Raw genomic sequence first — 40949 nt, 5'->3', positions numbered from 1 at the left:
TATGAATCTTCCTCCCTGAATTGGTCTTAGCAACTTTATTCTAACTGGAAAGTTCATATGTTTCTATTTTTTTGTGTAAAAATAGGCGTGAATGAATTTCTTCATCCACACCAAAAATTATACAGCCCTAATCAATTGATTGTATTAGTAGGGGCTTTTTTTGCCTTTCTTACTGGAAGGTCAGTTTTCACTCACAACTAGTTCTCAGTCATAGCAACTAATAAAAAGTGAGCCTAAGTTTTTAGAGGTTATCTTGACAACTTTTTATTAGTCAGCTAGTAGGTTAAAACTAGTTGTTACTCTAGAGTCGTTAACATCTAACTTTCCCGCGAAAGTTAGGTGTTAATTTGCAGTTAAAAAGGTTTTATTTGTCAGTTATTATTCAATATTTGTAGTAAAAACAAACAATTTTAATATCTATTGACCTTATAGTTCGGATGTGTGATGATATACTTATCAAATAACTCATATCGAAACTAAAAGGAGCTCATTAACTATGACAAACGGGAAAATTAGCTATGAATTCATCAAAGGATTACCAAAAGCCGAACTTCATCTACATTTAGAAGGAACTTTGGAGCCAGAACTAAAACTTCAACTAGCTAAAAAGAATAACATTGATATCGGTCAAACAACCATTGAAGAAGTTCGCAAAAGCTATCAGTTTGATTCCTTGCCATCATTTTTAAATGTTTATTATCCAGCCATGAATGTCTTACAAACAGAAGAGGATTTCTACGAACTAGCGATGGCCTATTTGCGAAAAGCCAAGGAACATAATGTTCGTTATGCCGAGCTGTTTTTTGATCCACAAGCCCACACAACTCGAGGGATTCCTTTTGAAACGGTGATTAAAGGTTATTACCGAGCAGTCGAAGAAAGTCCGACATTAGGGATTAAATCGGCTTTAATCATGTGTTTTCTACGTGACATGTCTGCCCAGTCAGCAGAAGAGACCTTAGTCCAAGCCCTACCTTACCAAGACTTAATCTTAGGAATTGGTCTAGATTCAGATGAAAAAGGCAATCCACCGGCGAAGTTTGCTAAAGTTTTTAAAACAGCGAAAGAAGCTGGCTTCCATATTACAATGCACTGTGACATCGATCAAGAGCAGTCCATTGAAAATATTCGTCAAGCCTTACATGATATTCAAGTTGAGCGCTTAGATCACGGCACGAATATTGTTGAAAATCCGGAACTAGTAGCTTTTGTAAAAGAACAAGGAATTGGTTTAACTTGTTGTCCTGTTTCTAATGGCTTTGTTGTCGATGATATGAAAGGTCGGGAAATTTTAGAACTATTGCGCCAAGGAGTGAAAGTCACAGTTAACTCTGATGACCCAGCTTATTTCCAAAGTTATGTTTCTGATGATTATTACGCTATGACGGAAAACTATGAGATGACGCAAGCAGATGTCGTTTTACTAGCGAAGAATTCCTTTGATATTGCTTGGCTTTCAGCCGATGAAAAGACAGCATATTTCAAAGAAATTTCTGATTACGTAGCCCAAGCTGAATAAAACCTTTAAACAACAAGAAATTAGCTAAAATATAGTCTGAGTCTTTAGAAGAAATTCTAAAGGGCCAGGCTTTTTTTGTTGATAAAGTTTACTTAAAATTATAGAAAGGGGTAAATAAATAAATTATGTTTAAAATAACCCTTAATAACCTGTAAATACAGAGTGAATTTTAAGTCTAGTTTTGTAAGTTGGTTATACTTCGGTTAATCGAAAGTAAAACGTGAATGTGTTATTTAAATGTTTTTTATCTGTCTAGCCTTCATTCGTTAGCTAAAGGAAGTCTTTGATTTGAAAGGAGGTTAAGGGTGTCTATTTACTTTGTTTTCTGATTAAAAATTATTTTAGTTCGTTATTTTGAATGTGTAAAAAACGTAGATAAAATATAACGTTCGTGATATAATAATCCTGTTTTTAAATATAGTTAAAAGGAGTTGGTAACTTAAAGAAAAAGGCTTTCCATTAACACAAATCAGCTAGCATGGAATCAATTGGACTCGAATTGGTTTTATTACTTGGATTTATAAATAGGAAAAGAGGAACTTACTAATGACATTGAAAAAAACAATTTCGTACATCGTATTAACGACAGTGACCGTTTTATCAGTTGGGACATTTTTCAAGACCCAAGCGGTGGTGACTGCTGAAACAACACCTGCTCAAGCTAAGGTCGAAGAAGTGCCTTTAACATTAACGGTAGCAGTGGAACGATTAAAAGATTTAAGTGACAGGGAACGCCAAGCCTTTTTAGGAAATGATGATTCGGAAGCAATTTTAGCAGTTTATAATGGAGACGATGAGGGGAGCTACGGCTTTGCCAGTGGTCCAGGAGCAGTTATTATGGACGAAGAGACCGGGGAAATTATTAGTGAAATTGATCCAGCCAACGATCCTGATGGGACAACAATTGGAGCAATCAAAGAAGCCTTAAAAAAATATGATGCGACGAAAATTAAAAAGTAAGTTAAATCCTAATTTTTGATGAGCCAGTCAAAGGCAGAATTGAATGAAGGCTTGCAATTTATTTAATGAGTTGAAACATAAGCAGCAATAAATAGTTAACTTCAAGTTGACTATTCTTAGAAAAATTTAAAAGAAAAAAGCGTTTTTGATAAATACTCTTTAGTATTTTATCAAAAACGCTTTTTCGTAGTAGTATCAAACTATGTTAAAACTATCAACTTTTTTTAATCCAACGGTGGTTTGAGTGTTAGATTTCTTTTATAAAGAACATTTCCATCGGTTGTTTGTACTTTGGAATATCAATAATCAATGAGCCGGCCTCATGGAAGCCGATGTTACGATAAAAGTGTTGAGCATTTTCATCGACTTGGGTAGAAGTCATAAGCATGCCGTAGCCTTGGTCTTTCATCTCATTTTCCCAGAAGCTCATTAACTTTTTGCCATAGCCTTGGCTTTGATACGTTGTCTCGATAGAAAGCATCGTACAAAAAGGGGTATTGTCCCAAAAAAAGATGGTAACGAAGTAAACCAATCGGTCGCTCATTTTCGATTAACAAATAAGCCATGCCATCCCGTACTTTCTGCTCAAAGACTTCTGTTGAAAGATGGTTATCAAGTTTAAACCAAAAGTCACGATCTTCTTTTGTAGCATGTCTAATATCGGCCATAACGTTATCCTCCATTGTTTGTCTAAGATGTTCTTATTATAGCTTATTTCTTACTAGAAGGCTTTTTTGACGAGGCTAAATTTTTTCTCTGACTTTGTTAAGTAGCGATAAATAAAAGTAGCATGTGATTAGTTTAAGAGCTGAGCAGGAAATAATCATGATTATCGACTCAACCATCTTAATATTTTACTAACTGTACCTTTTATTTTACAATAATTTAAATAGAGAGAAATCAAGGAGGAGAACTTTATGGAAGCTGTGAGCTATTCGAATTTTAGGCAAAATTTACGAAGTTACATGAAAAAAGTAAATGAGGATGCCAATACATTGATTGTTACTGCAAAAGATGTTGAAGACACGGTAGTTGTTTTATCAAAAAGAGACTACGATGCGATGCAAGAAACTTTGAGAGTTTTATCAAATAATTACGTGATGGATAAGATTCGTAGAGGTGAACAGCATTTTTTAGAAGGGAACTTCACTACTCATGAAATTATTGAGGTAGCAGAAGATGATTAAAGCATGGTCAGAAGACGCTTGGAACGACTACGTTTATTGTCATGAGCAGGGAAACAAACATAACGTTAGGGAAATAAATAGATTAATTAAAGAAATTGATCGGACACCATTTACAGGTATAGGCAAGCCAGAACCTTTAAAACATGATTTGTCAGGAAAGTGGTCTAGGAGAATTACAGATGAGCATCGATTAATCTATCGAGTGCAGAATGAAACAATTTATTTTTATTCAGCGAAAGATCATTATTAAAAGCCCTCAGCTAATTTTGAGGGCTTTTAATAATATCAATCTTGAGAATCATCATTAAAGTTAAAAGACATGTGATAAAGCACGTTTACCCTTTATCTTCTTTAGAAAAATAATTTAAAACACTGCCAAAGATAGTTCCAAGAGTTGGGAAGAGGGCAGCTAATTTTACATTTTCAGCGAGAGACGAGAACTGTGTAAAAAGAATAACTAAGATACATATTACTAAAGTTGTAACAAGACTTACTCGTTCCTTGTGTTTCATAGTATCACCTCTTATTTTATGTCAAGGTCCCAACTACTGTGACATTTGTTAAGAGTATGATAACATCATATCAAAAATATGTATACGATTTCACTTTAGTAGTTGTAAAAATATCAGCCACTCACCCACTAGAGAAAGATCGCCCTTAAATCCACCTAGAAAGGCAACTTTCTTACTGTAGCAAAAATTATCACCTAGAGAGATGCTATAATATAATTAATAAATAAAGTAGGTGAGCATGTGAGGTATTTAAGGAGTTTTCATTTTTCTCAAGAAGAAGTTAAAAATCCCAATCTTTATCCGTACAATAGTCTCCGTCAACAGCGAGGCAGTCAAATAGTTTTAGATAATATTACTTTATTATCTGGCAGTAATGGTTCTGGCAAGTCAACCTTATTAAATGTCTTAGCGAATAAGTTAACATTACCTGGGGCAGAGCCGCCAAAGGCTTTTGGAAAAGTTGATTTTTTTCAGCAGTACGTCAGAGAAACTCAAGTGACTTTTGAACTAGATGAAGGGGATGGCCGAGACTATCTCCTGCCAGAAAATAGTTATTACATCAAAAGTGAAGACATTTTGTATGAAATTAAGAAAATTCAACAAGAAGCAATTTTAGCAGAAGGTTATCTTTACGAGCGGAAGCAATTAGGGATGACCAAAGAGCAACTGGCTCGTCAACGTCATTCCTATCAAATGCAAGAACAGTTAGCCAGACGGCAGTTTGCTCAGGAAAAATATTCCAATGGTGAAACTGCCATGGAAATTTATCAAGATTACTTAGTCGCCGATGGTTTGTATTTATTAGATGAACCAGAAGCTTCCTTGTCCCATCAAAATCAATTGAAATTAGCGGAATTGATTATTGAAAATGCCCGCTATTTGAATTGTCAGTTTATTATTGCCACTCATTCCCCCTTCTTATTAGGAACTTTAGGCGGAACGGTTTATAATCTAGATGAACAACTATTGACCCCCAGTCATTGGACAGACTTACCGCAAATTAAAAGTTACCAAGCCTTTTTTAAAGCCCATGAAGCTGAGTTTTAAAGCCTCAGCTAATTAAGGAGGATACTATGAAAATCGTGATTATCGGTGGCTCATTTGGTGGCGTGACGGCTGCCCGAGCTGCCCGGCAAAAATACCCGGCGTCCCAAGTAACATTAATTGAAAAAAATACTCAAATCGGTTTTATTCCTGGTGCCTTACATTTAGTTTTAAATGGTGAAGTAGAGGAGTTATCTCAAGCAGTTTTTGTGACAGAGGAAGTCTTGAGAGCGGAAGGGATTGAATTGTTGTTGGCTTGTGAAGTGACAGCTATCAACCTTGAAGGCCAAGAAGTTAGTTATGACACAGAAGCAACAAACCAGAAAAAGTCTTACGATAAGTTGATTTTGTCAACTGGTTCCGTTCAAGATTCCAGCCAGATTAAAGGCATTCAATCAGAACGAATTTTAAAATACAAAACTCGAGAATTAGCCGAAAAAGCTTTAGACTTAGTTAAGGCGAGCCAATCCTTAGCAATCGTTGGCGCTGGCCAGATTGGGATTGAGATGGCGGATTGTTTAATTAAAAATGGCAAAGAAGTCACATTAATTGAAAGTATGGATGGCATTTTAAGTAAGTATTTTGATGCTGAAATGATGGCCCCAGTTTTAACAACTATGAGAGAACGAGGAGTTACCTGCCATTTTAATGAAACGGTTGAGGAAATTTCCGAAGAAGATGGGCAACTGCATTTAAGGACTCAAGAAGGGCAAATTATTAGCGACAGCGGAGTTTTTGCTTTAAGTGTCAAGCCTGAATTAGCGTATTTAGCTGAAGGTATTCAACTTCATCAAGACAATACGATTTTAGTCGACGACTATTTACAAACAACAGTAGCTAATGTCTTTGCCATTGGGGATTGCATTCAAATGCCTTCTAGTTTGGCCGCTGAATCTTTTTACTTATCATTAACGAATAATGCCATACGGACAGCTTTAGTCGCAGTTGACAATCTGATTAAACCGACAACTAAGTTTATTGGCTCTGCCCGGACGATTGGGACAAAGGTCTTTGATCATTACATAGGCAGTACCGGTATGACTGAAAGTGAAAGCATCTTTTTCGATGACGAGATTGCTGTTAGTTATGTTAGTCAGCCAGCTACCTTATTTAACTCTGAACTTGTTCATAGCAAATTAATTTACAGTCAACAAACAGGTCGGGTGTTAGGTGGACAGATAGTTGCCAAAGTCAACGTTTTAGAAAAAGTTAATACCTTAGCTTTAGGGATTCAAATGGGCATCACCCTAGAGCAATTACGTCAAAAAGATTATTTCTTTCATCCTAGCTTAACGCCAGTCTATGACTTGACGAATCAGCTTGGTTACTTAAAGGATTAGGTGAAAAAATGAAAATTGAAGACTTCTTAGAAAAAAAAGAAAGCTTTCAAGTCCAAATTATTAAAGCGTTAATTCTCGCCAGTGGTCAGCTCTCCTATCAGAGTTTAAGAAGTCACTTAGGGATTTCCAAAGGGTCTTTAGAAAGCTATTTAGGGGAAATTGTTGATTACTTAGAAACCCATGGTGAGGACTGCTATTTAACTAATGATGGTCAGAAAGTTGAGTTGTTTTTATCAGGGGATTTTCCGATTTTTAATGTTTATCGGGACTATGTGACCCGTTCTCTAAAGTATCAATTGTTAGACTACGTCTTTCAGCACCGAGAATTTACAGTCGTTAAAATTACTAGTGATTTGGCGATTAGTGAATCTTCCCTCTTTCGTAAAATTAAAGAAGTTAATGACCTTCTAAAAGAGTTTAACTTACAAATTAAAAATGGCAGCCTTCAGGGGGAAGAGTTACAAATTCGCTACTTTTACTTTCAGCTCTACTGGTCATTAACGCCTTACCGAAGCTTTCAAGCAAATCTGTTGTCAGATCAAAATTTACGCTTAATCAACGGTGTCGAAAAAGAATTAGAAATCAAAATTAATGAATTTAGCCGGATTCGCCTGAGTTTATGGCTGACAATTAGTAAAAAAAGAGCCACGTTAACTGACAAAAAATACCAAGGCATTAAAGGCAAGATGAAAGACTATCAAAAGGACAGTCTTTATTTAAAAGTGCGCCGTCTCGTTCTTTTATATTTTAGTCGCTATTCGATAGAAGTTGGGGAGGAAGAGAGCATGCTTCACTATGTCTTTTTAACTTCCATGTCGATTTTATCAGAAAAAGATTTTAGTACTTACGATTTATTTCGGAGTAAGCGGACGCCTACCGCAGTGGTTGACACGTTATTACGGGAAACCGTCTTACTACATTATCGACCACGGAAGCCTTCCATAGCTTTAGAACGGCAAATGAGTTACTACTTATCCCAAATTAACAGTCGCTTGTATTTTTTTGAAGGGGACATCGAAGTTTACGATCAGGCTCATTTCATTGCCCGGGAAAATAAATTTTTAGGTAGTAATTTAGCTAAGCTTTCCCAAGAACTATTAAAGACCGCCTTAGCTTATTTTGACCAACCAAGTGTCGAGAAAGACACGCTTCAAAAAGTCACTTTATTGGAATATGGCAATGTTTTAGGCATTATGGATTTGAAAATTTCTAAAGAATTAACGATTGGCATTGATTTGCGATTGACGGAAGTTTACAGTGAGATCTTAAGTCAATTGCTGATGTTAAATCTTAAAAATCTCGTGGGAGTGACCGTTGAAAACTATCGAGGGAATCGTGACTACGATCTAGTTATTACTAATACACTGCCATTAGCAGGTTATTCAGGTTTAACGGAAACTTACGTCATTTCAGAATTTGCTTCCGCCTATGATATTAAGAAAATTAAGGAACGAATTAGCGAATTAAAAATGTAACTCATGATTTTTTAACAGTATTTTCTAATAAAAAAGAAAATACTGTTTTTGTTTTGGTAACGCTATCACTTGCTATGACAAGCTTTCAACTGAAAACTGTCAAAAAATTGAGATTTTTTTCAAAAGTTGGGAGGATTGATTAAGGAAAACTGATTATGATATGGGTGTAGAAAGAAAACGATTACAAAACAACAGGAGGGCTTTAACATGACAGAAACTAAATACATTATGGCGATTGACCAAGGGACAACAAGTTCAAGAGCGATTATTTTTGATAAGAATGGTAACAAAATCGGTAGTTCACAAAAAGAGTTTACCCAGTACTTCCCAAATGATGGTTGGGTGGAACATAATGCCAATGAAATTTGGAATTCAGTTCAGTCAGTTATCGCCGGCGCCTTAATCGAATCTGGCGTTAAACCAGAACAAATTGCTGGGATTGGGATTACTAACCAACGTGAAACAACGGTTGTCTGGGATAAAAAAACTGGCTTACCAATTCACAATGCAGTCGTTTGGCAATCACGTCAATCATCACCGATTGCGGATCAATTAAAAACTGACGGTCACGCAGAAATGATTCATAGTAAAACCGGGCTAATTATCGATGCTTACTTCTCAGCGACTAAAGTTCGTTGGATCTTAGACCACGTAGAAGGCGCCCAAGCAAGAGCGGAAAAAGGCGACTTACTCTTTGGTACTATTGACACTTGGTTAGTTTGGAAATTAACAGATGGCGCAGCTCACGTAACAGATTACTCAAATGCGAGTCGGACAATGATGTTTAACATTCATGACTTAGAGTGGGATCAAGACATCTTAGATTTATTAAACATTCCTAAAATAATGTTACCAAAAGCTTGCTCAAACTCAGAAGTTTACGGTCACACGCAAAGCTTCCACTTCTATGGTAGTGAAGTACCGATTTCAGGAATGGCAGGTGACCAACAAGCCGCTCTCTTCGGACAAATGGCCTTTGAACCAGGCATGGTTAAAAATACTTACGGCACTGGCTCATTCATCGTGATGAATACTGGTGAAACGCCAACGCTATCTAAAAATAATTTATTAACAACCATTGGTTACGGCATCAACGGTAAAGTTTACTATGCCATTGAAGGAAGTATTTTCGTAACTGGCTCAGCTATTCAATGGTTACGTGATGGCTTGAAGATGATTCAAAGTGCCGCGGAAACTGAAAAAATTGCTATGGAATCTGACAGTAATGATGAAGTCTTTGTTGTACCAGCCTTTACTGGTTTAGGAGCGCCTTACTGGGATTCGAATGCACGGGGCGCAATCTTCGGTATGACTCGTGGCACAACGAAAGAAGATTTTGTTAAAGCAACCTTACAATCAATTGCTTACCAAGCTCGTGATGTTATCGACACGATGCAAGCAGATACCGGCATTGAAATTCCATTATTAAAAGTCGATGGTGGGGCAGCCAACAACGATTACTTAATGCAATTCCAAGCAGATATTTTAAACACTTCCGTTCAACGGGCTAGCGACTTAGAAACAACAGCTTTAGGGGCAGCTTTCTTAGCAGGCTTAGCTGTCGGGTTCTGGAAAGATTTAAGCGAAATTAAAGAGTTCTACGAGGCTGGGGAAATCTTTGAGCCGAAAATGGCTGAAGACAAACGTGAAAATTTATATGCTGGTTGGAAACAAGCAGTCGCTGCTACTCAAGCTTTTAAACACACGTCAATCTAGTCATAAAATAATATAGGAGGTCAAAATCATGGCATTTTCACTGGAAACAAGACAAACAGCAATTGCAACATTAAAAAAGGAAGAATTAGATGTCTTAATTATTGGTGGTGGCATTACCGGTGCTGGCGTAGCTTTACAAGCCAGTGCCGCTGGGATGAAAACCGGCTTAATTGAGATGCAAGATTTCGCAGAAGGGACGTCTTCTCGTTCGACGAAGTTAGTTCATGGTGGCATTCGCTACTTGAAAAACTTTGATGTGGAAGTTGTATCAGATACGGTAACAGAGCGGGCCGTCGTTCAAGGAATTGCTCCTCATATTCCTAAACCGGCGCCAATGTTATTACCAATCTACGATGAAGCAAGTTCGACTTTTAATATGTTCTCAGTTAAAATCGCCATGGATCTCTATGATCAATTAGCTAACGTGACTGGTAAATATGCTAACTACACCTTGACCGCTGAAGAAGTCTTAAAACGTGAACCTTATTTAAGAAAAGAAGGCTTACTAGGTGGCGGTGTCTACTTAGACTTTAAAAATAACGATGCCCGTTTAGTGATTGAGAACATTAAACAAGCAGCAAGTGACGGCGGACAAATGGTCAGTCGGGTCAAAGCAATTGGTTTTATTTACAAAGACCAACAAATCGCTGGGGTAATCGCAAAAGATTTATTAACTGGTGAAGAGTTCGAAATTAAAGCGAAAGTCGTAATTAATACGAGTGGTCCTTGGGTCGATAAAATTCGTGAGTTACGTCAAGGTGAAAAACCTGTCCCACAAATTCGCCCAACTAAAGGGGTTCACTTAGTCATCGACAGCAGCCGTTTAACAGTCCCACAACCGACTTACTTAGATACTGGTAAAAATGATGGCAGAATGTTCTTCGTCGTGCCTCGAGAAGATAAAACTTACTTTGGGACAACTGACACTGATTATCAAGGCGACTATGCTAAGCCAACAGTGGAACAAGCTGACGTTGATTACTTGTTAGAGTGTGTCAATTACCGTTACCCAGAAGCTAAGATTACTTTAGCTGACATTGAATCAAGTTGGGTTGGTTTACGGCCTTTAATCTCCACAAATGGTGGTTCAGATTACAATGGTGGCGACAATGGTAAAATTTCCGATAAGAGTTTTGAGGAAGTCATTCAAGTCGTCAATCAATTTACAGATCAAAAGGTTGATCGTTTAGCCGTTGAAGAAGTCTTAAACAACTTAGAAAGTAGTTTGTCAGAAAGTGGCAGCAGTCCTTCAGCTGTTTCTCGTGGCAGTGATTTGACTCGGGAAGCCGATGGTTTAATAACACTTTCTGGTGGAAAAATTACTGATTACCGCAAGATGGCGGAAGGGGCAATGACCTTAATTCAAGACATTTTATTAAAAGAGTACCAACAAGTATACCAATTAGTTGATTCTAAAACGTATCAAGTCTCAGGTGGAAAAATTGATCCAACAAAAGTCGATGAGACCTTAAATTCTTATTTAAGTGTCGGAATAGAGAAAGGGCTTACAGAAAAAGAAGCGATTTATTTGGCTGATTTGTACGGCTCGAATGTTTGTGAAGTATTTAATCAAAACCTTGACATGTCAATGTTTGAGGGGCTTTCTTTAAGAGAATCTTTAGGCTTGAATTACGCAATGGAACAAGAAATGACCTTAACACCAGCCGATTATTTAGTGCGTAGAACTAACCATCTACTATTCATTCGTGATACACTAGACATAATTAAAGGCCCTGTTGTGGAGGCTATGGCAAAACGTTTTAACTGGACCAAAACAGAAAAACTGAGTCATATCGAAGAGTTAACAAGCGTTATTAATGAATCGGATTTAATTAATTTAAAAAGGGAGAGATAAGAAATGAGCGGAGACACATTACAAATTTTTAGTGAGTTTTTAGGTACATTAGTTTTGGTATTATTAGGAGACGGGGTTTGTGCCGCAGTTAACTTGAAAAAGAGTAAAGCGGAAGCTTCTGGTTGGATCGTCATTGCTATGGGTTGGGCAGCAGCTGTAACAATTGCTGTTTATATTTCAGGCTTTATGGGACCAGCACATTTAAACCCAGCAGTTACAGTCGGTATGGCAGTAGCAGGCAACTTTAGTTGGGGCTTAGTTATTCCATTCATCATTGCCCAAGTTTTAGGCGGGATTGTTGGAGCAGCTTTAGTTTGGTTAGCTTACTTACCACACTGGGCAGAAACAAAAGATCAAGGTGCTATTTTAGGAACATTTGCTACAGGACCAGCCATTAGAAATTATGGTGCTAATGTAATTACGGAAGTTATCGGTACAATTGTTTTAGTACTAGGTTTATTAGCTTTCTCACAACATACATTTGCAGATGGCATGAATCCGATGGTTGTCGGAATCTTAATCCTTTCAATTGGTTTATCATTAGGTGGAGCGACAGGTTATGCGATTAACCCTGCTCGTGACTTAGGTCCGAGAATTGCTCACCAATTACTACCAATTGCTAACAAAGGTGACTCTGACTGGGGTTATTCATGGGTACCAGTTGTTGGACCAATCATCGGTGCGGTGATTGCAGCAGTTATTTACATGGCAATTATTTAAGTTAGTTATTATTTCCGAGACACGTTAGGCAGCCAAGCTGTTTAACGTGTTTTTTTTATCAATAGAAAGCCAGTTTGAAAGGCTGTGTATGATGTTTAACGAAGAAGTGTGGGAAAGTATCGCAAGTTATCGATGAGGCAGTTTAAAAGGGCGATAAGGCCTAAATGTTGCCTAAATCCGAGGGGGGAGTTATAAAATAAAAACTTATCAAGAGGGGGTTATTTTAATAAAACCTAGTAATAAAAAAATAGACTGAGCAATATTAACGTATTTTAAATTTAACGCACCTTATAAAAAGAGTGAAAAAAAGCTAAAATAGGTTTGATAAATAGAAATCAAAATGCAAGTGAATTGTCTAACAAACCAATGATTGTAAGACTTTGTCAGTAACTATTACTATTGCTAATACCCTTCATAATTTTTTCTAAGTAGCAAAATTCTCTGTCCGGCCTTATGCTTTTTGTGAAAGCGATTTTAAATTTAAAGGAGAGATACTAGATGTCAGAAAAAAATGTACGTCCAATCAATGTTAAAGAGTTTTACCCATCAGATCTGTTTTCATATTCAGAAAAATTAACCGATGGCGAATTAACAGTATTAAAAAATTTAAGAGAAGTCTTAGACGAAAAAGTTAGACCAATCTTAAATGAAAATTGGGAAAATGGTACGTTACCAGCTGGTGTTTTTGAAGAAATGGCTAAAGTTGGAATTATGGACAACCCATTATTATTTGAAGGTCGTGATAACAAACTTAAAACAAGTGAGTTATACACAGTGTTCCTATACTTTGAATTAGCTAAATTAGATGCGTCAATCGCAACGTTATTTACAGTTCACGGTGGTTTATGTTACAACACAATCGTTTTTGGTGGTAGCGAAGAACAAATTAAACATTATGCACCAAAAGTCGCTTCTTTCGAATGGCAAGGTTGTTTCGGTCTAACAGAACCTGAACACGGCTCTGATATTGCTGGTGGTTTAGCAACAACAGCTGAAAAAATTGGCGACAAATGGGTCTTAAATGGTGAAAAACGTTGGATCGGTGGAGCTGCTACAGCTGACATCTTACCAATCTTTGCTCGCGATAAAGCTGACGGAAAAATTAAATGTTTCATGGTACCTGGTGGCACACCTGGCTTAACTGTTGAAAACATTAAAGGTAAAGTCTCATTACGTATCGTCAACAACGGTCACATCACTTTAGAAAATGTTGAAGTTGAAGAATTCGCTCGTTTAGCTAATATCAATGGCTTCAAAGATGTTTCAAGAATTTTACGTGCGACTCGTGCGGATATTGCTCACTTAGCAACTGGTATGAACGCTGGTTCACTAGAAGCGGCATTAAAATATGTTAAAAACCGTGAACAATTTGGTAAATCAATTGGTGGATTCCAATTAGTTCAAGAAAAATTAGCCTTCATGCAAGCTAACGTTGTTGCCTGTCTTGGTTACTCAGTTCGAATTGCTGAAATGCAAGAAGAAGGTAACTACAGTGAAGAAAACTCAGCCTTAGCGAAAATGCACAACGCTAAAAAAATGCGTGAAACAGTTGCCTTAGGCCGTGAAGTTTGTGGTGGTAACGGAATTACTTTAGAAACAGACGTGGCTCGTTTCTTCGCTGATGGAGAAGCCATCTACTCATACGAAGGAACACATGAAATTAACGCCTTACTAGTTGGTCGTTACTTAACTGGTATTGGTGCTTTCGTCTAAACACCTTGTAACAATTTAGCTTAATAATTTGCTTGTACCAATCAGAGAAAGGAGACTTAAACCCCAACAGTTTAAGTCTCCTTTTTTGCTAGAAAACTAGGCAATAAAGGATACAGAAGCGACGTTTCAGTGTAGAATAGAATTACTAAATTAAAGAGGTGTTCATGATGGATATTCAACAACTTTATTATTTTATGAATATAGTTGAGTGTGGCTGTAACTTATCTTTAGCTGCTAAAAAAATACATATTACCCAATCAGCCTTAAGTCAACTAATTATTAACTTTGAAACTAATGAAGAACTTGTTTTGTTTTACCGAAAAAATGGCCGTTTAGATGCTTTAACTCCCAGTGGTGAAAAATTATACGCCTACGCCCAAGAGATAACGAAGCTTCACGGTGAAATGAGCGACATGGTACGCAAGGAAGCCTCAAAACAAAAAGGGACGATTCGCATCGGCTTACCCTCATTGATTTTACGGATTTTCTTTTCTTCGTTCTTTCCGAAATTCACAGCGGAGAATCCTGATATTCGTTTAGAAATCATTGAAGGCGGAAGTAATGTCTTACGAAAAATGCTCTTCCAAAATGATTTAGATTATGCAATATTAATCGAACCAACAAGTCTAGATTTAAAAAGTTTTGAAGAACATGTCATTCAAATTGACGAGATGACGGCATTTGTTGCTAAAACCCATCCCTTAGCTCAACGGAAAGCTTTGAACTGGGATGATTTGAATGAATTCCCAATCGGCACCTTTAACCAAAGTTTCACGACAAATGAATTAGTTAAAAGTAAAATGAAAGAAGTCGATTGTAAAGCCTTGATTAAATTTGAGTCGTCTTCATGGGATTACCTAGTTGAAGCAACGTTAGAGTCAGACATTGTTACGATTTTACCTTCACCAATCGAACGAACCATTGATCGTGACCTGTTTGTGGAGATACCTTTCAAAGACCCAATTCCTTTTAACGTCTTGTTGTGTCGACCAATCAAAAAAAGTTATAATGACATTGAAGGCATGGTTTACGAGTCGATTTTAAGTTATTTCTATCAACCAATCCACTAAGAATTTACAAATGAAGCAGCTCTAGTGTCTTGAGTTGCTTTTAAATTTGAGTAAAAACCAATCATTAAAAGTAGCTTAAATAAATACTTTTTTCAAGCTTAATCAAATGAAAAATTGAACAATAGCCCAGTATCTAGGTTTCCAACTGCCTATTAGTAATACTAATAGGCTAAATAACTTTTACTTGTTAGATTTTTCAATCATTTGCTTTTATGATAGGGTTGTAAACGTTTTATAAAAGCAAAGTGTAAACAAAAATTAGGAGGCAATTTTATAATGAGAGAAGTAGTAATTGTATCAGCGTTAAGATCACCAATCGGTAGTTTTGGTGGCAGTTTCAAAAATATTTCAGCCGTAGACTTAGGTAAAAAGGTCGTAGCTGAATCGTTAGCTAAAATTAATTTAGACCCAGCTTTAGTTGACGAAGTTATTTTAGGAAATGTTTTAGGAGCGGGTAAAGGTCAAAACGTCGCTCGTCAAGTTGCTTTAAATGCCGGCATACCTTTTACTTCATCTGCCTTAACAATTAATAAAGTGTGTGGATCAGGCTTAAAAACAGTCATCATGGCTGCTCAATCAATTATGTTAGGTGATAACGAAGTGGTTGTTGCTGGCGGAACTGAAAGCATGAGTCAAGCAAACTATGTCGTTCCTGATTACCGTTGGGGTAAACGAATGGGTGATGGCAAATTAATCGATACTATGATTACTGATGGCTTAACAGATGCCTTTGATCATATCCACATGGGAATTACTGCTGAAAACGTCGCTGAAAAATTCAACTACACTCGTGAAGCTCAAGACGCTTTTGCAGCAGCTAGCCAAAATAAAGCAGAAGCAGCCATTACCTCAGGTCGCTTTAAAGACGAAATCGTTAGTATTGAAGTACCAGTTAGACGTGGGGAACCTTTAGTAGTTGATACTGATGAACATCCGCGTTTTGGAACAACTGTTGAATCATTAGCTAAATTACGTCCTGCTTTCAAAGAAAACGGTACAGTCACAGCCGCTAACGCTTCCGGCTTAAATGATGGAGCAGCGATCTTAATTTTAATGACTCGGGAAAAAGCCGAAGAATTAAACTTAGAAATCTTAGCATCAATCAGCGGCTACGCTTCTGGTGGTGTTGATCCGAAAATCATGGGGACTGGTCCAATTCCAGCGACTAAAAAAGCCTTAGCTAAAGCTAACATGACAATTAGTGATTTAGAGTTAATCGAAGCTAACGAAGCCTTTGCGTCTCAAGCAATGAGCGTTGTTGAAGGCTTAGAGATGGATCAAAGCATTGTCAATGTTAATGGTGGAGCGATTGCTTTAGGTCACCCAATCGGCGCTAGTGGTGCCCGTGTCTTAGTATCTTTAATTCACGAAATGAAAAAACGTGACGCTAAATCAGGTTTAGCAACATTATGTATCGGCGGCGGCCAAGGTATTTCACTCATCGTTAAAAGAGATTAATTAGTAACTGACTAAGTCCCGGGAGTGGCTTTGAGGTTGTTTGGTTAAAAAATACAGACTAAGGTGATTATGATGACTATCAACATAAATAACATGCTCGAACAAGTTAGAACTTATTCTCGCAAAGAATTAAAAGAAGTCGCTTCACGCTATGATCAAACGGAAGAATTTCCGGCTGAACACATTCAATATTTGATTGGTTTAGGAATTTTAGAATTAATGGTTGTTGCTGAAGCGGAACGTACAGCTTCTTATAAAGAATTTTTGAGAATTATTAGAATCGTTTCCAAACAGTTCCCAGCAGTAGGAAGTATTTTATTAACCCAAGCGACCTATGGCATTTGGCCACTCTATAATTTTGGGACAACAGAGCAAAAAGCCACTTACTTAGACAAATTAATTAAAGGTGACATGTATGCCTCCTTTGCCATTAATGAAGAATCAGTCGGTAGTGATCTTGAGGAATTGGAAACTGTGGCAATTGAAAAAGACGATCATTGGGAAATTACTGGCCAAAAAGCCTATATTTCCAATTCGCCAATTGCCAGCCTCTTCTTTATAGTTGCTAAAACTCGCAGTTTAAATGGTCAAGAAAGCCACGGCGTTTTCTTAGTTGAAAAAACGGTGGAAGGTTTGACGGTGGGACCATTAGAAAATAAAATGGGCATCAAATCTTTGCCAGTTGCTGGCTTAACGATGACAAGTGTCAAAGTACCAAAAGACAACCTTTTAGGTGGGATTATTCAAGGTGTGAAACAAGTTGAATCTGTCGTTAACCGTAATCGACTAGCAATTTCCGCTCAAGCGATTGGGATTTCCCAAGGCGCCCTAGAGCGAGGACTAGAATATGTTAGTTTCGAACGTAATTTCGGGAAGCGCTTAATTGATCTGCAAGCGACCCAATATAAACTGGCTGATGTCCAAACTCGGATTTTATCAACCCGGGCCTTCTTACTACAAACAGTGGATGAAGCCCCCTTTGATACTCAGCAAGTCTCAATGTTGAAGTTAGCTTCATCCAATGTGGCAATTGAAACGACAGAAACAATTATTGATGTGACTGGTGGCTATGGGTATATGCGTAATAATGAAATTGAACGGTTTGTCAGAGATGCTAAGTTAACGTCGATTTATGGCAGCTCATCAAATACCCAACGGAAAATTATTGCTCAACCATGGTTATCAAAAATTTAATTTATTTAGGAGCGATTGAGAAATGGAAATTAAAAACGTAATGGTAATCGGTTCAGGTCAAATGGGTAGTGGGATTGTCCATGTTTTAGCTGAAGCCGGTTATACCGTATATATGAATGATATTAAAGAAGAATTTGTCCAAAAAGGCCTTGATAAAATTAAAGGATTATTAGACAAATCAGTTGCCCGTGAGCGCAAAACCCAAGCAGAAGCGGACAGTGTCTTTGCTCGTATTATTAAATCAACGGATTATCAAGACGCTAAAGATACCCAATTAGTTATTGAAGCTGCCACTGAAAATCGTGAAATCAAGCTTAATATTTTTAAAACAATTTCTGAGATTACTTCAGCTGAAACGATTTTAGCGACAAACACGTCGTCATTATCAATTACTGAAATTGCAGCGGCAACAACGAAACCTGAAAAAGTGATTGGCATGCATTTCTTTAACCCAGTCCAAGTCATGAAATTAGTTGAAATCAACCGTGGCATGCAAACAAGTGATGAAACAGCGGCTCAGATTTTAGAAGTTGCTAATAAAATCCGTAAAACAGCGATTGATATTAAAGACTCACCAGGCTTTGCCGTTAACCGTATTTTAATTCCGATGATTAACGAAGCCATCTTCGCTGTTAGTGAAGGCGTTGCTAGCCCACAAGAAATTGACGAAGCAATGATGATGGGGGCCAATCACCCAATGGGACCTCTAGCTTTAGCTGACTACATTGGCTTAGATACGTGTCTTGCAATTATGAATGTGCTTTATGAAGGCTTTAACGATTCTAAATATCGTCCGTGTCCTTTACTTAAAAAATACGTTGAAGCTGGTTGGTTAGGTAACAAAACTGGTAAAGGTTTCTACGAATATAACTAAGGAGTGTCATGATGTCAAACTACAATTATTTAACTTTAACCGAAGAAAATGGGATTGGTGTCTTAACGATTGCTCGTCCTAAGATGTTAAATGCTTTAAGTACTGAAGTTATGGAAGAACTAGATCTAGTTTTAGAACAAATCGAAAATGATTTTAACATTCAAGTCTTAATCGTGACTGGTGCTGGTGAAAAAGCCTTTGTTGCCGGAGCGGATATTGCTGAAATGAAAGATAAAAATGTCTTTGATGGCCGTGATTTTTCAGCCTTTGGTAATAGTGTCTTCACTAAGTTAGCTGATTTAAGACAACCAACAATTGCAGCAATCAACGGTTTCGCCCTTGGTGGTGGGTGTGAATTAGCTTTAGCCTGTGACATTCGTTTAGGTTCAACTAATACTAAATTAGGGCAACCGGAAGTCGGTTTAGGGATTATCCCTGGCTTTGGTGGCACTCAACGTTTAAGCCGAATTGTTGGAATTGGTGTGGCGAAAGAATTAATTTTTACAGGTAAAAATATCAATGCTCAAGAAGGTTTAAGAATTGGATTGTTAAACCAAGTCGTGCCAAATGAAGAACTAGAAATGAGCGCTCGTAAAATGGCGGAATCGATTCAAAAGAATGCCCCATTTGCAGTGGAATTAAGTAAAGAAGTCATTAACGCTGGCGCAGAAATGACGTTAGCAGATGGCCTCCGCTTTGAAGCTGAAGTGTTTGGTTCGCTCTTTTCAACAAGTGACCAAAAAGAAGGTATGGAAGCCTTTGTTAATAAACGTAAACCTGATTTCAAACGTGGATAACTAAAAAAGACTTTAGGAGAGATGACCATGAATTTTAGAGAATTATACGCAAGCAAACTAACTACCCCGATAGAGGCTGTTAAACAGGTTGAAGCCGGAGACGGAATTGTCTTCCCAATCATGCCTGGTGAGCCACCAGCACTACTTGAAGCAATTAGTAGTCTAGACTATTTAGAAGGCAATACGTTGTACCGTATGTTACCAAGTTTCCCTATTTTAAATCTTCCAAAATCTCAATTAAAACAAGTCTCAATCTTTTTATCTGGGATGGACCGTAAAGCGATGAATACTGGCTTAGTTGATCTATTGCCAAATAACTTTTCAGATATTCCAGCAATTTTACAACAACGTGAATCAGAAATGGTTATCATGGCCACTGTTTCACCGATGGACGAAAATGGTTACTTCTCATTAGGAACAAGCCCTTCTTACGTTGCCTCATTAATTGAAGGTGCGAAAACGATTATTTTAGAAGTAAACGAAGAAATGCCAAGAACCTTTGGTGAGAAAAACGGCATCCACATCAGCCAAGTAGCAGCTTTAATTGAAAACAACCTTGATTTACCAACTCTAGGCAGTCCTGAATTAGGGGAAAAAGACTTAGCAATCGGTAAAGAAATTGCTGGGACAGTTAAAGATGGCGACACTTTACAAATTGGTTTTGGGGCTATGCCAAATGCGGTGATGGAGTACTTAGTTGATAAAAAAGACTTAGGCTTACATACTGAAATGTTGCCAGAAAAATTAGTTGATTTAACTGAAAAAGGCGTAATTACTAATAAGTACAAAGAAAATAACGTTAATAAGTCAGTGGCAACTTTTGCCATCGGTTCAAAACGTTTGTATCAATTTATGAATAACAACAAAGATATTTTAATGTTACCTTGTGATTACACAAATAATGTTGACACGATTCGTGAGCTAGATAACTTAGTCGCAATCAATTCTTCAGTAGAAGTTGATTTCTTAGGACAATGTAACTCAGAGAAAGTTCAAAACACTTATTATTCATCAACAGGTGGACAAGCTGACTTTATGAAAGGTGTCCGTGGCACGAAAAATGGCACAGGCATTATCTGTCTCTACTCAACGGCTAAAAAAGACACATTTTCAACGATTGTTCCGACACTTTTCCAAGGTGCGCCGGTGACAACGTCAAAAAATGACATTGATACAATTGTGACAGAATACGGCAGTGCTCAATTAAAAGGGAAAACAATTTCAGAGCGAGCAGAAGCCTTAATCAAGATAGCTCATCCGAAATTTAGAACCGAGTTGCTAGAAAAAGCACATGAACTTAATTACATCCCAGTTGAAGAAAACTAAAACACCCTTCCTTAGGTGAGTTAATAACTGAAAATTCAGAATAATCAAAAAACTCTTGCCAGCATTGGGATTAAGCAATAGCTGGCAAGAGTCATTATTTTGTGGGGGTTAGTTAAGCATTAGTCGCTAACAAAGATTCAAAACCTTTACGTTGTAGGCAGTGGAGCACTTCGATGTCGATTGATTGAAGATCCTTCGTTTCCATAAGTTCTTGTAAGCGAAAAATTGTCGATTGATAATAGCCACGAGCTTTGATTCGCTGAATGAATGAAAATTCCTTGGCAAACTGTTTTGAGTCTTTTGAAACAGTTGACTCCCAAAGGTTAAGGTAATCTTTTAAGGCTTCGGGGAAGGCGTCTAACAAGCTTGCTTTCGTGTCACTTATCAGGCTGAACTCTGGTAAGACATCTAAAGTTGCTAAAAAGCCCTCTGTTGTTGATTTGATTGAAATAGTTATTTCCATGTTGAACATCCTTTCTATAATAAGCAGTTTGGAAAGCGTGTCGTTATTGGAAAAGGTAACGCTTTCTATATCTTTATTGTATCTGATAGGTCCCTTTTATACCAAGCTTGATTATTAATAGGGGGTATTAGGTAAATTTATAGTAGTTAGACGAAAGGAGAAAAATATGGATTCATTAACGTTTCACGACATGACATTAACCTGGTTAGAAGGTGGCGAAACACGACTAGACGGAGGAGCAATGTTCGGGGTTGTCCCAAAACCTTTATGGTCTCGGGTTTATCCTTTTAATGAGTTGAATCAGATTGAACTGCCAACTGATCCGATTTTAATTCAATTTAAAGGGATTAATTACTTAATTGATGCCAGTGTTGGGCGGGGCAAGATGACTGCCAAACAACATCGGAATTTCGGAGTCTCTAGAGAATCAACAGTAGCAGAAAGTTTAGCGGAATTAGGCATGACAACGAAAGACATTGACGTTATTTTAATGACTCACTTACACTTTGATCACGCTAGTGGCTTAACGGAATTACAAGATGGGGAGCTAGTCTCCACCTTTCCGAATGCGAAGATTATGGTTAGTGAGATTGAATGGCAAGAAATGCGTCATCCTAATATGCGTTCAATCAATACTTATTGGAAAGAAAATTGGCAAGCGATTGCTGACCAAGTAATAACTTTTGAAAATAAGGTTGCGATTATTCCTGAAATTGAAATGATTCACACTGGTGGTCACAGTGACGGTCATGCCATCATTAAATTACATCAGCAAGGGGAAGTCATCATTCATATGGCAGACATTATGCCAACCCATGCTCATAAGAATCCTTTGTGGGTCTTAGCTTATGATGATTACCCAATGACGTCGATTTTCGCTAAGGAACGCATTATGGCAGAAGCATTTGAAAATGATTATAAATTTATTTTTTACCACGATGCCTTCTATCGCATGATACAATGGGATAGGAAAGGACAAGAAAAAATAACGGAATTAAAAAGAGGTAGGGAAGCTCAAATCAATTTCCCTAAAGAAAAGTAAGACAGTTGTCTAGGAGGAAGTATTTTTTATGAAGAAGAGTATCGCAGAAGCAATCGGAACATTTATTTTAGTATTTATCGGAACAGGAGCCGCAGTTTTAAGTGGTGCAACTGTTGGCACAATCGGAATTGGTTTAGCCTTTGGTTTAGCCATTTGGATTGCCGCATTCACTGTTGGTTCAGTTTCAGGGGCTCATTTAAACCCAGCTGTATCTTTAGGAATGTTAATGAACAAACGTATTAACGTGACTGAATTTTGTTATTATATTGTTGGCCAAATCATTGGTGCCATTTTAGCTAGTGGAGCGTTAAAATTAGTTTTAAGTAACGCTAATTTACCAGTTGATAATTTAGCTCAAACAACGTTTGGTGAGTTATCAGCTATGGGCGCTTTCTTTATTGAAGGATTATTAACGTTCTTATTAGTCTTAGTTGTGATGTCAGTGACTAGTAAAAAAATTGGTACGCCTAATGGTGGTATGGTTATTGGTTTAACTTTAACAGCTTTACACTTTATCGGAGTGCCTTTAACTGGCATGTCAGTTAACCCAGTCAGAAGTTTAGCACCAGCGATTTTTGTTGGCGGCGAAGCTTTGTCACAACTATGGGTATACTTATTAGCCCCATTAGTTGGTGGGATTTTAGCAGCTTTAGTTGCTAAATATTTCTTAGAAACAGAAGAAGTTTAAATTAGTTTTCACTCCCTTAATGGGATTTGAAATATAGATTAAATCAAAGCTGCATGCCAAATACCGTGAATAAGTTGAGACAATTCTCTCTCGAATCCAAAATAATTGACACAATCAATTTACAACTTAGAGCAGGTTTAAAGCAAAGGGCTAATTTAATCAAGAAATTGCTAGAATTTTTCTAGCTTTTTTCTTAACAATAAATGAATACCCTTACAAAAGGAGCGGTGCTGAATATGGAACAAATCAAAGACAATCTTTACGCAATCAAAATCCCATTACCAAACAGTCCTTTACGAGCGACAACGACTTATTTTATTAAAGGTCAGCCAGGCCAACGTCATTTATTGATTGACACAGCTTTTAACGCTGACAGTTGTGAAGAAGTTTTAATGAAGGCTTTCGCCGAGTTAGAAGTCAGCTTAGCCGATACGGATATTTTTATTACTCATATGCATGTTGATCATTGTGGTTTAATTTCCCGCTTAAAAGTCCCTAGTAATACAATTTATGCCAGTGAAGTTGATAAGTATTGGATTGACGGTTTTAACGAAGCTGATTATTGGCAGTGGCAAAGGATGAATAACCGTTGGGCAGGGACACCTGAGGCTTTAAGTTTAGAAAATCATGAACATGTGGCGTACACTTATCGACCGAATAAAAAAGTTCCCTTGCAAACAGTGACGCCTGAAACTGAATTAAGCTATGGTGGCTATTTATTAAAAGTTATCGATTTAGCTGGTCATACTCCCGGGCAAGTTGGTTTGTGGGAAGAAGAGCAGAGCTTTATGTTTTCCGCTGACCATGTCTTAAATCGAGTCTCCCCTAATATCGCTTTTTGGGATCAAGAACACGACTACTTAGGAGCTTACTTAAGCAATCTTGCTAAAGTTAAAAAGCTCCCTGTAAAAAAACTTTATTCTGCCCATTTTCAAGAACTAGACGACCATGGTAGACGGATTGATGAGTTAATCGCTCATCATGAGGAACGTTTAGCAGAAATAGTTAGTTTAGTGGGAGCTAGCTCTGAAGCGGTGACAGCTTTTGAAATTGCTGAAAAAATGCCTTGGTTAGGTGGTAAAAAGGTTACGGAGATTGCTCCGCAACAACGGTGGTTTGCTTGTACGGAAGTCTTAGCTCATCTCCATCACTTAGCAACTACTGGCAAACTAAAGGTTCGTCAAGAGGCGGACACTTATAAATTTAGTATATAAAAATAGACAAGTCCCTGGAAACACCAAGGGACTTGTCTATTAGCTATTCTTTATTGGTATTGATCTTCTAAACGGCTCATCCACCAGCCTAAAAGAGCGCCAGCTAAACATAAGACAGCGGCTAAGAAAAAGCCCCAAGGAGCAATGCCAGTGTAGTCAGTTGGAATAATCATTAAGGTTGAGGCAAAGACGACACCTAAGATAAAGTGGAATAATTTGGCGTAAGCAATCGAAAAGATATAATTCATGACTTTCGATAAGCTTAAGACACAGACTAAGCCACCGATGGCAATTGGAATAATCACAGCTAAGTCGACTTGTTTAATGCCGTCAGACATGGCTTTATACATACCCATGTAAACTAAGAAGTTTGAGGGACTTAAACCAGGAACGATAATGCCTAAACCAATCAACGCGCCAGCGATTAGCCAAGTGAAAGTGTTTTGAGAAACTTGCCCACTAAATAAAGATTGACCGTAAATTAAAAATAATAGACTAAGTACAAAAGTCACACCCATAATGTTGAAATCAGACTTGGAACGGCCTTTTTTACCAGCTTCCCGCCAAAGAGCAGGAACCGTTCCAATAATACAGCCAACAAAAAACCATAAGATGATTGTTTCGTAACTGCCTAGTAAAAAACTAACGGCGAAAGATAAAAGAAAGACCCCTGTTAAACCGCCTAAGCCAATTGGTAGAAAGAAAATCACATTTTCTTTGAAGTTTTTAGTGATGTTTGCTAAGAAACTAATAATCCGTTCATAGATCCCGAAGACAGCAGCTAAGGCACCGCCACTAACTCCTGGTAAGATAAAACCTGAACCGATGAACATGCCTTTGATAAAACGTAAAAACCATTCTTTAATAGATGTCTCTTTCATAATGCACTCCTTTTTAATTAGACCATTGATAATATAGTGACTATTAAACTCTAATAGTTCTATTTTACTATTCTTTTCTAGTTAGTTCAATTTATCAATCGCTGAAGGACTAACAGGATAAGACAAAAGAGCTTAATTAGTCAATTGGTATAGTTGTTACTGAATTGTTTTTTCACAAACTTAACTAAGGGGAGATTAGAAGTGGCTGGAAACTCTGAAGATTGCTGAAAAAGGTTTTATTAAAAAGTAGTAGAAAATCACAGAGTGACTAACAAAGTTTTAATAACAACAATGGAAACGTTTGCTTTTGTGGTGCTTGTTTTTAATTGAACATAAGTACACAAACTTTTAAATCTAAAATAATACGTCTTATAACTATACTTTAGTCCGGGATTAGTTATATAATAAAGGTATTGTGAGGAAACTAAATGATTATATCGAAGGAAGTGGTCAAGGTGGAATTTTCAAAAGAACAACGAAGACGTTATCTTGAACAGATGTCACAGACAGAGTTAGATATATTAGTGATTGGTGGTGGGATTACCGGTGCCGGGATCAGTTTAGATGGAGCCAGTCGCGGTTTGAAAATGGGCTTAGTCGAAATGCGGGACTTTGCTTCTGGGACTTCAAGTCGCTCAACGAAGTTAGTCCATGGTGGCTTACGGTATTTACAACAGTTTGAAGTCAAGACGGTGGCGGATGTTGGCCAAGAGCGAGCAATCGTTTATGAAAACGCTCCCCAAATTACAACGCCATTAAAAATGGTCTTACCTTTTTATCAAGGTGGCACATTTGGACCGATGACAACGGCACTAGGGTTAGATATGTACGACTTCTTAGCCCGAGTTAAAAAATCAGAACGAAAATTTATGTTAAAAAAAGAGGCTTCATTAGAACGTGAACCTTATTTAAAAGCGGAGGGATTAAAAGGGACCGGCGTCTATGTGGAGTATCGGACAGATGATTCACGGCTGACCTTAGAAACCTTAAAAAAAGCGGCAGAACTAGGAGCTAGTTTAGCAAATTACGCTAAAGTGACGAAATTACTTTACAGTAATGAGACTAACCAACTTGTAGGTGTTCGGGTCCAAGATTTAGTTGAAGGGCGAGAATATCCGATTTATGCTAAGCGAGTCATTAATGCCGCTGGCCCCTGGGTCGATGATTTGCGAAAATTAGACAATTCGAAAAAAGGTAAATTCTTACACTTAACGAAAGGGGTTCACTTAGTTTTCGATGAAAGTGTTTTTCCGATTACGAATGCGATTTATTTTGATACCCCTTACAAAGATAAGCGGATGATGTTTGCCATTCCTCGAGAAGGCAAAGTCTATGTAGGGACAACTGATACTTTTTACGATCAAGAACAAAACGAGCCAGGGGTAACGATGGCAGATGTTAATTACATTTTGACAGCGATAAACCAAATGTTTGATATTCCTTCTTTAGCTGTCAGTGATATTGAATCCTCCTGGTCGGGTGTCCGACCGCTGATTCACGAAGAAGGCAAAAGCCCTTCGGAAATTTCGCGGAAAGATGAGATTTTTCATTCAGAAAGAGGGATGTACTCGATTGCCGGTGGCAAGTTAACTGGTTATCGTAAAATGGCTAAGGAAATTGTTGACCAAGTCTTGAAAGACTTAGTTAAGTACGAGAACTATCAATTTGAACCATGTCAAACGAAGACCCTCCCTTTATCTGGTGGGGATGTCGGTGGTGGCAGTGGCTTTCTAAAATACAAAGTAGAAAAAACTGCTTTAGGTGTAGCGGAATTTAATTTAACGCCAGTCGAAGCAGAAAAGTTAGTTCAACGCTACGGTTCAAATGTGGCAAGTGTTTACAGTTATTTAGATCAAGGACCAGAAAGTTCATTGAGTCGGATTGATTTTGCAATGTTACAGTTCGGCCTAGAGCAAGAAATGGTGATACATCCCCTTGATTTCTTAGTCAGACGGAGCAGTTACATGCTCTTCAACATGGCTCATTGTCAAGGAATTAAAGCAGCTGTTGTCCAAGAGATGGCCCGTTATTACAAGTGGGATGAAGACTATCAGGAACAAATGCTAGCAGAAGTTGAAACAGCGATAAACCAACATGTCACTTTTGAATAAAATTAACAATAAAAAAGGAGAATAACAAATGACAGTAGAAAAATACATTATGGCAATTGATCAAGGAACAACAAGTACGAGAGCAATTTTATTTAACAAAAAAGGGGAAGTTGTTCATACAGCTCAAAAAGAATTTACTCAGTTTTTCCCAGAACCAGGTTGGGTTGAACACGATGCGAATGAAATTTGGGTCAGTGTCCAAGCAGTCATTGCCACTGTCTTAATTGAATCTGATACTCGTCCGGAGCAAATTGATTCAATCGGTATTACTAACCAACGTGAAACAACGGTCATTTGGGATAAAAAAACCGGCCTACCGATTTACCATGCCTTAGTTTGGCAATCTCGCCAAACCAGTGATATTGCGGATCAGTTGATCGCTGATGGTCATGAAGAAATGATTAGTAAGAAAACTGGTTTGCGAGTCGATGCTTATTTCTCAGGTACGAAAATTAAATGGCTCCTTGACAATGTTGAAGGGGCTCGCGGCAAAGCGGAAAAAGGCGAGTTACTATTTGGAACAATTGACACATGGTTAATTTGGAAGCTAACTGGTGGCGAAGTTCACGTCACTGATTATACGAATGCTTCAAGAACAATGATTTACAATATCCACGAGTTGAAGTGGGATCAAGAATTACTAACTCTTTTAGATATTCCTGAAAATATCTTGCCAGAAGTTCGTCCCTCTTCAGAAATTTATGGGAAAACGGTTTCTTATCATATGTTTGGTCAAGAAATTCCGATTGCTGGTGTGGCAGGGGACCAACAAGCGGCCCTCTTTGGTCAAAACTGTTTTGAAGCTGGCAGCATTAAAAATACTTACGGTACCGGTTGCTTTATTTTAATGAATACTGGTGATACCCCAATTCATTCAGAACATGGTTTAGTGACAACGATTGCCGCTAGTATTGGTGATAAAGTTCAATACGCTTTAGAAGGAAGTGTTTTCGTTGCTGGTTCTGCAGTTCAATGGTTGCGAGATGGCTTAAGAATGTTTGAGAAAGCCTCTGAAACAGAAGAATATGCAGTGAAAGCTGAATCGTCTGATGGGGTTTACGTTGTCCCAGCCTTTGTTGGTCTAGGAGCCCCTCACTGGGATTCTGACGCCCGTGGAGCCATCTTTGGACTAACTCGTGGAACAGACAAAGAAACCTTAATTAGAGCAACTCTGGAAGCAATTGCGTACCAAACAAAAGATGTTATGGAAACGATGCACCAAGATTCAGGCATGCCGATTACAAGTATGCGTGTCGATGGTGGGGCAGCGAATAATAATTTCTTAATGCAATTCCAAAGTGACTTATTAAACTTAAATATTAAACGTCCAAAAGTTAGTGAGACAACAGCTTTAGGCGCAGCGTACTTAGCTGGCTTAGCCACTGGTTATTGGAAAGATTTAGATGATATTAAAGATAACTGGCAGTTAGATCAAGAGTATGATTCAAAAATGGCTGAAACTGAAAGAACAGCCTTGTACGATGGTTGGAAAAAAGCCGTCACTGCCACTCGTTCTTTCAAGTAAAAACAGTTAGTTAGTGAATAAGCTTACTCTTTTAAAGAGTAAGCTTATTTTTTGACTCAGGAATCATCTTGCCGTATTATTTTTAAAGTGAATGTTCGGTAGCGAATAGTTCGGAAAGGAAGGATTGAGTGAAACATGACGAAACAATTAACTCGAGATATTTTAATCTCTTTACGGGAGCTACGGAGAGAAACCCAAGGGATTTTAGAAGAACAATCGAAGAAATACAATATTTCAACGACGCAATTATTTATTTTAGATAACATTAGTAAAAATTCTGGGAGTTCCTTACATGATTTAGCGAAGAAAGTTAATTTAAGTCCTAGTACGACGTCAGAAGCTGTTGAAAAAATGGTTCAAAGTCAATTAGTAATTAGAGAGGCTAGTCCTAGTAATCGTCGCTGTGTCGAACTTTCCTTAACGACTAAAGGCCAAACAACCTTACAGACAACTTTTGACGATTACGTTGACGTTTTTACGATTTTAGACGAGCTAGGGGAAGAGGCGTTGATTCAGTTTTACGAAACTCAGCAAGCCATTATTAAGATCATTAAACAAAGGAGCGAAAGCCGTGACGAAAAGTAGAATTGCCAAAAGTGACTTAACGATTTTAGTCATTTTATTATTTGGAACTTTTTTAAGTTTTTTAAATCAAACATTGATGAATGTTGCCCTACCTAGTATTATGCGAGATTTTGACATTACTGCTGGCCAAGGACAGTGGTTGTCTAACGGCTATATGTTAATTAGTGGGGTGATGATTCCTGCCACCGCCTTTTTAATTGACCGCTTTAAAACTCGCCATTTATATTTAGTTTCGATGATTGTCTTTACGGTGGGAACGTTAATTGCTTCCGTTTCAATCAACTATCCGATGTTAATTGTTGGACGAATGGTGCAAGCCCTTGGCGCAGGGCCAATCAGCCCCCTAATGACAGTGGTGGTAATGAACATGTTTCCAATTGAAAATCGGGGCAAAGCCATGGGTTTTATTGGCTTAGCGATGAATTTCGCCCCAGCCATTGGGCCAACTCTTTCAGGTTGGATTGTACAATCTTATAGCTGGCGGTCAATTTTTTACATTGTCTCACCTTTAGCGGTTATCAACTTAGTCGTGGCTTTCTTTGCCTTAAAAAATATCGGTCAACAAAGTTTTCCGAAGTTTAACTTTACCGGTATTTTATTATCGACAGTTGGTCTAGGAACCCTTTTATTAGGTTTTAGTAATGCCGGCGATAAAAGCTGGCTAACGTTTGATGTTGCCGGTTATATCTTAGTTGGTTTAATCGTGACGGGTCTGTTTATTTATCAACAATCAGCTACTAAGATTCCGATGTTAAATTTTGCTGTTTTTCAAAGCCGTCTCTTTACGATTTCAACGATTACTAACTTTGTTGTAATTATGGGCTTATACGGTGGCATGATTTTACTGCCGATCTTCTTACAAAATGTCCAAGGTGTCTCACCGATGACTTCAGGCATGGTCTTATTACCTGGGGCCTTAATTACCGCCTTTATGTCGCCAATTACTGGGGCATTATACGACCGCATGGGCGCGAAGTATTTAAGTTTAGGTGGTTTACTTATTTTAGCTGTAGGAACGTTTTGTTTTAGTTTCGTTCAGCCTGCTACAAGTTTAGCTTACTTAGCTAGTATGCAAGGGATTCGTTCTTTTGGTTTGGCTTTAGCTTTAATGCCACTGCAAACGGAAGCTTTAAATTCACTGCCTTTGGAATTGATTTCCCACGGTTCTGCCATGTACAATACGATCCGGCAAATTGCTGGTTCAATTGGTACCGCCTTATTAGTGACTGTGATGAGTGTTGGCACCCGTAATTACTTAGGGGCTAACCCAACTGTCAGTCTTGACTTAGCAACGATTCACGGCATTAAAATTGCCTATATTACGGCAGCGGTTATTACGTTAATCGCTGCAGGCTTATGTTTGCTCTTAACGACACCGAAAAAAGCGATTAAGGAAAGTTTGAGTCATTTAGCCGAAGGTTAGTAAAAGTAAAGAGGCTACTTGTTCACCTTGAAATCTGAGGTGAGTAGTAGTCTCTTTTTGTTTTTAAATTAGTTAGCAAGGAGGCGGCCTAGTGTTATAAAAAACCGTTTATTAAATAGGGGTTTATTTAAAGTTTTTTAGATTTATGGTATGATAATTTTATAACAAGTTGAAAGAGACTTAACAAGCTTATTTTTTTAATGAAAAGAGCAAAGAAGCAGGCCATTCTTTGTTTGAATAACTTGATTTTCTTGTTTATAATAAAAAAACATAAACTAAATATGAGTATCTATAAATATAAATACTAAAAATAAAGAAAAAACTCAAAAGTAAGTCTATTTTTTGATTAAATAAATTAAATTGTATATGATAGATAATGAATACCAAAATAACAAAATAATTAACATTAATTTAAAATTAATAGTATAATAAGTCTACAGAAATATTAGGAGGAAAGTATGAGAAGAAAATCACGCTCGGTAATTGTATTATTTATAACAACGTTTATGTACTTGGTTTTCTTTTCATTCCCTCAAGTTTCTCAAGGTGAAGAAGTCCTTTTTCGAACAGTGGGCTACTTGCCTGATTATGATACGATGTTTATTGAGAGAACGATAAATTTTAAAGAATTAACGGATGTGAATTACTTCTCTCTAATTCCCCAAGAAGATGGTTCGCTAAAGTTTACTGATAGTGGTGCTCCAAGTCAATTGGAATTACTCGTTAAAGAAGGGCATCAACATCAAGTCAGAGTAGGTGTTAGTATTGGTGGCTGGGGATTAAGTGACTATTTTATTAAAGCTACGAATAAAGAGACACTGCCAATTTTCATTAAAAATATTAAAGACTTTGCAATTAAATATGATTTAGATACGATTGACATTGATTGGGAATATCCAGCAGAAGATAAGGCTCTTCAGTTTGAGACGTTTATTAAGGCGTTAAAAGCTGACTTAGGTGATGAAATCTTACTGTCGATTTGTGTGCCAACAGGGGTTGCCTCTAATGGCTTAGCCACAGGTCGCTGGGAGAAACACTTTACCTCGGCTGCCCTTAATTCGGCAGACTGGGTCAATATTATGGCATACGATGCCCAAATTGAAGGCTTTCCGAATCATTCCCCAAGTGATCTCCAAAAAAACAACTTGAATTATTGGAACGAAGTCATGGGCGGCAAGCATTTACACAAGCTCGTTGCTGGTGTACCATTTTACGCCAAAGCCGAAGATGGTTCAGTGATGACTTATCGAAAAGTTATCGAAGAGTATGCCGGTGTGCCAACTACTGAGGTTGTTTATTTGAATGATAAAGATTATTATATTAATAATAAAGAAGTTATCCAAAAGAAAGTTCAAGATACAATTGACTTAGGTGGTTTAGGAGTGATGATCTGGGCCCCTACTCAAGATGCGGAGTTGAATAACTCAAATCGTTTAATGACGGTTGTGACTGATACAGTTAAAAAAAATCAACTCAAGCTTGACCGTGGTCTCGTAGTAGCCCCAGCTTTAAGCATAGGGACGAAAGAAGTCTCTAAAACTGTCCTAGTTATTACTGGCGTCAGTGGCTTAGTTATTAGTCTTGGTTTGGTTATTGGGAAGTTTAAATTTCTTGTCCCTAAAAAAATTAATGGTAAAAGAGTCAATCAAAAGCAGTTAGGCAAACTAATCGGGACATTATTGGCCCTTGTTGCTAGTCTCTTCTTGTTATTTATTTTATTACCTTTGAAATTAGTTATTGCAATAATACTAGTCCTCGGGCTATTAGTGTATTTCTTATTAAAATAAATACTAAGCTACAGTAAATCCTCTGTCATGGATTTGCTGTATTTTTTTTGTTCAATTTTAAAAGGGGCTGAAAAGCTAAATACCAAAAAAGGATTCCCTAGACATTATGCTGAAAAGTCTAAGAAATCCTTTTTTTGTGTTTTTATGAGCGAATATCTCCTAAAAGTTCGGTAGCAATACTTGAATTCATTAATGGCGCGGCTTTCAAAGCCTCGGCTAAAAGTTCAATCTCTGCTCCTTCAGCCCCAACATGGATGGCTAGTGATTTAGCATGCAGCCCCATATGGCCTTTTTGAATCCCCTCACTAACTAAAGCCCTTAAAGCTGAAAAGTTTTGGGCAAGACCTACAGCACAAACGATACTTGCCAAGTCCGTGGCTTTTTTGACTTTCAGTAACTCTAAGTTAATTTTAGCTAAAGGTAAGACATTAATGGCACCACCAGCTGTGCCGATTGGTAAAGGCAGTGTTAACTCCCCAGCTAAGAGACCACTAGGAGTCAGTTCCCAAGTAGTCATACCTTCATAACGGCCATTGCGACTAGTGTAGGCATGGGCCCCAGCTTCAATTGCTCGAGGGTCATTCCCGGTGGCAATTAAGACTGAGTCAATCCCGTTCATAATTCCTTTATTATGTGTGGCTGCTCGGTAAGGGTCTAATTTAGCATAGCGACTAGCAGTAACGATTCGTTGAGCGACTTCTAAGCCACTACGGTTAGTGGTCGTTAAGTCAGCTGGATCAATTAGACAAGTTGCGGTAACTAATGAGTGGTCGTTATAGTTACTTAAAATACTCATTAAACAATCGCCACCAAGCCACTCTTTAATCAGTTGGCTAGTTCCTTCTAAAATAGTATTGACAATATTGGCACCCATGGCATCTTGAACATCAACAATTAAATGAATCGTTAAAAATTCTGGCTGATTGAGATCATTATAAATAATTCGGGTGTCAATCTCGGTGACCCCGCCACCTCGTTTAACAATCGAAGGGTGTAAGCCTTTAGAAAAAGCGATAAGTTCCATTTTACGTTCTTGAATAATTTTGGCACTCAGGGGAACATCGGTTAAATCTTGCATAATTATTTGTCCGACTAAGCCTCGTTCGGTGATTGTCGTTTGAAAGCCACCATGTTTACGAGCCATTTTAGCCCCATTACTACTGGCAGCAATCACGGAAGGCTCTTCAACAACCATCGGTACAACGACTTCTTGCTGATCGACAATAAAGTTTAAAGCCACACCCATAGGTAAGGGGAATTGAGTTAATTGGTTTTCAATTAAACTATCAGCAACAGACTCAGGTAAACTGGGACTTTCAAGCAGATATTCTTGGTCACTTGCTGTTAAGAAGCCCCGCTCTGTGAGTAGAGCTAAGCGTTCAGTCCGGTTTTTTTGATAAAATTTAGTGAATTCTGATGACATGAAAAACCCTCCATGTAGTTTATTTTAAAAGGGGCTGTGACAAGAAAGTCATAGCCCGTGGGCTTATTTTTTTTCGTAGTGACGTTGATGATTGCTAATGCGACTTAATTGAATCGGTGCTTGGTCGAAAGAGTTGTTCAATTCAACGGTACTACCATCTGTAGGTAAGCTTTCTAAGAAGAGGCTTTCGTAATCCGCAATCGTTAAGACTTGACGGCTAGCTAATAAGTCATGATGATCTTGGGTTTGTAGATGTTCTTGAAAATTAGGAACTAAACGACCACTGAAAAATTCACTGACAGCTCCTGAGCCATAGCTGAAAAGACCAATTCGTTGGTCAGCTTGTAAATTAGGTTGACCGTCTAATAAGGCACAAAGCCCTAAGTATAGGGAACCAGTATAAATATTCCCCATGGCTTTAGTGTAAGTCGTACTAATTTGATAGTTAGTTAACAAACGTGCTTGAGTCTTCTGAGAGCCTTCATTAAGAATAGTGTCTAAAGCTTTTTTACCCATTTTCGAATAAGGTAAGTGGAAACAGATGGCTTCAAAATCATCTAAAGTGAACTCCGTTTGTTTAGTAAACTCTTGCCAACATTGATTGAAAAATTCGATATAAGCTTCATTCGAATATTTACCATCAACGATCGCCGTATCTGAGTAATTTGGACGCCAGAAATCAAAGATATTACTTGAATATGGGACGGATATTTCGTCTAAAATTAAAATTTGCGGATCTTTAGTAATGATCATCGCAACAGCCCCAGCACCTTGAGTGACTTCTCCAGCTGTTGCTAAGCCATAACGGGCGACATCTGAGCCGATGACTAAGACTTTTCGCTCTGGGTGAGCTTTGATATATTCCCGAGCCATCATTAGCCCAGCAGTGGCGCCGTAACAAGCTTGTTTAATTTCGATTGAACGAGCAAAAGGTTGGATGCCTAATAATTGATGAATAAAGACTGCTCCGGACTTAGAATAATCAACACCAGACTCAGTACCTAAAATAACTAAGTCGATTAATTCAGCGTCAGCTTCAGAAAGAATCGGTAAAGCCGCATTTGCTCCCATCGAGACCGCATCTTGGGTGACAGGATTAACGGACATTTGATTTTGGCCAATGCCAACTGTAAATTTATCTGGATCAATTCCCCGAGCTTCAGCTAAAGTAATTAAGTCGACATATAAATTAGGGGTGAAAAAGTTAATTTTATCAATACCAATATTCACAAAGTTCACTACTTTCTTAAGTTATTTATCTATAAAATACGACAAGTTCATCGGTTATCATTATAGAGTTTACCACAAGTTTAAGTAATAAGTCATTTTCCAAAAATAATTTAATTATTCTTTAAAACTCAACACTGTGAAAGAGCTGAAAATCAAAAAAATCGCTAATAATGAACGATAAATAAAGGGAATTAGTGTATAATTACAAGGGAGCTTTTTGTGAAAGGAGCAACGAATGAATAATAATTATATTGTCTTAAAAGAAGTCAATAAATCATATAACACTTCGGAAAAAGTCTTAACTAATCTTGATTTTAGTTTAAAAGAAGGTGAGTTTGTCGCTTTAGTTGGTCCTAGTGGCAGTGGCAAAACAACGATTTTAGATGTGATTTGTGGCTTTGAAGGGGCAGACAGTGGTGAAATTTGGATTGATCAACAAAAAGTCAATCAGCTATCGCCAAAAGAGCGGGATGTGGCGATGGTTTTTCAAAACTATGCCTTGTTACCCCATTTAACCACTTATGATAACTTAAGTTTTGGGCTCAAAATTCGCAAAGAATCGAAAGCTAAGATTCGTGAGCAAGTCACTACAGTCGCAGAGCTATTAGGCTTAACCGATAGTTTAAGTAAGTACCCCCGGGAACTTTCCGGCGGTCAGAAACAACGTGTCGCCTTAGGTCGAGCGATTGTGAGACGGCCAAAACTATTTTTAATGGATGAGCCTTTGTCTAATTTAGACAGTAGTTTACGGCAGCAAACGAGTCAAGAAATTATTAAACTTCACCGAGAGTTACAAACAACGATCTTATACGTGACCCACGCCCAAGATGAAGCCATGACTATGGCTGATCGGATCATTGTTTTAAATCAGGGAGAGATTCATCAAATTGGCACACCACAAGAAGTCTATGAACAACCAGCAGATACGTTTGTGGCGCGCTTTATCGGCAAACCAGCCATGAATATTTTTCGAGGCCAGACTGAAGGTGGGCAAGTCTTTGTAGCAGATAGACAGTGGGGGCAACTTCCTAGAGCTCGCCAACTAAAGCCAGGAGCTTTTTTATTTGGAGTACGTTGTGAAAATATTAACTTTACAAGGAGCAGTCAAGGACTGCCTTTTGACTTAGTTGACTTTGATTACTTAGGTCAAGAAACGTTGTATTATTTAAAAAACGATAGCGGTTTGAAGTTGACTGTGCGTAAGCAAGGGCCACCTCTTTATCCTTTAGATGAGAGACTCAAGCTTGAAATTGATTTTACTAATTGTGTGATTTTTGATGTTAAAACTGAAAAAAGAATAGGGGAATAAAGAAATGAAAAAAACAAAATTGGTTATAGTTGGAACATTGAGTCTTTTATTATTAGCAGGTTGTACAGCGCCCAAAAAAGCGAGTAAACCAGTGGATAATGAAATTGCAGGGGAATTAACGATCGTTACTAATCGGACAGATGGTGATGACATTTTCGAGAAAATTGAAAAAGGTTTTATTGAAAAATACCCAGAAGTCACTGAGATTAAATGGGAAGCAATTGCCGATTACGATGATACGATTATGACTCGTTTAAATAGCAATGATTACGGCGATGTCTTATTTGTGCCCTTTTCACTGGCAGGTTTACCTAGTGAGTACAGCAATTATTTTGAATCACTTGGCAAAGTCACTGAGCTAGAAAAAGACTACTTAGATGTAACAGAAGCCGATTTTGATAATGAAGTCTACGGGTTGCCAGTTGCTCTAAACTCTTTAGGCATTATTTATAATGATGCAGTCTTAACCGAAGCGGGTGTTAAAGAAGTCCCAACAACCCAAGCAGAGTTTCTAGCCGCCGCTAAAGCAATTAAAGCAAAAACGAAAAGTGTGCCCTTCTATACGAATTACCAACGAGTCGCCATTTGGGCTGGTGCCTTAACGTCATTTGGTGGGGGACAGTTTAAATCGGAAACTTTAGCTAAAGGCAATGCCTTTGCTGAAGGTCAACCAATTCGTCAAATCATGGATTTATTTTACGAGTTAGCTTCCCAAGGCTTGATTGAAGCTGATCCAGTGACCTTAGAATCTCAAACAGCCCAACAACAATTAGCTGATGGTAAAATTGGCATGTTAATGAGCGGTTCTCAAGATGTGGCACCGATTCAAGAATTAGCTAAAGAAAATGAGACAGTTAAGATTATGAATTTCCCTGTGGAACGTGAAGGAAAAACTAGTTTACCTTTAGGGGCACCAGCTGTTTTAGGCATTAGTAATAAATCAGAAAATATGGCAACTGCCCGAGCGTTCTTAGATTATTTTATCTCAGTTGAAAGTGGCTACGCAAAGGATCTGAATGGCATGACTCCAGTGAAAGCTGATTTAAATGCAGCGGAAAATAAACTGATGACAGAAAATAATGTAATTTTAACTGTAGCCACTGAAAGTGCAGAAGACGAAGCTAAATATAGTAAAATTGCAGAAGAGGCTGGCGTGGCACGTTTGACAGATGCCTTACAACAAGTCATTAACATCGGTTTATATCCAGATAAAAATGAGACTTATGCTGATTATATTAAAGGCTTAGAAAAAAACTGGAGCCAAGCGGTTAAGGACAATGAATAGCAAAGTCAATGGGAGCAAAGAGCGGCGTGTGATTATTAGCTTACTCTTTTTTCCGTTACTGCTCTTGTTAGTATTTGGCTTATGGCCAATCATTAATTTAGTTTATCTTAGTTTTACTGATTGGAATGGCATTAGTTCGGCGAAAGAGTGGCTAGGTTTAGAAAATTATCGCAAAATATTAACGGACCCAACGTACATAAGTATCTTTAAAACCAATTTGTATTATTTAGGGTCAGGCGTACTTCAAATCATTTTAGCCCTGTATTTTGCGATTATCTTATCCTTTAAAACGAAAGGCAGTTCATTATTTAAAGCTAGTTTTATTATGCCATTATTAATTAGTAGTGTGGCGATTTCAATGATGTTTCGTTTGTTTTATTCAGCAGATGGTGGTTTTAATAGTTTATTGAATCAACTTGGTTTAGGTCACTTAATCGGTTATTGGTTAGGTGACCCGAGTAAAGCTAATCTAACCTTAGCGAGTATTTCCTTATGGCGAAACATTGGTCGGAGTTTTCTCTTATACTTAGCAGCCATCCAAACGATTCCCCCAGAATATTACAAAGTAGCGGAACTAGAAGGGGCTTCTTTTTGGCAAAAAGTGAAGTGGATTATTTTACCGAATATTACGACAGTCATCAAGTTAGATCTTATTTTATTAACAATTGGCGTAGTCTCTGTCTTTGAATTGCCCTTTATTATGTTAAGTGGTTCTAACGGTACAGCTACTGTATTAGTCAAAACGATGAAATTAGCCTTTGATAATAAAAAGTTTGGCATGGCCGCAAGTCTCTCGGTCTTACTAACATTAATGATTGCTTGCCTGACTCTTATTCAGAAAAAAGTAAGTCAAAGGGAGGGCCATCGAGGATGAGAAAAGGGTTAAAAAAACTTGTTAAATACGTCACTTTGTTTTTATGGTTAGGAGTTGTCTTCTATCCCTTATTAATTATTTTATTTGGTTCGTTTATGACTCATAGTGAGTTTTCAACAACGGCAGGCTTAGGCTTACCAGCAAGTTTCTTAAACGTGTCTAATTATCAACAAGCCTTTATTGAAGGAAAAATGTTACGAGGCTTTGGGGTTACTTTTTTACTACTATTGTTTGGTGTTAGTGGCAGTGTGGTGATTGGCTCAATGGTTGCCTATGTCTTAAACAGGTTTAATTTCAAGTTTAAGAAATTAATTTTAGGCGCCTACTTTCTCGTTTCCATGGTACCAATGACTGTTTCCCAAATCGCCACATTTAAGTTAATGATCGGCTTAAACTTGTATAATACTATTTGGGCGCCGATTGTTTTATATTTAGGGGCAGACGTCGTGATGATTTATATTTATCTGCAAGCCCTAGAAAAAATCCCTGTGGAATTTGATAAAGCCGCGATTTTAGAAGGGGCCAGTTACTTAACGATTTATCGTCAAGTGATTTTTCCACTAATGAAACCAGCTACCGCCACTGTGGTGATGTTAAAAGTCATGAGTATTTACAATGATTTTTATTTGCCTTACTTATACATGCCTGGGGAAAAATTAAATACGATTTCAACGACAATTTACCGCTTTGTTGGGCCAAATCAAACCCAATGGGAAGTAATTTGTGCCTGTATTATCATTAGTATGATTCCGATGGTAGTGCTGTACATCTTTTTACAAAAATATATCTTTTCAGGATTAACAGCAGGAGGTGTTAAAGGGTGATCAAAGACTTAATTAAATGGGCTTGGGGCTTTCCTTTGCGAGCTTACACAGTCATGGAAGTGAGGACTGGCTTTGCCACAGGCTTGCCAGTCTTAAGTGGTGGCTTGTTTGGTAGTTACTTAGCAGGGGAACTGAAAGTGATTCCTTTAGTCCTTTTCTTTATTTGTGGCTTTGCTTTTAATATTGTGGCAAATGTAGCTAATGAAATTCGGGCTTTTTTGAAAAATGAAGAAAATGAATTAACCTTTACAGAACATTTAGGTAGTGAAGGCTTAGTTCGAGGGGATGCTACTTTAATCGATGCTATCTTAGTCTTATTAGGAATGATGGGCCTTGGCGGTTTGTCTGGTCTCTTATTAGCTTGGTGGGCTCACTCTTGGTTATTAGTTATTTTAGGTTTATGTGGACTACTGGCTGCTGTAACTTATTCTTTAGGTCCGAAACCGTATATTTTATACCCAGTAGGTGAGTTTGTTTCAGGGTTATTCGTTGGCGGGCTGAGTGCTCTCTTATCTAGTTGGTTGCAGTTAGGTCACTTAACGTTGAGTATTTTTGCTTATGCTTGGATTAGTATGGTTTTGACTATTTTCTTAATGTCTACTAATAATACAGGGGACTATGACAAAGACTTAGGCATTCGGCGAACCTTTCCCCATGTGATCGGTTTCCGTCGGTCAATATTAATCATTATTCCTGAATTTATTACAGTGGTGATCGCTTGGCTAATTGTCAGTCTGACTTCCCTTCCGTGGTGGCTCTTTTTCTTAGGCTGTGGCATCTTTTATTTACAAGGTTATCGACGTTGGTATCGTGATTACGTAAAAATTCAAGCAGTCTATCCAGCTATGGGTCGGGAGTTCGGGCCGCGACCATTGTTGTTAATTTATCATTTTCATACGGTCATGAGTGTTTGTTTTATAATTTTATTATTAATTAATCAAGGAGTGGTGACATGGCTGTAATTAAACTACATCAAAATCGAGTAAACCCTTTAGTGTTACCAGTAATTTTAGCTGATCAACTAGGAATGTTTAAAAAACAGCAAGTAACAGTTGATTTACGTTTAGCTGAGACTTTTCAATTTAATGGCAAGTCAGAATTTATGACGGGGGAAGTTGATGCAATGATGGGAGATACGACTTTTTTCTTTTATTATTTAAAAGATGGCAAGTATGCTAAAATCACTTCAAACTTAACACGAACCATTCAGATTGTCGGTAACCAAGACGTAACAGCAGAAACAGCCTTGCAAATTGGGGTCAATCGTAAAGGGCTTTTCCGTTTCTTTCAAGAACATTTTTTAACTGGCCAACTAAAAAAGGCCCAAGTAGTCTGGCTAAATAATACTTTTGAACGGATTCAAGCAATGCGTGACAAAGAAATTAATGGGTTAGTCGCAATCGAACCCTTTATTACAGATGTGTTAACTGAATTTCAAGGAGAGGTTTTGTGGCATTCCAAAGACATTCCTCATTATTTTGTGATGTGGTGTTTTGCTGGTCAGTTTATCGATGAGCATCCTCAA

General features: G+C 37.8%; 38 protein-coding genes (1 of these 38 only partly in view). 31 read left to right on the top strand and 7 right to left on the bottom strand.

What is annotated here, in order from left to right; genetic code table 11:
- Positions 1-496 precede the first annotated feature (496 nt).
- Positions 497-1519, top strand: a complete 1023-nt coding sequence (add, locus tag CBF35_RS09510) for an adenosine deaminase (RefSeq protein ID WP_126780496.1) — start codon at positions 497-499, stop codon at positions 1517-1519.
- A 546-nt stretch (positions 1520-2065) separates the two neighbouring features.
- Positions 2066-2479 carry a hypothetical protein gene (locus tag CBF35_RS09505; protein WP_126780494.1) on the top strand — a complete coding sequence of 138 codons (414 nt, stop codon included), beginning with the start codon at positions 2066-2068 and terminating at the stop codon, positions 2477-2479.
- A gap of 247 nt (positions 2480-2726) precedes the next feature.
- Here the strand turns inward: CBF35_RS09505 and CBF35_RS15020 are convergent, their stop codons facing one another.
- Together CBF35_RS15020 and CBF35_RS15015 are read right to left on the bottom strand one after the other, a co-directional pair.
- Positions 2727-2960, bottom strand: a complete 234-nt coding sequence (locus tag CBF35_RS15020) for a GNAT family N-acetyltransferase (RefSeq protein WP_244922586.1) — start codon at positions 2958-2960, stop codon at positions 2727-2729.
- Complete coding sequence (locus CBF35_RS15015; protein ID WP_244922587.1) at positions 2890-3147, bottom strand: hypothetical protein; 258 nt, start codon at positions 3145-3147, stop codon at positions 2890-2892. Before CBF35_RS15015 ends, CBF35_RS15020 begins: the two co-directional genes overlap by 71 nt.
- 249 nt (positions 3148-3396) lie before the next feature.
- On the opposite strand from CBF35_RS15015, the gene CBF35_RS09495 reads away from it, so the two are divergent.
- Both CBF35_RS09495 and CBF35_RS09490 read left to right on the top strand, forming a co-directional pair.
- Positions 3397-3666 (top strand): type II toxin-antitoxin system Phd/YefM family antitoxin, encoded by a 270-nt coding sequence (locus tag CBF35_RS09495; protein WP_126780492.1) that lies wholly within the window; start codon positions 3397-3399, stop codon positions 3664-3666.
- Positions 3659-3916: a Txe/YoeB family addiction module toxin gene (locus tag CBF35_RS09490; protein WP_126780490.1), complete on the top strand. Its 258-nt coding sequence runs from the start codon at positions 3659-3661 to the stop codon at positions 3914-3916. The genes CBF35_RS09495 and CBF35_RS09490 overlap by 8 nt, the downstream gene beginning before the upstream one ends.
- 85 nt (positions 3917-4001) lie before the next feature.
- Here CBF35_RS09490 and CBF35_RS14900 read toward each other — a convergent pair whose 3' ends face one another.
- A complete protein-coding gene (locus tag CBF35_RS14900; RefSeq protein ID WP_170174769.1) occupies positions 4002-4178 on the bottom strand; it encodes a hypothetical protein in 177 nt (58 codons plus the stop codon).
- 240 nt (positions 4179-4418) lie between these two features.
- Between CBF35_RS14900 and CBF35_RS09485 the strand changes: the two genes are divergently transcribed.
- The 13 genes from CBF35_RS09485 to CBF35_RS09425 all read left to right on the top strand — a co-directional run bounded on the left by CBF35_RS09485 (position 4419) and on the right by CBF35_RS09425 (position 20760).
- A complete protein-coding gene (locus CBF35_RS09485; RefSeq protein ID WP_126780488.1) occupies positions 4419-5225 on the top strand; it encodes an AAA family ATPase in 807 nt (268 codons plus the stop codon).
- 26 nt (positions 5226-5251) lie between these two features.
- Positions 5252-6562 (top strand): FAD-dependent oxidoreductase, encoded by a 1311-nt coding sequence (locus tag CBF35_RS09480; RefSeq protein WP_126780486.1) that lies wholly within the window; start codon positions 5252-5254, stop codon positions 6560-6562.
- Positions 6563-6570: 8 nt separating this feature from the next.
- On the top strand, positions 6571-8037 hold the full coding sequence (locus CBF35_RS09475; RefSeq protein WP_126780483.1) for an AcpB/EbpR/MafR family transcriptional regulator: 1467 nt from the start codon (positions 6571-6573) through the stop codon (positions 8035-8037).
- 207 nt (positions 8038-8244) lie between these two features.
- Positions 8245-9753 (top strand): glycerol kinase GlpK, encoded by a 1509-nt coding sequence (gene glpK / locus CBF35_RS09470; RefSeq protein WP_126780481.1) that lies wholly within the window; start codon positions 8245-8247, stop codon positions 9751-9753.
- A gap of 28 nt (positions 9754-9781) precedes the next feature.
- Positions 9782-11608, top strand: a complete 1827-nt coding sequence (gene glpO / locus CBF35_RS09465; protein WP_126780479.1) for a type 1 glycerol-3-phosphate oxidase — start codon at positions 9782-9784, stop codon at positions 11606-11608.
- Between the two features lie 3 nt (positions 11609-11611).
- Complete coding sequence (locus tag CBF35_RS09460; RefSeq protein ID WP_126780476.1) at positions 11612-12328, top strand: MIP/aquaporin family protein; 717 nt, start codon at positions 11612-11614, stop codon at positions 12326-12328.
- A 498-nt stretch (positions 12329-12826) separates the two neighbouring features.
- Entirely contained in the window at positions 12827-14041 is a 1215-nt protein-coding gene (gene fadE, locus CBF35_RS09455) for an acyl-CoA dehydrogenase FadE (protein WP_126780474.1), read from the top strand.
- Between the two features lie 167 nt (positions 14042-14208).
- Complete coding sequence (locus CBF35_RS09450) at positions 14209-15111, top strand: LysR family transcriptional regulator (protein ID WP_126780472.1); 903 nt, start codon at positions 14209-14211, stop codon at positions 15109-15111.
- A 276-nt stretch (positions 15112-15387) separates the two neighbouring features.
- On the top strand, positions 15388-16569 hold the full coding sequence (locus tag CBF35_RS09445; RefSeq protein WP_126780470.1) for an acetyl-CoA C-acetyltransferase: 1182 nt from the start codon (positions 15388-15390) through the stop codon (positions 16567-16569).
- Between the two features lie 72 nt (positions 16570-16641).
- A complete protein-coding gene (locus CBF35_RS09440) occupies positions 16642-17763 on the top strand; it encodes an acyl-CoA dehydrogenase family protein (RefSeq protein WP_170174768.1) in 1122 nt (373 codons plus the stop codon).
- 22 nt (positions 17764-17785) lie between these two features.
- Positions 17786-18637: a 3-hydroxybutyryl-CoA dehydrogenase gene (locus CBF35_RS09435; RefSeq protein ID WP_126780466.1), complete on the top strand. Its 852-nt coding sequence runs from the start codon at positions 17786-17788 to the stop codon at positions 18635-18637.
- Between the two features lie 11 nt (positions 18638-18648).
- Positions 18649-19434: an enoyl-CoA hydratase-related protein gene (locus CBF35_RS09430; protein WP_126780464.1), complete on the top strand. Its 786-nt coding sequence runs from the start codon at positions 18649-18651 to the stop codon at positions 19432-19434.
- Positions 19435-19461: 27 nt separating this feature from the next.
- Complete coding sequence (locus CBF35_RS09425; RefSeq protein WP_228026087.1) at positions 19462-20760, top strand: acetyl-CoA hydrolase/transferase family protein; 1299 nt, start codon at positions 19462-19464, stop codon at positions 20758-20760.
- Between the two features lie 112 nt (positions 20761-20872).
- Here the strand turns inward: CBF35_RS09425 and CBF35_RS09420 are convergent, their stop codons facing one another.
- Positions 20873-21223, bottom strand: coding sequence for a hypothetical protein (locus tag CBF35_RS09420; RefSeq protein ID WP_126780460.1), 351 nt, complete (start codon positions 21221-21223; stop codon positions 20873-20875).
- Between the two features lie 166 nt (positions 21224-21389).
- Between CBF35_RS09420 and CBF35_RS09415 the strand changes: the two genes are divergently transcribed.
- From CBF35_RS09415 to CBF35_RS09405, 3 genes are all read left to right on the top strand, one after another.
- Positions 21390-22265, top strand: coding sequence for a YtnP family quorum-quenching lactonase (locus CBF35_RS09415; protein WP_126780458.1), 876 nt, complete (start codon positions 21390-21392; stop codon positions 22263-22265).
- A gap of 28 nt (positions 22266-22293) precedes the next feature.
- Positions 22294-22953, top strand: a complete 660-nt coding sequence (locus CBF35_RS09410) for an MIP/aquaporin family protein (protein WP_126780456.1) — start codon at positions 22294-22296, stop codon at positions 22951-22953.
- 236 nt (positions 22954-23189) lie between these two features.
- Positions 23190-24167 carry an MBL fold metallo-hydrolase gene (locus tag CBF35_RS09405; RefSeq protein ID WP_170174767.1) on the top strand — a complete coding sequence of 326 codons (978 nt, stop codon included), beginning with the start codon at positions 23190-23192 and terminating at the stop codon, positions 24165-24167.
- Between the two features lie 50 nt (positions 24168-24217).
- Here CBF35_RS09405 and CBF35_RS09400 read toward each other — a convergent pair whose 3' ends face one another.
- A complete protein-coding gene (locus CBF35_RS09400; protein WP_126780452.1) occupies positions 24218-25048 on the bottom strand; it encodes a DUF368 domain-containing protein in 831 nt (276 codons plus the stop codon).
- Positions 25049-25503: 455 nt separating this feature from the next.
- Here CBF35_RS09400 and CBF35_RS09395 point away from each other — a divergent pair, with 455 nt between their 5' ends.
- From CBF35_RS09395 to CBF35_RS09375, 5 genes are all read left to right on the top strand, one after another.
- On the top strand, positions 25504-27159 hold the full coding sequence (locus CBF35_RS09395; RefSeq protein ID WP_193991699.1) for a glycerol-3-phosphate dehydrogenase/oxidase: 1656 nt from the start codon (positions 25504-25506) through the stop codon (positions 27157-27159).
- A gap of 28 nt (positions 27160-27187) precedes the next feature.
- On the top strand, positions 27188-28684 hold the full coding sequence (glpK, locus tag CBF35_RS09390; RefSeq protein WP_126780448.1) for a glycerol kinase GlpK: 1497 nt from the start codon (positions 27188-27190) through the stop codon (positions 28682-28684).
- Positions 28685-28819: 135 nt separating this feature from the next.
- Positions 28820-29269 (top strand): MarR family winged helix-turn-helix transcriptional regulator, encoded by a 450-nt coding sequence (locus CBF35_RS09385; RefSeq protein ID WP_126780446.1) that lies wholly within the window; start codon positions 28820-28822, stop codon positions 29267-29269.
- Entirely contained in the window at positions 29256-30692 is a 1437-nt protein-coding gene (locus CBF35_RS09380) for a DHA2 family efflux MFS transporter permease subunit (RefSeq protein WP_126780443.1), read from the top strand. The genes CBF35_RS09385 and CBF35_RS09380 overlap by 14 nt, the downstream gene beginning before the upstream one ends.
- A gap of 458 nt (positions 30693-31150) precedes the next feature.
- On the top strand, positions 31151-32479 hold the full coding sequence (locus tag CBF35_RS09375) for a glycoside hydrolase family 18 protein (RefSeq protein ID WP_126780440.1): 1329 nt from the start codon (positions 31151-31153) through the stop codon (positions 32477-32479).
- 142 nt (positions 32480-32621) lie between these two features.
- Here the strand turns inward: CBF35_RS09375 and CBF35_RS09370 are convergent, their stop codons facing one another.
- Together CBF35_RS09370 and CBF35_RS09365 are read right to left on the bottom strand one after the other, a co-directional pair.
- A complete protein-coding gene (locus CBF35_RS09370; protein WP_126780438.1) occupies positions 32622-33902 on the bottom strand; it encodes a hydroxymethylglutaryl-CoA reductase, degradative in 1281 nt (426 codons plus the stop codon).
- Between the two features lie 63 nt (positions 33903-33965).
- A complete protein-coding gene (locus CBF35_RS09365) occupies positions 33966-35132 on the bottom strand; it encodes a hydroxymethylglutaryl-CoA synthase (protein WP_126780436.1) in 1167 nt (388 codons plus the stop codon).
- Between the two features lie 235 nt (positions 35133-35367).
- On the opposite strand from CBF35_RS09365, the gene CBF35_RS09360 reads away from it, so the two are divergent.
- The 6 genes in view from CBF35_RS09360 to CBF35_RS09335 are tightly spaced (at most 4 nt apart) and all read left to right on the top strand, a layout consistent with a single transcriptional unit that may run on beyond the window.
- The gene (locus CBF35_RS09360; protein ID WP_126780434.1) at positions 35368-36441 is read left to right on the top strand and encodes an ABC transporter ATP-binding protein; all 1074 of its coding nucleotides are present in this window, start codon (positions 35368-35370) and stop codon (positions 36439-36441) included.
- Positions 36442-36445: 4 nt separating this feature from the next.
- Positions 36446-37726 carry an ABC transporter substrate-binding protein gene (locus tag CBF35_RS09355; protein ID WP_126780432.1) on the top strand — a complete coding sequence of 427 codons (1281 nt, stop codon included), beginning with the start codon at positions 36446-36448 and terminating at the stop codon, positions 37724-37726.
- The gene (locus CBF35_RS09350) at positions 37719-38600 is read left to right on the top strand and encodes a carbohydrate ABC transporter permease (protein ID WP_126780430.1); all 882 of its coding nucleotides are present in this window, start codon (positions 37719-37721) and stop codon (positions 38598-38600) included. The genes CBF35_RS09355 and CBF35_RS09350 overlap by 8 nt, the downstream gene beginning before the upstream one ends.
- Positions 38597-39424: a carbohydrate ABC transporter permease gene (locus CBF35_RS09345; RefSeq protein ID WP_126780427.1), complete on the top strand. Its 828-nt coding sequence runs from the start codon at positions 38597-38599 to the stop codon at positions 39422-39424. Before CBF35_RS09350 ends, CBF35_RS09345 begins: the two co-directional genes overlap by 4 nt.
- Positions 39421-40386: a prenyltransferase gene (locus CBF35_RS09340; RefSeq protein ID WP_244922585.1), complete on the top strand. Its 966-nt coding sequence runs from the start codon at positions 39421-39423 to the stop codon at positions 40384-40386. The genes CBF35_RS09345 and CBF35_RS09340 overlap by 4 nt, the downstream gene beginning before the upstream one ends.
- A protein-coding gene (locus CBF35_RS09335) for a substrate-binding domain-containing protein (RefSeq protein WP_126780425.1) crosses the window boundary here: on the top strand, positions 40377-40949 show its 5' portion. The gene runs 258 nt beyond the window's last position; 573 of the gene's 831 nt are visible here — the first part of the coding sequence; it begins with the start codon at positions 40377-40379; its stop codon lies off the right edge, out of view. The genes CBF35_RS09340 and CBF35_RS09335 overlap by 10 nt, the downstream gene beginning before the upstream one ends.

Source organism: Vagococcus salmoninarum, assembly GCF_003987495.1.
Taxonomy (GTDB): Bacteria; Bacillota; Bacilli; order Lactobacillales; family Vagococcaceae; genus Vagococcus_D; species Vagococcus_D salmoninarum.
The sequence above is the reverse complement of the archived record's forward strand: the minus strand, read 5'-3'. Positions and strand labels throughout refer to the sequence as shown.

Coding starts and splice junctions, on each gene's coding strand:
- CBF35_RS09450 (WP_126780472.1), top strand. CDS start 14,209: ATGGATATTCAACAACTTTATTATTTTATGAATATAGTTGAGTGTGGC.
- CBF35_RS09350 (WP_126780430.1), top strand. CDS start 37,719: ATGAATAGCAAAGTCAATGGGAGCAAAGAGCGGCGTGTGATTATTAGC.
- glpO (WP_126780479.1), top strand. CDS start 9,782: ATGGCATTTTCACTGGAAACAAGACAAACAGCAATTGCAACATTAAAA.
- CBF35_RS09375 (WP_126780440.1), top strand. CDS start 31,151: ATGAGAAGAAAATCACGCTCGGTAATTGTATTATTTATAACAACGTTT.
- CBF35_RS09505 (WP_126780494.1), top strand. CDS start 2,066: ATGACATTGAAAAAAACAATTTCGTACATCGTATTAACGACAGTGACC.
- add (WP_126780496.1), top strand. CDS start 497: ATGACAAACGGGAAAATTAGCTATGAATTCATCAAAGGATTACCAAAA.
- CBF35_RS09490 (WP_126780490.1), top strand. CDS start 3,659: ATGATTAAAGCATGGTCAGAAGACGCTTGGAACGACTACGTTTATTGT.
- CBF35_RS09430 (WP_126780464.1), top strand. CDS start 18,649: ATGTCAAACTACAATTATTTAACTTTAACCGAAGAAAATGGGATTGGT.
- glpK (WP_126780448.1), top strand. CDS start 27,188: ATGACAGTAGAAAAATACATTATGGCAATTGATCAAGGAACAACAAGT.
- CBF35_RS09385 (WP_126780446.1), top strand. CDS start 28,820: ATGACGAAACAATTAACTCGAGATATTTTAATCTCTTTACGGGAGCTA.
- CBF35_RS09355 (WP_126780432.1), top strand. CDS start 36,446: ATGAAAAAAACAAAATTGGTTATAGTTGGAACATTGAGTCTTTTATTA.
- CBF35_RS14900 (WP_170174769.1), bottom strand. CDS start 4,178: ATGAAACACAAGGAACGAGTAAGTCTTGTTACAACTTTAGTAATATGT.
- fadE (WP_126780474.1), top strand. CDS start 12,827: ATGTCAGAAAAAAATGTACGTCCAATCAATGTTAAAGAGTTTTACCCA.
- CBF35_RS09495 (WP_126780492.1), top strand. CDS start 3,397: ATGGAAGCTGTGAGCTATTCGAATTTTAGGCAAAATTTACGAAGTTAC.
- CBF35_RS09405 (WP_170174767.1), top strand. CDS start 23,190: ATGGAACAAATCAAAGACAATCTTTACGCAATCAAAATCCCATTACCA.
- CBF35_RS15015 (WP_244922587.1), bottom strand. CDS start 3,147: ATGGCCGATATTAGACATGCTACAAAAGAAGATCGTGACTTTTGGTTT.
- CBF35_RS09420 (WP_126780460.1), bottom strand. CDS start 21,223: ATGGAAATAACTATTTCAATCAAATCAACAACAGAGGGCTTTTTAGCA.
- CBF35_RS09440 (WP_170174768.1), top strand. CDS start 16,642: ATGACTATCAACATAAATAACATGCTCGAACAAGTTAGAACTTATTCT.
- CBF35_RS09370 (WP_126780438.1), bottom strand. CDS start 33,902: ATGTCATCAGAATTCACTAAATTTTATCAAAAAAACCGGACTGAACGC.
- CBF35_RS09460 (WP_126780476.1), top strand. CDS start 11,612: ATGAGCGGAGACACATTACAAATTTTTAGTGAGTTTTTAGGTACATTA.
- CBF35_RS09410 (WP_126780456.1), top strand. CDS start 22,294: ATGAAGAAGAGTATCGCAGAAGCAATCGGAACATTTATTTTAGTATTT.
- CBF35_RS09360 (WP_126780434.1), top strand. CDS start 35,368: ATGAATAATAATTATATTGTCTTAAAAGAAGTCAATAAATCATATAAC.
- CBF35_RS09445 (WP_126780470.1), top strand. CDS start 15,388: ATGAGAGAAGTAGTAATTGTATCAGCGTTAAGATCACCAATCGGTAGT.
- CBF35_RS09400 (WP_126780452.1), bottom strand. CDS start 25,048: ATGAAAGAGACATCTATTAAAGAATGGTTTTTACGTTTTATCAAAGGC.
- CBF35_RS09425 (WP_228026087.1), top strand. CDS start 19,462: ATGAATTTTAGAGAATTATACGCAAGCAAACTAACTACCCCGATAGAG.
- CBF35_RS09475 (WP_126780483.1), top strand. CDS start 6,571: ATGAAAATTGAAGACTTCTTAGAAAAAAAAGAAAGCTTTCAAGTCCAA.
- CBF35_RS15020 (WP_244922586.1), bottom strand. CDS start 2,960: ATGCTTTCTATCGAGACAACGTATCAAAGCCAAGGCTATGGCAAAAAG.
- CBF35_RS09435 (WP_126780466.1), top strand. CDS start 17,786: ATGGAAATTAAAAACGTAATGGTAATCGGTTCAGGTCAAATGGGTAGT.
- CBF35_RS09480 (WP_126780486.1), top strand. CDS start 5,252: ATGAAAATCGTGATTATCGGTGGCTCATTTGGTGGCGTGACGGCTGCC.
- CBF35_RS09415 (WP_126780458.1), top strand. CDS start 21,390: ATGGATTCATTAACGTTTCACGACATGACATTAACCTGGTTAGAAGGT.
- glpK (WP_126780481.1), top strand. CDS start 8,245: ATGACAGAAACTAAATACATTATGGCGATTGACCAAGGGACAACAAGT.
- CBF35_RS09345 (WP_126780427.1), top strand. CDS start 38,597: ATGAGAAAAGGGTTAAAAAAACTTGTTAAATACGTCACTTTGTTTTTA.